This is a genomic window from Mycobacterium sp. 1165196.3 (genome assembly GCF_001673415.1).
GTDB lineage: Bacteria > Actinomycetota > Actinomycetes > Mycobacteriales > Mycobacteriaceae > Mycobacterium > Mycobacterium europaeum_A.
Map to the genome: position 1 here is coordinate 1 of NZ_LZLU01000244.1, position 49,612 is coordinate 49,612.

Sequence of the window (49,612 nt, forward strand, 5' to 3'; positions counted from 1 at the left end):
TGGCGCCGCGGGTGAGTTGATGGTCATCCGTGCAGCGCTAGATGTCGGACCGAACCCGATCTTTGACAGCCAAGACAACCGGGGGAGCGGAGCGCCAGTTGGGCACTCCTTGCTCCTCGCCCGCGGTCGGAAGCTTGTCGTCGCGGATCTGTGCCCAATGGGAATGGTTCAGTTGGTGCAACGCGAAACAGGATTGCAGGGCGTTGTAGAAGCCCATGTTGTCAACTGACTGGTTCACCGATTCCTTGATCAGCAGGGCCGCCATCGTCGGTACCTTTGCGATGCGCCTTGCCATCTCCAGGGTGCGCTCGGCGAGTTCGTCGAGCTTGAATATCTTGCTGACCATCCCGAGCCGGTAGGCCTCCTCGATCTCGATCGCGTCGCCGGTGAGCATCAGTTCCTTCGTGCGCCGCGGTCCGAACTCCCATGGATGGCCGAAATATTCCATCCCGCACATGCCCAACCGCGTGCCCACCACGTCGGCAAAGCGCACGTCTTCGCTTCCCACGATGAGGTCACACGCCCAAATCAGCATCAGTCCGGCCGAGAACACGTCGCCGTGCACCTGGGCGATGGTGATCTTGCGCAGGTTGCGCCATCGCAGGTTGTTCTGGAAGAAGTAGTGCCACTCTTGCAGCATGGTCCTTTCCGCGCCGTCGCGGGTTCCGCCGTTGATCGTCACCGTCGGATGCTGGCCCGGCCCCGGACTGAACTCCGTCCGCGCCTGCTTCGAACCGATATCATGCCCCGACGAGAACATCGGGCCTTCGCCGGCGAGGATGACGACGCGAACGCTGTCATCGGCCTCCGCGCGGGCAAACGCGTCGTCGAGTTCGACCAGCATGCCGCGATTCTGGGCGTTGCGCTGGTCGGGACGGTTCAGCGAGATCCGAACGATCATGCCGTCGTCGAAAGTCTCCCACTTCAAGAACTCGTAATCGCTCACCGTTCGCCTCTTCTCTCGTCTGCTAGCGGTAATGGTGTTATCAATATACGAGAAGTGATGTTCTCACAGGTCGGCTCGGTGACGGGCGGGAAGGGGTGCAGATGGGGCAACGGAAGCCACGAGTGATTCTGTGGGGTCCCGGCCAGGTCGGCATTTGTGCGCTGCGTGCCCTTATCATGCACCCGGGCCTCGAGCTTTCCGGGGTAGTGGTGCACGCACCCGCCAAGGATGGCAAGGATGCCGGCGAGCTGTGCGGGATGCCTGCGACCGGCGTCATGGCCACGCGGGATATCGCAGCCGCGCTGTCGATCGAGGCCGACGTGGTGGCCTACTTCGCTTCGGGTGATTACCGCTATCACGACGCCGCGCAGGACATCGCGCGCTGCCTGCGCGCGGGCAAGCATGTGGTGTGCACCTCGCTGGTGCCGATGTGCTATCCGCCGGCGGCCGACAAGGAAACAGTTGAACTGCTCACGGCGGCGTGCGAAGAGGGCAACACCAGCTTTTTCAACAGCGGTGTCGACCCTGGCTGGGCGAACGACGTAATCGCGCTGACGATGACCGGCTTCAGCAGTCGTGTCGATACCATCACGATGCTCGAGCTACTTGACTACGCCCCGATCAATCAGCCCGACATCATGTTCGACTTCATGGGGTTCGGGCATACCCCCGACCATCCGGCGCCACTATTCGACCCCGAGCGTCTCGCCGCTTTATGGGCGCCCATCGTTCACCTGGTCGCCGACGGCGTCGGCCTCCCGCTCGACCGCGTCGAAACGACGATCGAAAAGTGGTTGGCGACAGAGCGATACGAGGTTGCATCCGGGTGGATCGAACCGGGAACCATGGGAGGGATGCGATTCAAACTCGCCGGGATGGTCAACGGAGAAGAACGAGTCGTGCTGGAACACGTCACCAGAATGGGCGAGGGGTCTGCACCGGATTGGCCGCGGCATCCGTCACCACACGGTGGCTACCGGGTGATCGTCGACGGTCTACCCACCTACACCGTCGACATCGAAATGCATGGGCGCGGTAGCAACATGAGGGGCCTGACCTACGCGACCGTCATGCGTGAGCTGAACGCTATCCCCGCTGTGATGGCCGCCCCGACTGGCTTGCTCTCGACCCTCGACTTACCGCTGGTCACCGGTCCCATGCGTGACGGAACCTGGCAAGGCGTCCTGCCCGCGGCGGTGCGGGCGTGAACGACCAACCTCTCCCGCACGCAACGGCGGACCTGTGGGAGGTCATGCGCACCGCGTCGGCCGTGCGGCGTTATCGCGACGAGCCGGTGTCCGACGAAGCCATCGATACCTGTCTGCGCGCGGCGAGCTGGGCTCCGTCCGGAGGAAACCAGCAGCCCTGGAAATTCGTCCTTCTGAATTCGAGCCGCGTGCGAGATGTGGTCACGGACGCGGCCCACCGGACATGGGACGTCATGAGCGAGTTCTATCGGATTTCGATGCCTGAGAACGGGGCTGACGATCCCAAATCACGCGTCTTGCGAACGATGGCTGAGCACATGAGCGTTGGTGGCGCGGCCCCTGTGCTGGTGCTGTTCTGTGTCCAGCCGCAGCGAGGAACCACCGAACTACAGCAGGGGGGCTCGATCTTTCCCGCGGTGCAGAATTTCCTATTGGCCGCCCGCGCGCAAGGACTTGGCGCGGCGATCACCCTGTGGCACGGGTCCTGCGAGGACCAGCTGCGGTCCATGGTCGGAATTCCCGACGACTGGAAGATCGCCACCCTGATTACGGCGGGCTGGCCCAAGGGCGGCCACCATCCGGTGCGGCGCAAACCGCTGGCGGAGGTTGCGGCGACCGATCATTGGGACCACCCCTGGAGGACGTCAACGGCATGACCGCGCGCACCCCCGAATCCCGCTTCTGAAAACGTTCACCCATCGCCCTCACGATGATTGGCGCACGACGCTGGCGCCCGGACGGGCCAAAGACATTGCGAGCATTGCGGTCTGGCACACAACGTCATTTACGATCGACGAGCACGAAGCAACGCTGAACGGGACGAGCCGCAGCCGTAATTAATGTGGCGATCGCCGACAGCAGCATGGTGCCCGAGATCCGCGTGATCAGGTTGTCAGCGCAGCAAGTCGGGTATCCGCCTCGTCAGCCCACCGGTACCACTGGATTCAGTGCGGTGAATTTTCGGTGTGGTGCACGCTAAATCAGCTGTCCACCAAAGCTTTTTCATCTACCCAGTGGGTGGTCCCGAAATGACCCGCTCTCAGTCAGCCCGGGGGTCACCTGCGTGGTGCGGGGCTGCTCATACTTTTTGCATCTCCTTGGACTCGTGACGCAGCGGTTGCGGCCATGGTTGGGGAAGGGGGCGGGGCCGCACGCGGCGCGGCCACCAGAACCACCTGCCCAGCAAGGCTGCCAGGGAGGGCGTCATCAGCGAGCGGACAATCAGAGTGTCGAAGAGCAGGCCGAGACCGATGGTGGTGCCGACTTGTCCGATCACGATGAGTCTGCTAATGGCCATGGACATCATCGTGAAGGCGAACACCAGGCCGGCGGAGGTGACCACGGAGCCGGTGCCGACCATGGCGCGGATGATGCCGGTGTTGAGCCCAGCGTGGATCTCCTCCTTCATCCGCGAGACCAGTAGCAAGTTGTAGTCGGATCCCACGGCCAACAGGATGATGACCGTCATCGGCAGCACCATCCAGTGCAGGGGAATGCCGATGATGTGTTGCCACAGCAGCACTGAGAGCCCAAACGACGCGGACAGGCTCAACACCACGGTTCCCACGATGACCGCCGCGGCAGCCACGGCCCGGGTCAAGATCACCATGATGATGAAGATCAAGATCAGTGCGGCGACCGCGACGATGAGCAGGTCGTAGTTGGCGCCCTTCTGCATGTCGGTGTACATGGCTGCGCTTCCACCGAGGTAGATCCTTGATCCCTCCAACGGTGTCCCTTTGATAGCGTCTGCTGCCGCGATTTTGAGCGGCGCCGTGCGCGACGTGCCTTCCTCTGTCAACGGGTCGCCTTGGTGAATGATGGTGAACCGCACGGCATGGCCGTCCGGGGACAAGAACAGCTTCACGCCGCGTTTGAAGTCGGCGTTGTCGAATGCTTCGGGCGGCAGGTAGAAGGAGTCGTCGTTTTTGGCCTCGTCGAACGCCTGGCCCATGGCTGTGGCGTTGTCCTGCAAGGCCATGGTTTGGTCTTGCTGGGCTTTCTGGGCCTGATACTGGTTGAGCATCATCTGTTTCTGATTTTTCATCGACGCGATCATGGGCGGCATCAGGGCCACCATCTGCGGCATCAACGCGTCCATGCGGTCAAGGTCGGGAACCAGATCGGAGAGGTCGTCGGACATGGTGCTGATGCCGTCTAGGGCGTCGAACACCGACCGCAGCGACCAGCAGACCGGGATATCGAAGCAATGCTTTTCCCAGTAGAAGTAGCTGCGGATCGGGCGCCAGACATCTTCGAAATCGGCCATGTGATCGCGCAAGTCCTGTACGTCCCCGCTGGTCTTCTTCATCTTGGTGGCCATGTTGTGGGTGACGCCGGCCAGTTGCTGGGTGATGGCCTGCATTTTCTCCATCGAGTCGATGCTGACCTGCATGTCGTCGGCCTGTTTGAGGGTGTTTTGCAGGACGGTCTGTTGGTAGTCGTTGTTCATCACCTGGCCGGTGCTGTTCATGCTGATGTTGTAGGGGATCGAGGTGTGTTGGATCGGCCGTCCCTCGGGCCGCGTAATGGTTTGCACCTGGGCGATACCGTGCACCCGGACAAGGGCTTTGGCGATCTTGTCGATCACCAGGAAACTGGCAGGGTTACGCAAATCGTGATCGGCTTCGACCATCAACAGATCGGGATTCATCTTCGCTTGGGAGAAGTGGCGATCCGCGGCCGCATAGCCGACGTTCGCCGGGACGCTAGCGGGTAAATAGATGCGGTCGTTGTAGGTGGTGTGGTAGCCGGGCAGGGTCAGCAAGCCGACCAGCGCGATCAGGATCGCGCAGATCAGGATGGCGCCGGGCCAGCGCACCGTCGCCGCACCGATACGCCGCCATCCCCGTGGCTGGGTCATGTGTTTGGGATCGAGAACCCGGCTAAAGCGACTGGCCACCGCGATCAGCGCCGGCCCGAGTGTCAACGCCGCAGCGACCACGATCGTCATGCCGATCGCCAAAGGTATTCCCATGGTCTGGAAGTACGGCAGACGGGTGAAGCGCAAGCAGAAGGCCGCCCCGGCAATAGTCATTCCCGAAGCCAGCACGACGTGGGCCGTGCCGTGAAACATGCTGTAATAAGCGGCTTCTCGGTCCTCGCCCAGCCGACGCGCTTCTTGGTAGCGGCCGATCAGGAAGATGGCGTAGTCGGTGGCCGCGGCGATCGCCAGCGTCACTACCAGATTGGTCGCAAACGTCGTCAGGCCGAAAACCTTGAAATAACCGAGGAAGGCCACCAATCCCCGAGCACCGGCCAATTCCAGCAGCACCATCACCAACACGATGCCCACCGTGACCACCGATCGGTAGACGAGCAACAGCATCGTGATGATTACGGCAAAGGTGAGCAGCGTGATCACCTGCATGCTCTTGTCGCCGGTCTCGTTTTGATCGGCGCTCATTGCCGCAGGACCGGTCACATAGGCCTTGACGCCCGCCGGTGCGGGCACGCTGGCGATGACATGGCGCACCGCCTCCACCGACTCGTTGGCCAGTGCTTCTCCCTGATCTCCGGCGATGTAGACCTGCACGTAGGCGGCCTTGCCGTCGACACTTTGTGCCGCAGCGGCGGTGAACGAATCACCCCAGAAATCCTGCACGTGCTGGATATGCTTCGGGTCAGCCCGCAGGTCGCGCACCACGCGGTCATAGAACTGGTGGGCGTCGGCACCCAGCGGTTTGTCGCCTTCGAGCACGATCATCACCGAGCTGCTCGTGTCGTACTCGTGAAACACCTTGCCCACCCGTTTGGTGGCGATCATCGACGGCGCATCATTGGGACTCATCGACACCGCGCGGGTCTTGCCGACAACCTCCAGTTGCGGCACAACGGTATTGAGAACCACGACCACGGCGACCCAGGCAAGGATGATCGGCACCGCCAGCACCCGAATCGTGCGCGGTATCCCAGGGCGCGACGCGTGGCGGGCGGCCGGGATGGGCTCGGTCTGGGTTTGGTCCATCAGGGCGCTCACGCCGACTTCACCAAGCAGAAGGTCATGGCATTCACCCCGGCCACCGATCGTTCGTCCCTGACCGCGCGATCAACGGTGATCCGACAAGCAATGGAGCTACCGTCGCCCTGGGCAAGCAGATTGGGCGTTGCCGCCGGTGCGGTGGTCTGCAGCGTCAACGACCACGGCAACACCACGTCCGGGGCGCGCTGCGGCTTCCCCTCGAGGTCGAGGTAATTGATGACCGCCCTGGCCGCAGAGCCGAACACCTCGTAGGTGACGACCTTGGGGTTGAAGTCCGCTGCGCTGTCAGAACTGTTGGGCGCCACCAGGATGGGGTTGGAGCCAAAGACCGCACGCAACTTCGTCACCGCGACGCCACCGACCGCGACTGCCACCACGATGAGCAGCGGCAGCCACACCCGCCGCACGAGTCCGACCGTCGCATTCATCGCCGGCACCCGGCGCGTGATTCGCCGTGCGCCCATCGCCTCGCACCGCGGTGTTCGGGCGGGGTCACGCTCGGGCCCGACGGGATGGTGTGAACGCGAGTCGCATCGGAAAAGGCAATCAACTGCGGGCCTTTCGGCGAAAATGCGGCCAGCGCGAAGTGGATGACCGACGACGACGTGGGGGAGTAAGAGGTAACCTAACCGCCTAAGTGGATGAAGTCAATCCGCTTCTGTGGGACGGTGGTCACATCGGCTCGCGGGGTCGACACCTCGACCGGCGTGCGCTTCGGCACCGGGTTCCAATCTGCACGGTTGAGTCGGCGTTCTCGGGATCCGTTGGCGCTCATGGGTACGACGCTGCCGGCAACGGAGGTAAGGCTCATGTGCCGTGGATGACTAGGGCTCGCCCGTCATGCGCGCTCGGAGACGATCGGTCGGGTGCCTGGTCAGCTAGACGCTGCGGGATACCAGGTGCGCATCGCGGCGTCGAGCTGTTCGTCGTCGAGCGCTTCGACGGTCAACGGTTTCTGTCCCCTGCGGTGGCGGAGACCGTCGAGGAGGATCGCCACATATCGCCGCCACAGTTCCGGCTCGATATGGCCGGCGTACTCGCTGACCGTACCCGCGATCAGGCCCAAGAACGGCATGTCGTTAGGTGAGATGTCCGGGCGCAAATAGCCGTCGTCCTTGGCCCGCTCAACGAGTTTCGTCACCGTAGGGGTTAGCCGCAGCCGCGAAGCCTCGACGCGGTCACCCCCGTAAGCCTTGCTGAATACGGCTTCCCGCAACCCCCGGTCGGTTGCGGTGAGCTCGCATAACTGCTGCACGAACCACACAAACCCTCGCCACGAGTTCTTTTCTTGCAGCGCGGACTCGGCGAGCGCCGTGATCTGATCGATGCCATCTTCAAAGATCGCCTCGACCAGCTCGTCTTTGGTGGCAAATCGCCGATAAACGGTGCCCACTCCGACACCGGCGTGGTGCGCGACGTCATTGAGGGTCGCCTCGAGCCCTCTCGACGCGAAGAGGTCTCGGGCAGCCTCAACCACCCGCTGGCGATTGCGCTCAGCGTCCTTCCGCAGCGGGCGGCACGGCCCGCACCCCGACGGCACGTCGCTCAGTGTAATCTTCGGCATACTCCAGCGAAACGGATGTGAAATATCCGCTCCGGGGGGCGCTCCTGCCTACGCAATGATCAAGAGCGCAGAAGTGATGAGCATGACGGCGGCGGTGACGCCGTGGACTCCCCAGGCGACCGACCTCGAGCCGCCGTGGCGCAGCACGATCGACGCGTCAGCCAGCGGAATGATGGTGGCGGCCAGCATCACCCAGCCCACCAGGTGGGTTGCGCCCGCGGCCAACAGGATGATGACGAACAATCCGGTGGCGATGTCACGTATGCCCTTGACGCTCAAGTAGGCGCCAGCGGACGGCTGGTCCAGATCTGGCAGCACACCGTAGCCGGCGGCGGCGACACGGGGCGAGACCAGGAATCGCGCGCCAATGAAGACGATGCCCGCGGCTAGCAGTCCGGCCAGGATGCAGCCGATGGTCGTGGTGATGGACATGTAGCGGACTCCCGGGTTTGCGTCAGTGGATTGGTGAAAACGGTGTCGGATCAAGCAGTATCGTCTGGACACCGACGATGTCGCCGACGTCGAAGCCGCCCATGTCGGCAGCGAATTCGGAACCGGTCATGATCTGCCGCGTGAGTTGTTCAGGGTCGGCCCCCGCTGGGTAGCCGATAAGTGTGATGAGGCGAGATGCGCCGCTGCGCTCGGTCCACACGCCATGGGTAGTGACACCGAACGACGCGAATGTCCTCAAGTGGCGGGCCCAGTGAACCGTTGCGTATTGGGCGAGAGCCTCGGGTGATCGCAGGGTGTAGACCCTGAGCTGAAACATCGAATTCAGCGCTCCTTCAATCTATTTCGCCTTTGCCGCGGCTATGCGGGTGCTTTAGAACATCAGCGCCACGCACAGGGCGCTCACCGCCAGACCCTGTAGCACGGCGCGGGGGCCGATGATGCTGTCCCACTTGGCTTGCAGCGCACGCCCGTTCGGCAGGTCCTGGCCGGTATCGGCGGCCGCGGTCAATTGTCGATTGATGGGGGCGCTCACCCGCGTGTAGAGGACGATCCAGACCAACAGCGCGATCAGGGCGGCGGCCGCGGCGATCGCCTGTGGCCAATGCGCGGCCACCGCTGCGAGCGCCGCGGTTGCCGCGGTGGCCAGAACGCCGAGTACCCCCGGCACCGGCATTCGCCGGTCTCCGTATCGATGCACGCTTCCTGTCACCGCAACCAGGGCACGATCGTCGACCGCGGCCAGGGCCGGTCGCAGCACCATCGCGCAGAACACATCGGTGCCGTAGACCACCGCGGTGCCGAGCAGTGCGGCCAGGGCGGCGGCGCGGGCGATCAAGTCCAAGGTCATGTCAAAACTCCGCTCCGTGGTAGGTGTTAGCAACGCTAACCCCGAGGTATTAGGCGTGTCAATAGCAGCGCTAGCAGTTCTAGCCGTGCTATCGTTCGGCATGGGCATCGAGGACCGCCGGGAGCGGGAGCGTGCCGCGCGCCGGCGGCTGATTGTCACGACGGCTCGCAAGCTGGCCGAGGCCGACGGCTGGGATGCCGTCACGACCCGTCGGCTGTCCACCGAGATCGAGTACAGCCAGCCGGTGTTGTACAAGCACTTCACCGGCATGGAGCAAATCGCTGAGGCCGTCGCCATGGACGGCTTCGGCGAACTCGCCGACGTCATTCGAGCCGCTCGCTCCGACGGCGGCTCGGACGCCGAAGCTCTGGGCCGAATCGCGCACGCCTACCTCGGCTTTGCCCGCGCCAACCCGGCGGTGTACGACGCGATGTTCACGCGCGCGACCACCCTGCGCTTCGCCGCGCCGGACACACCGCCGCAGTTGACGACGGCGTTCGATGAGCTGCGCCAAGCGGTTCGACTCGTGGCTGGTGAGCATGACGCGGATACCCTCACCGAAGTGTTCTGGGCCGCGCTACACGGCCTGGTGATACTCAGTCGCACGGGTCGGTTGCGCCCAGACCACGACGCGGAGCGTCTCCAACTGCTGGTCAAGGAGTTCGCCGGCAGACACGAAACGGTCGACTAAGCAACGCGTCCGCGCCGTGCGCCTCGGCCGACGCTCTTCAAGCAGTCATCACCATGGCAGCGCACCGTCGCGGTTGACGAAGGTGCCGGTCGGACCGTCTGCGCCAAGCTGTGCCATGCGAACGATCGCCTCGGCGCCCTCGGCCACCGTCTGCGTACCGGTGTTGCCGTTGAGGTCCGTCTTCGTGAACCCGGGATCGACGGCGTTGATCCGGATGTGCGGGAACGCCTTGGTGTACTGCACGGTGACCATGTTCAGCGCCGCCTTCGACGCCGGGTAGGCCACGCCGGGATAGAAGTCCGCAGGGGCGGACGAGAGCAGGGTGAGCGACGCTAGGCCGCTGCTGACGTTGACCACCACCGGCGCGGCAGACCTCTGCAGCAGCGGTAAAACCGCGTGCAACATCCGGACCGTTCCAAAGACATTTGTCTCGAACGTCTTTCGCATCACGTCGGCGGTCACGTCCGCGGGACCGATCACCGCGTTGCCGTCGGCGCGTTCCTCGATCCCGGCGTTGTTGACCAAAACGTCGAGCCCGCCGGCGGACTCGATGGTCCGAACCGCGGCCTGCACCGACTCGTCGTCGGTGATGTCAAGCTGGATAGCGCGCGCGCCCACGGCGCCAGCGGCCAGGCGACCCCGTTCCGCGTCGCGGCTACCCAGGTACACGGTCTGTCCCAGCCCCACCAGGTGGCGAGCGGTTTCCAAGCCGATACCTTTGTTTGCTCCTGTGATGAGTGTCGTCGTCATGACCCCACGATGCGATGCGGCCACCCCCTGAGCCAGGAGTCCGATTTTCCTAGGACCGCCGATACCAGGACGGCTCAATCGAATAAGGGCAAAGTGGACGCATGGCGACGACGGAATTCGGGCTGGCGCTGCGCGCCTGGCGGGACAAAGTGGCTCCGGAAGCCGCCGGACTCTCCGGAGGGAGTCATCGGCGTGCCGCCGGCTTGCGTCGTGAAGAACTCGCGCAGCTGGCCGGAATCTCGGTCGACTACATAACCCGCTTGGAGCAGGGGCGTGCGGTCAATCCGTCGGAACAGGTCATCGAGGCTCTGGCCCGGGCGTTGAGGCTGTCCAGCGCGGATCGCATCCGCCTGTTCAACTTGGCCGGCCGGGTGCCGCCGGGGCAGGGCACGGTACCGGCCTATATTCCGCCGGGCGTGCAACGGATGCTCGACCGGCTACGGGAGACGCCGGTGGCCGTGTTCGACGCGGCGCTGACGCAGCTGATGGCCAGCCCGCTCTACGTCGCGCTCATGGGCGAGCATGTCGGCAAGGAGCGAAACGCGCTGTGGCGCAACTTTCTCGGTGCCCGCGGCCGGATACGACACACGCCGGAGTCGCTGCTTGACTTGCAAACCGCCCAAGTCGCGGCGTTGCGGGCAACGGCGCAACGCTATCCCGCCGACCAGGCCGTGCGACGGTTGATCGACGAGCTAAAGGCTGTGAGTGGCCTTTTCGCCGAGCTGTGGGATTCGTCCGCCGTGGTCAACTATCAGCTGGCGTCGCGTAAGACCATCGTCCACCCGCAGGTCGGCGCGATCACCCTGGATTGCGACATGCTGACTGTTCCCGGCGCCGACCTGACGATCATGCTCTACACCGCCGAACCCGGCACGGAGGACGCCGAGCGGCTGGCGCTGCTGGCGGTCATCGGCGCTCAATCGCTCGTCGGCTAGCTCGTCGGCGCCTAAGGCGCCACCTGGACGCGATCGAGCCCATCTACCCAACGGGTGCCATCGCCGATGCTTCAATCTCGAAGCATCGTGACGACGATCACAGGCGTCGCGGAAATCGCTTCGATGTCGAAGCGGTTGCTACTCACGTAGCTGCTTCGAATTCGAAGCAAATGACAAAGGAGAAGATCATGAAAGCCGTGCGATACCACCGTTATGGCAGTAGCGACGTTCTGCAGTACGAGGAGGCCCCGCGACCGGTGCCAGGACCACAGCAGGTGCTGGTGAAGGTGGCCGCCACCTCGTTCAACCCGGTCGATGCCGGCATCCGCGGGGGATATCTGTCTGAGGTGTACAAAATCAGCTTCCCGCACGTCCCCGGCGTCGATGTGGCCGGGACGATCGTCGAAATCGGTGCGCAAGTGCAGGGGTGGAGAATCGGCGATGCGGTCGTGGCCTTTCTGCCGTTGGATGCCGATGGCGCTGCGGCCGATTACGCGCTCGCGCCGGTCGAGTCCGTGGCCGCCGCGCCGCGAACGGTGGCTCTCGCCGACGCGGCCGCGCTACCGGAGGCCGGATTGACCGCGTGGCAGGCGCTGTTCGAGATCGCCGGGCTGACCGTGGGGCAGACGGTCCTGATCAACGGTGCGTCCGGTGCGGTCGGCGGCTATGCAGTTCAGCTGGCCAAGCAGGCCGGGGCCGTCGTCACCGCGACCGCTAAGCCGCACGACGCCGACCGTCTGCGCGGCTATGGCGCCGACCGGATCGTCGACTACATCGACTACACGCACGCGCCGATCACCGTCGACGGAGCGCCATTCGACGTGGTACTCAATCTGGTCTCCACCACCCCAGAGCAGACCGAAGCCCTCATCCACGTCGTCGCCGACGGCGGTTTCCACGTCGGCACCATGGTTTCGGGGCCGGAAGACCCCGGCCGCGGCGTCCGCACGCAGCGGGTCTTCGTCCGCAGCGACGCTGAGCAGCTCGCACGCCTGGTCGGCCGCGTCGACGCCGGGCAACTGCACATCGAGGTCGCCGACCGCCGCGGCCTGGATCAGGCCGCGGCCGTGCACGCCGAATCCGACGCCGGCCGGCTGCGCGGCAAGACCATCCTCCTGCCCGCCGAGCAGTAGACCGCTGGCGCAACCATTCAGCGCGGGTAGACCGGGGCTATGGTTCCGGTCTACCCGCATGCGCGCGGGGTCGCTGCCGCTCCCGACAGATGTCTGGTGAGAAAAGTTGTGCCGCCGTGTCTTTCACACTCGCTCGATGGTCGCCGCCGGGCGGAGGCTACCAGCGCGTAGCGAAACCCAGCCACTTCGATGTCGAAACATTAGAATCCAAGCATGGCCGAAGCCCTCAACCCCAATCAACTGCGGGCCTACTTCGCCCTGATGGAGGCGGTGAGCCTGCTGCAATATGCGGTGCGCGAACAGTTGCAGGCCGAAGGAGGACTGAGCTACGTGCAGTTCGAGATTTTGGCCAAGCTCGCTGACGCCCAACGGAAGCTCACCATGACCGAGTTGGCGGACGGCGTGGTGTACAGCCGTTCCGGCCTGACCCATCAGGCAGGGCTATTGGAAAAGCAGGGGCTCATCACTCGCGCGGTTTCCCCTGACGACCAGCGCGCCACGGTCGTGGACATCACCAAGAAGGGCCGGGCCCGTGTTGCCAAGGTCCTGCCCGGTCACATCCAGGTCGTGCGAGACCTGCTGTTCGGCTCGCTGTCCGCCCGCGAGGTGCGAATCCTCGGCGACATGATGAGCAGTGCCCGCGACCATATGCGTGCTCGGCCGCCCCGCTCGGCCGCCCCACGCAATCGGGTCGCAAGGGGACACAGCTAGTGCGCGTTGGCAATTGCCTCCCGCATTCCCCGACGGACCTGTTGCCTCGCGACCGGACCATCGGTCGAAACGCTCTGGTCGCAGCTACAACTGAGGCCACCGAACGGATCGGGCTCACCGCCAACGCCCGGATCGGCGCCCGCCGTCGTCGCCACCGAAGCGCCGAACACCACGATCAGGGCGGTGCACATCACCGCTTTCATGCTGAAAGACAGCGGTTTTCGGTTCGGCGTGGAGCGCCGCGCGGTCTGGTGTGCTTTGGGCACGTTCATGGCGATTTCCTTTGCGGTCGAAGAGCTTATCCACCCTTTGACGATGTGATAACCGATTCGGTGCCCTAGCCGGCCACCGGCGAATGCGGAATCAGCGAGACGCGCATGCCGATGCGTTGAACGGCGCCCTCCGATTCGCGTCCGACCATGCCGCCCAATGGCAGCTTGGACACCGCGGTGCCGGGTGATGCCGCGGGTGCGACGGCCCAACCGCCCGGCGCGGCACCGCCGCCCAGCGCCGGCAGCGGGGCCACGGACGAAACCGTCGTCGCCCAACTCGGGGGTACGGACAAGGTGCTCAGCGCGCTGGCTTGGCCCACGCTCGCCGCGGCGCCCTGGCCCAGTCCCGCCAGCGGCTCGAGGCCTCCCACGGCGGCCCCGGCGCTGGCCCCTCCCATGCCGGCTATGCCCTGGGCGCCCTCGGCCCCCAGGATGGAACCGGCGCCCGCTTCGTCCAGTGCCAAGCCCTGATAATCCAAATCGAGGCCGTAGAGGTCGATGCCGATTCCACCGCCGTCGGCGATCAGACCGGCGCCGTCGGCGCCGTATCCTGCCGCCTCGGAGGCCAGGCCCGCAGTGGCCCCGTCCGCCGCGGGTGCGGCGGCGAGTGCCGAGGCCAGGCCCGAGGCCGCGCCGGCACCGGTGCTCGCGCTCTTGGTCGCACCCTTGCCCGAGGCGCCGGTCAAACCCGACAGGGAACTGAGCGGTGCGGAGGCTCCCGACGACCCGAGCGACGCGCCCGTGCCCATTGCCGCCTGCGACAGACCGGTGCTCGAGGATGAGCCGGGGGTCGAGAGGCCCTGCAGAGTCTGGGGCACCGAAGAGGCCCACTGCGTCGCCGATGTGTGTGCGCTGCTACCGAATTGGGCCGTCGCGCGCGTGACGGTGCCGATGTGGCCGGCGAGGCCGCCCGGATTCGTCGTCTGCGGCGGCGTCGCAATCGGCGAAAGCCTCGACGCGGCAGCCGAATTGGTGGCGTAGGTGTACATCGCGGCGGCGTCCTGCGCCCACATCTCGCTGTACTCGGCCTCGGTCGCCATGATGACCGGCGTGTTCTGGCCGAAGATGTTGGTCTGGATTAATGCCAATAGCCGGGCGCGGTTGGCTGCGATCAGCGGAGGTGGCACTGTCATCGCGTAAGCGGTTTCGAACGCCACCGCGGCGGCCGTGGCCTGCGTCGCCGTTTGCCCACATTGCTCGGCGGTGGCGGCCATCCACGCCATGTAGGGCAGCACGGCGCCCGCCATCGACATCGACGCGGGCCCCGACCAGGACTCGCCGGTGAGGCCCGCGATCACGGCGTGGTAGCTTCCGGCGCCGTCCGCCAGCTCGGCGGCCAGCGACTCCCATCCCGCGGCGGCGGCCAGCAAGGTGGCGGGCCCGGGACCGAGGTACATCCGACCGGAGTTGATCTCTGGTGGCAATGCGCCAAAATCCATGTCTTTCCCTAACTTTTTGGTGCCTGTGTTGGCTGACCGTGCCGAGGCCATCGCGTCGCTGGACGTTGGTGGCGTCGCGCCCCACGTCGGGTCAGCAGATGAAGTAGCTGATTGAAAATCGCCGAAGCCGACGCGCAGAGGCGCCATGGTTGACGACGACGCCCGAGGTTCGCGGCGATTGAGGCAGATTGGCTTCGACCGCGAAGATCGCATCGATGCAACTGCCGCGACTGCGGATCAGCCGACGTCAGGCAAGCGAAACCTGTTGACGGCTAACGCCGGACCTGCCGCGACGGCGTTGCCCGCGAGAGTCCGCCATGCATGATCAGCAGCGGGCGACGCAGAATCGAATCAGTAAATTCTGGTCAACTGAGCTGGGCGCCGGCGCACGAGCGGGCGGGTCGAGCCGCTGCTCGGAGCGGACAATCGTGACCATCGGGGGCGTCGCGGATCCGGGGGAGCGGGGCGTGGAAAACGCCAAAGTGGTTGGCCGATAGCGCTTTAGCCCGCCGCCTTTGAACGCCTTGTCGTCGTTCACGGTGGACCACACGCCAACGCGACGGACCGGTATCGAGTCGTTACTCAGCTGTGTGGGGCCGGAAACCGGGCTGGCCGCTGCCGCCACCGCCGGTGGCGCCGCCGCCGCGTCGATTGTCTTCTCGGTGCGCAAAGCCCCGCAACCGAGCACAACTGCGAGAAGGGCCAGCGCAGCAACGACGGCGGACGCAGCTTGTCGTCGTGACCAGCGTGACGGCTTTGTAACTCCGAAACTCACAGTGCCACTTACGTTACCAGCCGCGACGCGGCGGCTGCCACCGAGCCACGCCGTCGGTGGCGTCACATCATCCGGGGCCCGCCGAAACCCGGGACGGTGCCCACCGGGATCAACGCGAACGCGATCGAGAGCAGAATGAACAGTCGCAACGTTCTCGGGGTCATCGCCTGCTCGATTTCCGGTCGGCGGGCCGCGAAGAGAACGAACACGATCGCGACATCGAACCCTACGATCGTCAGCCAGCGAGTCCAGTCGTAACCGGTGAGGAATACCGGGATGACCAGCACCAGGCCCGCGATCACCCAGTTCATTCGCCCTTGCAGGGCAGCGACGAACGCGCGCAGCGGTACGCCCGAAACACCGCTGACTCCCCACAGCGTCACCGCCAGCGCGGCGGCGCCGAATAGCAAAGAGATTGTCAGGCCCAGTATTCCGATGTGACCGACGGCGCGGACGGCGTCCCCGATCCCGTGGTCGTAGTTCGGCAACACGTTGCGGCACACCCAGTCGTGATAATCGGTCCTGGGACTCTGGCCGTCGATGACGAAGCGCATCAGCGTGTGCGGCGACGTGACCGTGGCGAAGGGGTTGGGCATCACGCGATGCGGTACGGACGCACACAGTTGCGAGGCGATGTCGTGACGGCCGAATCCCGCCACGACGGCCGCGGCGATCACTCCCGGTGTCACGGCCAGGAGCACGCCCCGACGCTGGGTGGTTTCCAGCGCGCCGCCGAGAACGATGATCGCCAGCACGGCTCCCAACGCGTACTGCAGCCCATTCGCCTCGTGCACCAGGGTCAGCACCGCGATCGCGGCGCCGTAGGTTGCGCAGCAGCCCATCGCGATGGCCCTGGTACGCGTGATGGCCAAGGCCGAGCTGAACAGCGCCAGGGCCGCCCCACCGAACAAGTCCGGCCGGGCCGAAAACGCCGCGAACGGTACACCGAAGGGCAGCAACGGAATCGCCATCGCCAGCAGGAGCCGGCGCTGCGAGCGATGGCGACTGAACGCCACCACGCCCGCGACCGCCGCCAGTCCGCACAGATAGATCCCCGTGGACAGCCACCGCAGGCCGAGGGAGGCCGCGAAATAATGTCCGGGGACCGAGCGAACCCATTCGCCGGCGAGGCCACGACGGACGAAGCCGTGCCGGTAATCGGCGGCGTAATAGGACATCCAGTACACGTCGAGCGGAACGACCTTGATCGCGAACCACAACACGACCGCCGACCATGCCGCGATCGCGGCGCCCACATACAGGATGTGGTTTCGCGTAAGCGGATTCGCCTCAACTTCCACGGCCACCATCAGCTGCGGCCCTCGTACACGGTGGTGGCGGACAACTGCAGATCCGCCAGCGCACCACACGCGAGCTCGCGGGCGGCGCAGGTGTCGCCGGAACCGCTTTGATAGGCGACGACGGTGAGAAACCGGCTGCCGTTGACCGTCCCTGTGCCGCAGAACAATTGGCCGTGTGCCTGTTCGATGCGCGCCCGGGTGATGCCCTGCTCGGCGAGCCGCATGGAAAGCTCGGACGCGTCCCCGCCGTCGATGCGGCTGACGGCGGCGTCGAGGGCGCCCAGATTGGAACATCCCACCGGCAACTGACCAGACGACATCGCGATGCCTTCAGCGCGCCGGACCAGCCAGTGCGGCGTGAACGGGATGAGCGGCAACCCGGCGAGCATTTCGTTGGGCTGTTCTTCCAAGGACGTCAGCGCTGTCTTGACGTCGGTGCGCACCGCGGTCAGGTCGCCGGCCACCGCCGTGCCGTCGACCGTCACCGTGATGGAGGTCAGCGCGTTGGCCCGGTCGTCGTCGGCGGTCCGGTCGCTGACCGGAAGCACCACCGTCACCGAGTTCCCGTCGGGCAGCACTCTGCCCATCCGGTGCGCCAGCCGAGCGACGAACGCAACGAAGAGCGCGTTGCTGCTTCCATTGAGGCTGCGCGCCCGCGCTTCCCAAGCCGCAGCGTCGGTTTGGATTGTCACCGACGGCGCCGCGTTCGGGTCGTCGGTCGGCGTGAGCGCCTCCGGGTTCCGCGTGCGCGGCGAGGGCTGCTGGTTGGACGACACCCTGAGCAATATCAGCAGCGTCGCGATCAGCGCCCGGATCGCCGCCGGCAGCGCGATGACGGCATCGACAAGATCCTCGCCCACCGCGCGCCACCGCGCGCGTGAATTCGGCCGAGCGTAACCGAGATTGCGTTGTTCTCCCTTGACCGCTTCGGCTACGGCCGTAACCATGCCGAGCCCGTCGACAACGCAGTGCGAGGCCACCAGGGTGACCGCTGCGCCGCCGTCGACCAGCGGCAGCACGCCGAGGTGAAACGTCGGGCCGTGTTCGGGGTCCACCCGCACCTGGGCGCGCCGTTCGAGCCACGCGCCGATCTCGTGCCGCGGTTGCCGCGGCTCCCACGCGATGTCGGGCGAGCGGCCGTCGACCACCCAGCGATGACGCCCGAAGGGCAGCGGCGAGCGCTCGATCCGCCGGCCGAGCAGGCCGGCACCCAAATTGCCCCTGAAGGACCGCAATTCGTCGATGTTCACGTCACGGTCGTAGACCCACGTGCATTGCACCGTGCTGCCTTGACCGGTGGCGCGCAGCCGAAGGAAAGCGGCCTGGTCCAACAGCGCCAGCCTGGTCACTAGCACCCCGCCTCGGCCGCGGCGCGATACCCGCGCACCGCCGCCGGCGCGAACACGGCGACCAGGACGCCACCCCACAGGCCCGCCTGCCACAGCGGCGACAACACGGGTCCGCCCTCCGCGAGCGCGCGCATCGCCTCGATCGTCGGCGATATCGGCGAAAAACGCACCACCGGTTGCAGCCAGCCCGGAAACACCTCGGCCGGCGCCACACCGGTATTGAGGAACAACAGCACGACGCACCCCGCACCCAGCCACGTCACCATCGCCTTGCCGTCCGCGCGCGCCGCGATCGCGATGACCAACGTCGCCATGCCCGCCGAAATCACCACGGGCACCAGCACGAAGGCCAGCATCGCCATCCAGCCATAGCTGAATCGCAGACCCAAAGCGATCCCGAAGACGGTGAGCACGACCGCGGACGTGGTGGTTCGGGCGGCCTCGGCGACCAGTCGCCCCGCCACGGTGCTGGCTCGATGCACCGGTTGCACCCACAGCCTGGTCAGCACACCGGACTCCCGCTCCGACGGCAGAGCCAAACCGGCGCCGAGGGTGCCGAACACGGCGCCGACCACCGCGCACATGGGTACCAGCCCGTACAGGCTGTCGTGTCCGGTGATGGCCAGGACGGATTTGCCGACCAGCAGCTTGTAGATGATGAGCAGAAAGGTCGGAAACAACAGCGCCTGCACCGCGACGATCGGATCGCGCCGCCAGCGGCGCAGTAGCCGTCCCGCCTCCGACGCGCTTTGGCTGACGAAGGCCGTCAGCGGTGTCCGTCGTGAAATCCTCTGCCCCGCAGCGGTATTGACGGCAATCGCGGCCTGTTCCGCGCACGCATCGCCCGTCGGTAAGGCGTTCGGGCGGGGCTTGCGCACGAGCCGGCCGGCGCCCGAACTCCCCGCGCCAACGCGTCGCTGCATGCGCACCGCGAGTCCACCGAACAGCGCCAGCAATCCGAGGCACCACGCCAGCGTCACCGCGAGCTCCCGGCCCGGAACGTGACCGGCGGAAAGAGCGCGCAGCGTCTCGGTGACCTGCGACACCGGTTGGTAGCGAATGAATGGTCCGAGCCAGGCCGGAAACGATTCCGCCGGAGCGATGCCGGTGGACAACAACACCAGGACGAGTTGGGGGAGCAGCAGTAATTGGCTCGACGACTCGACGGAGCCGACGCGGGAGCCCAAAGCGTCAGCGCCGAGAGACACCGCCATCGCGAACGCCACGACGACGACCACGAATAGAACCGCGACGCCCGGGCCGCCCTGCATCCGGAAACCGAACGACCACCCGACCGCAACGGAAGCGACCAACGCGATGATCGCGCGTATCAAGCAATACAGCATCCGTGCGCTCAGCGGCACCGCCGCTGGGACCGGCAGGGTGCGAAGCCGGGACCCGAAGCCGGACAACCGGTCTCGCGCGGCGCGGTCGGCTGTGGTCATCGCCCCGAACAGCATCGCCTGCACGATGACCACCGGAAGTACGTATTGCGGATAGGTCATCGGGCCGGTGCGGATGATGCCGCCCAGCACGAGGGTGAACCCCAAGAAGCAGCCCACCGGAGCCAGCGCCGCGAAGAGTAGGTCGGCATCGCGGCGCGATCCCGACATCGTGCGCAAAGTGAGTGCCACGAGGGCACTCATACCGAGACCTCCCGCGGCGACAGGACGGGATGGGCATCACGCATCGATATGCGGTCCGGCCTCGCACACCCGGGTGAATTCGGCGCGCATCGTCTCGACGTAGCGCAGGACGGATTTCCGGGCGACGTCGGTGCCCGGGTAGGCGACCACCAGCTGCGTTTTGTCGTGCATGCGATTGACCCACATGCACACCGTCTCCGACAGCCGGTTGTCGCCCCACACGCCGGCGCGCAGGCCGTCGAAGTAGCCGCCGAACGGCAACTTGCGGATATCGATGTAGGACAGCATCGGGACCGGGCGGTCGGGAACCTCGATGGGGTTCGACGGATCGGTGGATTCGAGCAGGTGGTAATAGGGGACCGCGCCCAGGGCGGTGTTGCCGTCGAAAGACGCCTGGGCGGCGCTAACCACCTCAGCGAACGACGCACCGGCGGTCGGAATCGCCAACGGGACGAAACTGGCCAGCCAACCGACCGCGGTGGCGTACGCGGGCTCCCGCCTGTTATCGAATGGAGTGAGTCCGAAATACGTTGCGGCGCCGGTTAACCGGTGTTCGGTCAGCGCGGCGCAGGCGAACACGCCACCGCTGAAACGCGCGCCCGCCGCGCGGCACACCGCTTCGAACCGGCGGCCCTGGTCGTCATCGATCAGGTCGAACACGTCGATGGCCCCCGGTGTGTCCGCATTCGACTCACCCAGTTCCAGCGGGAATTTCGGGAGCGCCCCATTGTTCGCCGCGAGAAACGCCCGCCACGACTGGATCTCGGGCGACTCCTCGTTCAGGCCCCGGGTGTACGTGTGCTGGTTCGCGCTGTATTCGCGATGGCTCGGGGCCGGCGGCAGCGGGTTTTCCGCCCTCTGCAACGCGGCGTAGTACATGGTCTGGATGTCGAGGAAGATCACCCCCGCCGACATGCCGTCGGCGCGCAGGTGGTCGACGGCGATATAGATGGTGAACCGGTCTTGGGCCTGAATAATGCCGAAGGTAAAGCAGTCCCATTGCAGCGGATCGGGCGTATCGAGAAGCAGTTTGCGGATCTGGTTCGGCGCCATCTTCCCGAGATCCGTTGGAGCCAAGGTGATGAGCTCCGGGTCGGGAATGACATAGCGAAGAATCTCATCGTCGTCGCCGAAGTCAAACCGGTCGTGGTAGGTGTCGTGTCGCCGGAGGTGACTATTCACGGCTTGGGTCATCGCGTCGATGTCGCAGGTGCCGCTGATTTCCCAGGCCCCGATGCACAACCGCGGGATGTCGCGGCCGCGACTGACCTGCCGGCGGTAATAGCGAAGATGCTGCGCCTGCTGATAACTCACCGGGGCGGGATGGTATTGGGCTTCGGCCGCGCGCCGATGGGTAGCCGCAGTGGGGTACCAGGAGACGACGGTGCCCTCGGCTGTCCAGTCCTCAACTGTGCCCAAGAACATGCGCTACCTTTCGTCCGTCAGCTGGCGACGCCGGTCCGGATGACCTTAGCGGCAACGCAGGTGATTTGCTGAGTAAGTCGGTTGCCGAAGCGGTCCGGTTCCGCGGGCCGAGCAAGTGCCTCGCGCCACGCTGCGTCGAACAATGCGCACGTTCGGTGCGGCTCAGGGTGTTGTCAGCCGGTGATGCGCATATCGTCAAGCGGCGCAGACAAATGACTCGCCGACCCTTCCGCGGCGCAATCATAAAGTTCCCCTTTCGGGCCCGCAATCGCACAGGAAGTTCTGCCAACCGGTCGTGTGCTCGTGTGAGGTAGTCGACACGCGGGGTCATTTAATTCGTGCGTCGTTAACACGGAACTACGACTCGAACAAGCATTTATCTCGACGTGATGACCCAACCTGTCGATTCCCACCCACAGAGCCGGCGCAATCTTGACTAGGCCCCACGTGATGCTTGCGGACCTGCCGAAACGGCGCCTGGGTTACCATATCGTGATGCACGGCCGTATTGGAATACTGTCAGTGAAAGATTCCTTGCGCCGCTGATGCGGGCAAACAATCAAGCGATCCCCCAAAAGCGCGGCGGCACTGAGCCCTACGTCGCTGCCGACGACAACTCGGGGACCAAAAATCGTGAGAACCGTGACGCCCGCAGCAAACTGCGTGACGCGCGGGTTCAATCCTTGAGCACCCATCGAAAGGCGAGCCACGCGGGGCGGAAGCCGCGAGGGCTCAGCAGACAAAGCGCCCTCGATGATCGATGATGATCTGGACACCGCCGTTTCCCGTTTCGCGAGAGTCGCAAAGAAGGGACCTAGAGGATGCCCGATGAGCTCCGCGGTACGGCCAGACTGTTCGATGCGCTGACCACCAAGGGCACCGCCTTCACCGAAGCCGAGCGCCGGCGCCTGGGTCTCTTGGGTCTGTTGCCGACGACGGTGAAGACGCTGGAGCAGCAAGCCGCGCATTGTTGGCACGAATTCTCCACTCGTCGCGACGATCTCGACAAACACATTTATCTGCGGGCATTGCAGGACCGCAACGAGACGTTGTTCTACCGCGTATTGCGCGACCACATTGCCGAGGCGCTGCCCGTCGTCTATACACCCACCGTGGGTGAGGCCTGCCAGCGTTTCAGTGAGATCTACCGGCGGCCCCGGGGATTGTTCGTGTCCTACACCGAGGGTGATTGCCTGGACGAGGTGCTGAACAACCGGCCGCAACGTGAGGTCGATGTGATCGTGGTGACCGACGGGCAGCGCATCCTCGGCCTGGGCGATCAGGGGATCGGGGGCATGGGGATCCCGATCGGGAAATTGTCCCTCTACACCCTGATTGGTGGCATCGATCCCGCGCGCACGCTTCCGATCGTGCTCGACGTGGGTACCGACAACAGCGAGCTCCTCGACGATCCCCAATATCTGGGCTGGCGGCACCGGCGCATCGACGACGAGGATTACTACGCGTTCATCGACAAGTTCGTCGCCGCGGTGCGCAAGCAGTTGCCGAATGTGTTGCTGCAGTGGGAGGACTTCGCCACTACGCATGCGCTGCCGATCCTGGCCCGTTATCGCGACAAGCTGCTCACCTTCAACGACGACATCCAGGGAACGGCCGCCGTCACGCTCGGAGCGCTGCACGGCGCCGCCAAGGTCGCCGGCCGCCCGCTCTCGCAGCAACAGATCGTGATGCTCGGCGCCGGCTCGGCCGGTATCGGAGTGCTCGACATGATTCGACGGCAGATGACGAACGAAGGGCTGTCCGAACAGGCTGCCTCGCAGCGTATCTGGGTCGTCGACGTCGTCGGCCTGCTCACCGATGACCGCACCGACCTGTCCGATGCACAGCGCGGATTCGCCCAGCCTGCCGCCCGCGTCGCGCAATGGGGCCTGTCAAGTCCCGCTCAGCTGGCCGACGTCGTCCACCACGTCGAGGTGGGCGTGCTGCTCGGCCTGTCGACCGCCGCGGGTGCCTTCACCGAGAGCATCGTGCGTGAGCTCGCCGGTAAGACCGACCGGCCGATCATCTTCCCGCTTTCCAATCCCACCAGCCGCGCCGAGGCGCGCCCCGCCGAGCTGGATCAGTGGACCGACGGGCGGGCGCTGATCGCCACCGGCTCGCCGTTCGCGCCGCTACACCGCAACGGCGTGGAACATGGTGTCGCGCAGTGTAATAACGTCTACATCTTTCCCGCGATGGGGCTCGGGGTGACGGCGGCTCAGGCGACCCGGGTCACCGACGAGATGATGCGCGTCGCGGCGCAGACCTTGGGCGAGGCCTCGCCCGCCCTCGCCGACCCCGACCAGCCGCTGCTACCGGCGTGGTCGGACGTGCCGGATGTCGCCGTGCGCATCGCGCACGCCGTCGCCGTGCAGGCGGTCGCGGACGGTGTCGCCCCGACGCGCAGCGACGCAGAGCTCGCCGAACGCATCGCGCAGGTGCGTTGGCAACCCGAGTACCCCGCGACAGTCGACCCGTGACGGGTGGTGGTCATGGGCACCGGATGGCGGTGTGAGTATTTCACTGCCCCTACCTGCACCGGTCTTGGCCAAGCGCAATGACTTTCGACGCAGAAGCAACGCCTCCTCGGCACCGGCTGACCCGGTACGGCCTCAATATCGACATCGCCTTGACTTCATACATGCAGTGTGTATGTTAATACATACAGTATGTATCTGAAAGGTGGGTCTCATGAGCGCCACGCTCGACGCCATAGCGGAAGAACGCAGAATTGTTCTGGAGCTCTGCTCGCAAATGCCGGATCCGTTGTGGGCGAAGGACAGTGGTTGCTCGGGCTGGTCGGTGCAAGACCTCGTGTCGCACATGGCGTGCAGCTTCTGGCTGGCTGTCGATCCGTCGAGGCTGCCCAGTCCCGGCGATTTGCCGGCCGAACGCGCGGCCGACCTCTATGTGGAATCGCGACGCTCTATGACCCCCGAAGAGGTGGTGGCCGACTATGAATCGGTCAGCGGCCGAGGGCTCGAGGTGCTCGCTGCGATAGAGGGTCAGGACATCGACATCCCCATCGGCGACGTCGGAACCTACCCGGCCTCGGTGGTGCCGACAACCTTCGTCTTCGAATCACTCATCCACACTCGCTGCGACCTCTTTGCCCCCGACGGGCCGCTGCCGGGGGACCCACCGCCCGTCGACGAGCTGCGGCTTGCCCCCACCCTCGATTGGATCGAAGCGGCACTGCCGCAGCAGAATGTGGCGCTGCTCAACGACTTACACACCGGCGTGGAGGTTCGCCTCGACGGGCTGTGCGCCCGCACCCTGCACATCGGCCCGCGCGCCGAGGTCGGGGCGCGTGTCACGTCCGACTCGCAGGCCTTCGTGCGCTGGGTGACCCAGCGCGGCACCTGGGGGGAGTCGGGTGTGCAGGCGGAGGGTGACCCGTCGTCGCTTGATGTCGTTCGCCGGCTCAGGGTGTTCTGAGCCGGGTCCGAACACGACGCCACACCGGTCGGTCGCGCGATCCCGGACCTTCATACGGTATGTATGAGAATGCCTACAGAGGCGTGAAAGGTAAGGGTCGATGGCGCAGGGCGATCGCCGCACGCAGGCCGAACGCGCGGCTGAGACACGCGATGCGTTGATCGGTGCCGCCCGGCCGTTGTTTGCGTCAGTGGGATTCGCCGACGCGTCCCTGGAAACGATCGTCCGCAACGCTGGGGTGACACGCGGCGCCCTCTATCACCATTTCGCCGACAAGACAGAGTTATTCGCGGCGGTGTTCGAGCGCGTCGAGGGGGAGATGGCCGCCCGGATGGTCGACGCGGTCGCCGCCGCCGGACACTCCGATCCCGTCGAGATCATGCGACTCTGTTCGGGACTTTGGTTGGATGCGTGCGCCGAACCCGAGATCCAGCGCATCGTCCTGCTCGAGGCGCTGGTGGTGTTGGGATGGGAACGCTGGAGCGACATCGGCCATCGCTACAACATCGGGTTCGTGACTGGACTGCTCACCGACGCCATCGAATCCGGCAGTATTCCCCGCCAGCCCGTCGAGGTGACCGCCCTGACGATCATGGGAGCACTGCGCGAGGCGACGCTCTACATCGCCCGCGCCGACGATCATCGTCGGGCCCGCGCGGAAGCCGGCGCGGTGATGGACCGACTCATCGACGCGTTGCGCGCCAACGGTTCTGGCTAGTCCGCCGCACCGCTCGCCGATAGGTGTCGTTACGCCGCGATGCTGCCGCCCCCGTCGGCTCGGATGATCTGACCGGTGATGTAGCCGGCGTCGTCGTCCAACAGTGCGCAGATCGCATGGGCGATCTCGCGGGGTGTCCCGAGGCGGCGCAGCGGAATCGTCTGCAGCATACGCGCTTCGCGCTCGGAGCCGGCCGGGCTGAGCGCGCGGTACATCTCGGTTTCGATGGGCCCGGGCGCCACGGCGTTGACCGTGATGCCGGACTGCGCGAGCTCGCCGGCCCAGATCCGGGTGCACGCTTCCAGTGCCGCCTTCGTCGCCGCGTAGGGCGTGCGCTCCGAGGTGCCCAGTGTGGTCAAGCTGGTGACGTTGACGATGCGCCCCCACTCGTTGACCAGCATGCCGGGCAGCACCGCCTGGACCACCTGCACGGCGGCGCGCACGTTCAGGTCGTACGTGACGGCCAGATCGTCCAGATTGATCGAACCGATGCGGCCGAACCGGGCGACGGCCACGTTGTTGACCACCGCGTCGATGCGCCCGTTCGCCAGCACGCGCCCGAGCGCGGCGTCGGTCTCGACCCGATCGGTGAGGTCCGCCTCGTAGAACTCGCCCGGGAAGTCGTCGGGCGCGGTGCGAGCCAGGCCGACGGGTATGTCGCCGGACCTCTTCACCCGGTCGGCGACTGCCCGGCCGATCCCCTTCGATGCCCCGGTGATCAGTACGCGCCTTGCGGTCATGGTGTCCTCCTTTAACGGCTTCGTATGATTACTGAAACGTTCTGGAACGCAAATGTTGCATAACGTTGTTGTTATGGGCGATGGCGTTGCCCTTATGGAGGATCGATGACGACGTTGGCGCAGCTCAGAACGTTCATTGCGGTGGTCGATCAGGGCGGTTTCACGGCGGCCAGCCGCCGGCTGGGGTTATCCCAGCCGGCCGTCAGCCGCACCGTCGCCACGCTGGAAAAAGAGCTGGGCCTGCCGCTGTTCGTTCGCCGCCGAGACGGGCTCTCCCTGACTCAAGCGGGTGCCATCGCGCTGACACACGCGCGAGAGGCGGCGCGCCACCTCACGTTGATGCGCACCGAGGTCGCCGGCCTGGCGGGCGACATCACCGGGACGCTGAGCCTCGCGAGCCTGCCGTCGGCCACCGCAACGCTCGTCGCGCCCCAACTCCGGGCGTTCGCCCAGCGGCATCCGGCCGTCACCATCCGGCTGCTCGAGGGTAGTGAGCAAGAGATTCGGGATTGGCTCGACCAGGGGGCCGCCGAAGCCGGTGTGGTCAGCCTGCCCAGCAAGGGCCTTGACGTCGCCGTCCTCGGCGAACAGGACATGGTTGCGGTGGTGCCGGCCGAGCACCGGCTGGCAGCCAAGGACGTCGTCACCTACGCCGACTTGGCCAAGGAACCCTTCGTTCGTGGTACGGGCGGATGTGCGGATGTGTTCATGCCGATCGCGCGCCGCGCCGGGGTCGAATTCGACCTGGCCTTCGAAGCACGCGAGATCGCGGCGACGCTCGAGATCGTGCGCGCCGGCCTGGGAGTGAGCATCCTGCCCAGCGCCGGCCTGCCAGAACTGCCCGGCGTCGCGGTGCTTCCGCTGCTGCCCCAGACCGTGCGGCGCCTCGGCGTCGCGGTCTCCGCGAGTGCGTCCGCCCCCGCGCGCGCATTCCTCGACCAGATCGCCGCGCTGAATCTGCGCTGATTCGATTGGGCCAGCGCGGTTTTGATCCCCGACGGGACTCGTGGCTGTCGGTGACCACGTGCGCGGCGCGACGCGTTTTCAGCCGCACCGACCCGACGTGGTATCTTCGCCGACGTGACTATCGGCGTGCGCGCGTATTGGCGCTTTATCGTGGCTCCGGGTGGAGCCGGCGATGCGGCGGCCGATTGACGCACGCGCACGACTGATACCCGGAGCCCAGCAGTGACCACACGGTCGCTGCTTTTCGTTTTTCAGGGCATCGGGAACCAGCGGGCGTGCCCTGGGAGCCAGCACAGAAAGGCACACACCCTCCATGTCCATCATCAATTACGAGACGGCGACCATCGACACGTCCGACCACCGGATCGTCTCGTTCCGGGAACTGTCGGCACCGGCGGTGATTCGCACCGAACTGCCGTTGACCGCCCGGCGCGCCCAGGCCGTCCAGCGCGATCGTGACGAGATCTCGGCGATCCTGGCCGGTGGTGACGATCGGCTGTTGCTGGTGGTCGGCCCGTGCTCGGTGCACGACCCCGTCGCCGCGCTCGATTACGCACGCCGGCTCGCGCCGATGGCCGCCGACTACGCGGATCGGCTGAAGATCGTGATGCGCGTCTACTTCGAAAAGCCGCGGACCACCGTCGGGTGGAAGGGACTGATCAACGACCCCAACATGGATGGCAGCTTCGACGTCGAGCGGGGCATCCGCGTCGCGCGCGGGTTGTTACTCGACATCATCGACGTCGGCCTGCCGGTGGGGTGCGAATTTTTAGAGCCCACCAGTCCTCAGTACATCGCCGACGCCGTCGCGTGGGGCGCGATCGGCGCCCGCACCACCGAGTCGCAGGTGCACCGCCAGTTGGCGTCGGGCCTGTCGATGCCCGTCGGGTTCAAGAACGGCACCGATGGCAACGTTCAGGTCGCCATCGACGGGGTCAAAGCCGCTGCGGCGCAGCACAATTTCTTCGGTACCGACGACTTCGGTCGTGCGGCCGTCGTCGAGACCATGGGCAATCCCGACTGCCACGTCATCCTTCGGGGTGGCACCACCGGACCAAACTACGACGCCGCCGCGGTGGCCAGCGCCATCGAACGGCTTGGCAAGGCCGGGCTTTCCGGGCAGGTCATGATCGACTGCTCACACGCCAACTCGGCCAAAGACCATGTGCGCCAAGCTGAGGTCACCGCCGAGGTGACCGCACGCATCGCCGGGGGCGAGCGCGGTATCGCCGGACTGATGCTGGAAAGCTTCCTGGTCGCCGGCGCCCAATCGCTCGGCGGGGAGCTGGTCTACGGCCAGTCCGTGACCGATCGGTGCATGGACTTCACCACGACCGCGGGGCTGTTGGCTGACCTCTACGCGGCGATGGGCTGACCGCGGGCCACGGGGGCTGGGCCCGCGTCACCGAGGGGCGGGCGCCTGTCGCGACGAAACCTGGCCGGCGATCGCCTTCTTGTCGATCTTGCCGATCGGGGTGGTGGGCAGGGACGTCATCGCCACCAAGACGTCGGGGCGGGCGTGCGCGGCCACACCGCGCTCGTCGAGGTAGCCGTTCAATTCCGCCAGCGACAGTTCAGGGCCGTCGAAAACCACGGCCGCACAGATCTTCTCGCCCAGGTAAGGGTCGGGCAGCGCGACGGCGGCGGCCGAGAAGATCGTCGGATGGCTGTGCAGCTGCTCCTCCAGGTCCGCCGCCGAAATGGTCTCTCCGCCACGGCAAATCACGTCCTTGACCCGACCGTTCACCACCAGATAGCCGTCGTTGCGCAGCCGCACCACGTCACCGCTGCGGAAGAACCCTTGCGCGTCGAAGCTGCGTTCGTTGTCGCGCTCGGCCCGAAAGTAGCCGTTGAACGTGTACGGTCCGCGGACCAGTAGTTCGCCCTCCTCGCCCGGCGGCACCGGGTTGCCCTCCGCATCGACGACGCGCAGTTCGTCGGCCGGACACAATGGCCGGCCCTGGGTGTGTTCGGTGAGTTCCGGGGGATCGTCGAGCCGGGTGTAGTTCAGCAGCCCCTCGGCCATCCCGAACACCTGCTGCAGGGCCGGGGTCAATGCGCTGCGCACCAAGCGGGCATCCTCGGCTTCCAGCTTGGCGCCGCCAACCTGTAAGAGCCGCAGCGTCTTTGGTGTCACTGGTTCCCAGTCGCAAGCTTGCGCCCACAACTTGGCCAACGCCGGCACCAGGGCGGTCACCGTGACACGGTGGCGTTCGATGGCGGCAAAGGCCGCCTCCGGGCTGGGGTCGGTGCCGAAAACGGTGGTGGCGCCGACCGTCATCGCACCGAGCAGACCCGGACAGGCAAGCGGGAAGTTGTGCCCGGCGGACAGCACCGCCAAATACACGTCGTCGCGGGTGAGCCCGCAGAGTTCGGCGCTGGCCTTCGCGTTGAAGACATAGTCGTCATGGGTGCGGGGGATGAGCTTGGGCGTGCCGGTGGTGCCGCCCGAAACCAACAGCAGGGCAGGCGATCCCGGATCGGGTGCCGATGGCCGCGCGCCGGTGGTCGTCCCATCGCGCAGTTGGGTCCACGAGGTGAACGGTCCCGGGTCGCCGTCGACGATGACGTGCCTGAGCGCGCCGTGCCGCTCGACGAGGCCCTGCGCCATGGTCCGGTAGTCGAATCCGCCTGCGGTGTCGGCGATCAGCAACCCGGTGGCCTCGCTGACCGCGGCAAAATGTCCCAGTTCGGTGGCCCGGTGACCGGGCAGGCACATCACCGGTATCGCCCCGGCCCGCAGCAGCCCGAACAGCGCCACCGCGAACTGACAGCCGTTCGGCAATTGCAGCAATACCCGATCGCCCGGCGCGATACCCGCGCCGCACAGTCCATCGGCCGCGCGGTTAGCCTGGTCGTCCAGGTCCGCATAACTGAGGCCGGTGTCGCTCACGGCGTCGATGACGGCGACTCGGTCGGGCCATTGCTGGGCCGCATCGGTCAGGATCGTGTCCAGGGGCCGCCCCGCCCAGTAGCCGGCCGCCCGATAGGCGGCGCTCCGATCGGCGGGGAAGGGCACGAACCCGTCGAGGACTCCGGCCGGCGGCTGCGGTGTGTTCGGGCTCATGGCTCCTTCAGCGGGGGCTTCGGACGGGGCTAGTAGCGGGGACGCAGGGAGTAAGGATAGGGTAACCAAAAATTTAGGGCAGCCTGTGCTAATTCAGGGAGGGTCTGTGGTGCACGCCTCGGCACGCTCGGAGGGCATCCGGGCGGAGGTGGCCGAACTGCTCGGCGTCAACGTCGATGCAGTTCAGCCGGGTGACAACCTCATCAGCCAGGGCCTGGACTCGATCCGGATCATGACGTTGGCCGGCCGGTGGCGCCGCCGGGGCGTCGCCATCGACTTCGCCACCCTGGCCGAGCAGCCGACGATCGACGCCTGGGCCCGGCTGGTCGCCGCCGACGGGCACGGCGCCGACCAGCAGACCGTTCCCGCCGAGGCGGCCCGGAGCGCTGAGCCGTCGGCCGAGGACGAGCCGTTTGCCCTGGCCCCGATGCAGCACGCGATGTGGGTGGGCCGCCAGGACCACCAGCAGCTCGGTGGCGTCGCCGGGCACCTCTACGTCGAATTCGACGGTGGCCCGATCGATCCGGAGCGGCTGCGCGCGGCGGCCACCGCGCTGGCACGTCGCCATCCGATGCTGCGGGTGCGGTTCCTGCCCGACGGCACGCAACACATCCCCCCGGCCGACCAGAGCGGCGCCTTCCCGGTCGAGGTCGAGGACCTGCGCCAGCTGAGCACCGACGAGGTCGAGCGGCGGCTCGCCGACATCCGCGACGCGAAATCGCACCAGCAGCTCGACGGCGCGGTGTTCGAACTGGCGGTGACGCTGTTGCCGTGCGGGCGGTCCCGGCTGCATGTCGATTTGGACATGCAGGCCGCCGACGCGATGAGCTATCGGACCCTGATGGGCGACCTGGCGGCCCTCTACGGCGGCCGCGACCTCCCCGAGCTGAGCTACACCTATCGGCAGTACCGCCAAGCCATCGAGGCCGAAGAGGCGCAGCCGCAACCGGCCCGCGACGCCGACCGGGACTGGTGGGCGCAGCGTCTGCCGGAGCTGCCCGACCCGCCGGCGTTGCCGTCCATCGGTGGCCGCGGCTCCAAGCAGAGCACGCGCCGTTGGTACTGGCTGGACCCGCAAACCCGCGATGCGCTGTTCGCCCGCGCCCAGGCGCGCGGCATCACTCCGGCCATGGCCCTGGCCGCGGGATTCGCCAATACCCTGGCGCGCTGGTCGACCACGTCGCGCTTTTTGCTGAACGTCCCACTGTTCGGGCGGCAGCCCCTGCACCCCGACGTCGACTCGTTGGTCGGTGACTTCACCTCCTCGCTGCTGCTCGATGTCGATCTCGCCGGCGCCCACACCGCGGCGGCGCGGGCCCAGGCCGTGCAGGGCGCGATGCGCACGGCCGCCGCCCATTCCGCCTATCCGGGACTGTCGGTGCTGCGCGACCTCAGCCGTCATCGCGGCACTCAGGTGCTCGCCCCGGTGGTATTCACCAGCGCGCTGGGACTCGGCGAACTGTTCAGCCGCGAGGTGACGGACCGATTCGGCACACCGGGATGGATCATCTCCCAGGGGCCGCAGGTGCTGCTGGACGCGCAGGTCACCGAATTCGACGGCGGCGTCCTGGTGAATTGGGATGTGCGCGAAGGCATGTTCCCCCCGGGCGTCATCGACGCCATGTTCGCCTACCACATCGACGAGCTGCTGCGGCTGGCCTGCGCCGACGACGCGTGGGAGGCGCCGGGCCCGCCGGCACTGCCCCAGGCGCAGCGCGCGGTGCGCGAGGCGGCCAACGCCCGCACTGCGAAACCCAGCGGAGAAGCCTTGCACGACGGGTTCTTCCGGCAGGCCGAGCGGCAGCCCGACGCCCCGGCGGTGTTCGCCAGCACCGGTGACCTCAGCTATGCACAACTGCGCGACCAGGCGCTGGCGGTGGCCGCGGCGCTGCGCGCCGCCGGGGTGGCCACCGGCGAGACCATCGCGATCATGGGGCCCAAAACCGCCGAGCAGATTCCGGCCTTGCTGGGCATCCTGTCCGTCGGTGCCGTCTACCTGCCGATCGGCGCCGACCAGCCGCGCGATCGCGCCGAGCGCATCCTCGAAACCGGTGCGGTGAGGCTGGCCCTCGCCTGCGGCGGACGACCGCTGTCCGTGCCGGTGCCAGAACTGGTGCTGGCCGATATCCTTCGCGAGGCACCTGCGAGCGCCGAGATTACTTCAGCGAGAATCGATCCCGCCGCGCTCGCCTACGTGTTGTTCACGTCGGGCTCCACCGGCGAGCCCAAGGGCGTCGAGGTCACCCACGACGCGGCGATGAACACCGTGGAATTCATCGGCCGCCACTTCGAGATCGGCCCCGCGGATCGATGCCTGGCGCTGTCGACCCTGGAGGGCGACATCTCGGTGATGGACGTCTTCGTCACCCTGCGCACGGGCGGTTCCCTCGTGGTGGTCGACGAAGCGCAGCGACGCGATCCCGACGCCTGGGCCCGGCTCATCGAGACTCACCAGATCACCGTGCTGCACTTCATGCCCGGCTGGCTGGAGATGCTCGTCGAAGTCGGCCGCGGGCGGCTGTCCTCGGTGCGGGTGATCCCGACCGGCGGCGACTGGGTGCGGCCCGAGGTGGTGCGCCGCCTCCAGGCCGAAGCGCCCGACCTGCGCTTCGCCGGCCTCGGCGGTGCGACCGAAACCCCGGTGCACAACAGCATTTTCGAGGTGACCGAAGCGATTCCGGAGGATTGGACGGCCTTGCCGTTCGGCGTCCCGCTTCCCAACAACGCCTGCCGTGTCGTCGATGACACCGGGGCCGACTGCCCGGACTGGGTGCCCGGCGAATACTGGGTGTCCGGACGCGGCATCGCGCGCGGCTACCGCGGCCGTCCCGATCTCACCGCCGAACGCTTCGTCGAGCACGACGGCCGAATCTGGTACCGCACCGGCGATTTGGTGCGGTACTGGCCGGACGGCACCCTCGAATTCGTGGGCCGCGCCGACCACCGGGTCAAGATCAGCGGCTATCGCGTCGAGTTGGGCGAGGTCGAGACCGCGCTGCGGCGCGTGCCCGGGGTGCGCACGGCGGTGGCCGCCCTGATCGCGGTGTCCGGCGAATCCGACGTGCTGGCCGCCCAAGTGTGCACCGACGACGCCGCCCTGACCGCCGAGCGAATCCGGCAGCGTCTCGCTGACCTCGTGCCCGCACACATGGTTCCGCGCCACATCGCGGTGGTGGAGCGGATCGGGTTCACCGACGCCGGAAAGCTCAACCGCCGGGCCGTGGCACGCGAGTTGGAAGCCGCTGTGGCGCAATCGCAGCGGCCGGGCCACCGGGCGCCGTCGACGCCATTGGAAACCGCGCTGGCACTGATCGTCGGCGAGCTGCTCGGCCGGGAACACATCGGGGTCGACGACGACTTCTTCGCCCTCGGCGGCGATTCGGTGCTCGCCACCCAGGCGGTGGCGAGAATCCGGGCCTGGCTGGATGCGCCGGACATCATGGTCGCCGACCTCTTCGCCAATCGAACCGTGTCGACGCTGGCCGCGGTGCTCAGTGCCGGCGAGGACGACCCCGGCCGGCTCGACCAGGTCGCCGAGCTCTATCTGGAGGTTATCGGCATGGACGCCGAATCGGTTCTGGCGGCCTCTCAGCAACCCGCGAAATCGTAGATTGCGCAATGACATTGACTAATCTGATCACCGTGTCTGCCACGTTCCCGTCCTGGATCAAACTGACCCCGGGCCGCAACAACGGGTCGTCCACCGGAGCCACCGTGGTGTTTCCGCACGCCGGCGCGGCCGCCGCAAGCTATCGGGTGCTGGCGGCGGCGCTGGCCGCCGGCGGCGACACCTACATCGTGCAGTACCCGCAACGCGCCGACCGCCTCAGCGAGCCCGGCCACCACAGCGTGCACGACCTGGCCGCCAGCCTCTTCCAAGCGGCGCCGTGGTCCAGCGTCGCGCCGCTGAAGTTGTTCGGGCACAGCATGGGTGCCGTCGTCGCCTTCGAGTTCGCCCGGGTCGCCGAGACGCACGGCACGGCCGTGCAAAAGCTGTGGGTGTCGGCCGGCCCGCCACCGTGCGTCGTCGCCGACATGCCCGAACTGCCGACCAGTGATGACGGGCTGCTGGCCGATATCGCGGATCTGGGCGGTACCGACCCCGAACTGCTTGCCGACGAAGAGTTCTCCGAACTGCTGACCACCGCGGTGCGCGCCGACTATCAGGCCTTCAACGGTTACGACCCCAGCCCCGACGTCCGCATCGGCGCCGACATTCACGTGCTGGGCGGCCATGACGACCACCGCATCGCCACCGGCGTGCTGCGGCAGTGGGAAAGGCACACCGCCGGATCCTTCGCCCTGTCGTTGTACGACGGCGGGCACTTCTACGTCTACGACCACGTCGAAGCGATCGCCGCGCAGGTGAATGCCGGGTGATGCCAATGTCTGACGAGGGGTTCGGCTCGGGCCGCGGCGCCGAGTATGCCGACCCGGTCGTGATCGTGGGAATGGGTGTGGAGGCACCCGGGGGCATCGAAACCGCCGAGGCCTACTGGGATCTGCTGGCCCACGGCCGTGAGGCGCTGGGCCCGTTTCCCACCGACCGCGGTTGGGCGGTGCCAGAACTGCTCGCCGGCTCGCGCCGCAGCGGCTTCAAAGAGATCCATGACCGCGGCGGATTCCTCACCGGGGCAACCACATTCGATCCGGAGTTCTTCGGGATCTCGCCCCGCGAGGCCGTCGTGATGGATCCGCAGCAACGGGTGGCGCTTCGGGTGGCCTGGCGGGCGTGCGAGAACAGCGGCATCAATCCCGACGAGCTGGCCGGTCACGATGTGGGCTGCTTCGTCGGCGCCTCGGCCACCGGGTACGGACCCGACATGGCCCAATTCTCCGAACACAGCGGTCATCTGCTCGCCGGGACCGCGCTCAGCGTGATCTCGGGTCGCATCGCCTACACGCTGGGATTGGCCGGGCCGGCGCTGACCTTGGATTCCTCGTGCGCGTCGGCGCTGGTGGCCTTCCACGTCGCGGTGCGCTCACTACAGAACGACGACTGCGATCTGGCCCTCGCGGGCGGGGTCAACGTGCTGGGCTCACCGGGCTTTTTCGTCGAGTTCTCCAAGCAACACGCGCTCTCCGACGACGGATACTGCCGCCCCTACAGCGCGCAGGCCAGCGGGACCGTGTGGGCCGAGGGCGCGGCGATGTTTGTGCTGCAACGCAAATCGGCCGCCCTGCGTGCCGGCCGGCGGATCGTCGCCGAGGTGCGGGCCACCGCCATGAATCAGGACGGGCGCAGCGCCGGTCTGAGCGCGCCCAGCGGCGAGGCCCAGGTCCGGCTGTTCCAGCGGGCCATCAGCCAGGCCGGGATCAAGCCCGCCGAGTTGGGGATGATCGAGGGGCACGGCACGGGGACCCGCCTGGGCGACCGAACCGAGCTGCGCTCGCTGGCCCAGACCTACGGCGACACCGAGCCCGGCGCCGGAGCATTGCTGGGTTCGGTCAAATCCAACGTCGGTCACTCGTTGGCCGCCGCCGGCGCGCTGGGTCTGGCCAAGGTGCTGGTCTCCGCCGAGCACGGCGCCGTCCCACCCACCCTGCACGCCGGCGACGCCAGCCCCGAAATCGAATGGGACAAGCAAGGACTGCGGTTGGCCCAGACCTTGACACCGTGGCCGGCCGTCGACGGGCAGCGCACCGCCGCGGCGTCCGCGTTCGGCATCGCCGGCACCAACGCGCACCTGATCGTCTCCGTCCCCGAGGTCGCATGATGCTCACCCATGGCCTGCCGGACGGGCGTATCCCGGTGCTGCTGAGCGCCCATGATCCAGAGCTGATCCGCCGCGACGCCGCCGCGATCGCCGATTACCTTGGCCGCGTCCCGGACTCGGCGGATCTGACCGCCGCGGTCGCTTCCACCCTGCTGCGGCTGCGGAGGTTGCGACGGCACCGCGCGGTGGTGCGCGCGGCACACAGCACCGAGCTCGTCGCGGGTCTGTCCGCGATCGCCAACGGCGAGGAGCACGAGCTGGTCTCGTACTCCGCAAGGACGACACCGCCGCGGGTCGCGTTCGTGTTTCCCGGCCAGGGCAATCAATGGCAGGCGATGGGAGCCGGCGCCTACCAACGGTTACCGGCCTACCGCGAGGCCGCCGACCGATGCGCGCAAGCATTCGCTTCCGCCGGATTCGCTTCTCCGCTGCCGTATCTGGTGGGCGACGAACCGCGCAACTGGTCGCGCCCCGAGATCCAGGGCGCGCAGTTCACCCACGCGGTGAGCCTGGCCGAGGCATGGCGGTCCCGCGGGGTCCTGCCCGACATCACCATCGGTCACAGCCTCGGTGAGGTGGCGGCGGCCTATGTGGCGGAGGCGATAGGGCTGCCCGACGCGGTCGCTTTGGTGGTTGCTCGCGCGACCGTGGTCGACCAGCTCACCGGCCACTACGCAATGGCGGTGCTGGGCACCGGGCTGGACATCGCGGAGTCGTTGCTCGCGGAAACGCCGGGCTGGCTGGAAGTTTCGGCGGTCAACGGCCCGTCGTCGACCGTGGTCGCCGGTGACCATGACGCGGTGGCCGCCGCGGTCGCACTGGCCCAACGGCGCGGCATCTTCAGCCAGCAACTGTCCGTCGACTATCCCGGACACACCAGTGCGCTCCGACCGTTGCGTTCGAGCCTGGCCGAGCTGACACCGAAGTCGACCTTCCGGGATGCCCCGGTGCGGTTCATCGGATCCACGCTGGGGACCGAGCTGGGGGAGGCGACCGACTTCTCCGACTATTGGTATGAAAACCTTTGCGGCACCGTACGATTCGACCTGGCCGTGCAATATGCCCGCGGTTGTGGGGCCGACGCGTTCGTTGAGCTCTCGGCGCACCCCTCCTTGCTGTACCCGCTGGGCGACATCGTCGACGACGAGTCGGCCGTCATCGTCGGCTCGGGTCATCGCGACCGGTCCATCACCGATTCGCTGTCGGCGAGCATCACCGCACTCGCGGCCGCCGACCCCGGCTGCCGGTGGGCCGACGCGATCCCGACGGCCGATCTGCCCGCGCTGCGCGGCTTCCCCAACGCGCCGATGCGTGCGGTGCACCTGTGGGCGGCGCCGCAACGGGTGACCGAAGCGGCGCCGGCGCCGGCGCTCACCGTGGCCGTCGAGGACTGGCAGCCGGTCACGGCGCCCGTCACACCCGGCGCAAGCAGCCTCGACATCGCCTTCGTCGGTGCGGGCACCCTGACGCAGCGGCTGCTCGAAACCGTTGCCGCGCATGGTGCTTGCCGAGCGGTGCCAGCGGACGAGGCGGAAATCCTTGTGATCGCCGCCCCGGGACTCGACCCGCTCGACCCCGCCTCCGCAATCGAGCGGATCGCAGGCCGCCCCGACGCGGGCCTACCGGACTACCCCGCACTCATCGGCCCCCAGTGCCGGACCGTCTGGTTGCTCACCGCCGGTGCCGAACACGTCGACCGCGATGACGCCAATGTGTCTCCCGCACAGGCGGCGCTGGCGGCGATGCATCGCAGCATCGGCTTCGAATTCCCGGACCAGGCATTCGGGCACCTGGACCTCGAACACCGCGATCCCGACCCCGCAACGGCACGGCTCGCCATCGACGTGCTGCTGGATGAGGTGGCCGAGGTCGCCGTGCGCGGCGCCGGATCGCCGCGACGCCACGTCCGCACGTTCCGTGCGTGCCGCCAATCGGCGACCCCGCGCCCGCTCGATACCGCCGCCTTGGACGACGTGGTGATCACCGGCGGCAGCGGAGCGATCGGCCTGCAGTACGCGCGGTATTGCCTGGAACGCGGCGCCCGGACCGTCACCTTGCTGAGCCGCCACGGTGTTGATCCGACGGTGCTGCGCGAGCTCGTGGGCCAGTATGACGCCAAAGTCCGCGCCCCCCAATGCGATATCACCGATAGGGAAGCCCTGGCCGCCGTCGCCGCCGAATATGCGGGTTCGGGCGCGTCACTGCTGATCCACACCGCGGGCATCGCTCAGGCCCGCTCACGATCGGATCTCAGCGGCGCTGACGTTGCGGCGGTGTGCGCGGCCAAAGTCCGCGGACTGGCCTTGCTGGCCGACGTGTGGCCGCTGCGCCCGGACTGCCGGATCCTGGCCTGCTCGTCGGTATTCGGGGTCTGGGGCGGGCACCACCACGCGGCCTACGCGGCATCCAACCGGATGCTCGACGTGTTGGCCGCCCAGTTGCGCGCCGCCGGCCGCGACTGCACGGCGATCCGCTGGGGCCTGTGGCAGGGCGCCGGGGTCGTGGTGGGCACCGAGATCACGCGCACCGAGCGTTCCGGTCTGGTGGCGATGGACCCGCAGCGGGCGATCGAGGCCAGCCTGTACGGCTACGACGGCGATCCGCTGATCTTCGACGCCGACTTCGAGCGGCTTCAGGTGTTCTTCGAAAGCCAGGGCATGCCAATGCCGTTCAGTGATGCACGCACCGGCGAGGGCGAGGAAACCGACACCTCGGCTGAGAAGCCGCTCGCCGACATCGTGCGGGCCGAGCTGGCGGCGACGCTTCACCTGGGTGATTCGCTGTCGATCGACCCGGGCGCCTCGCTGATCGACCTGGGTGTGGACTCCTTGCTCGCACTCGATTTACGCAAACGGCTGCGCCGGACGGTGGGGAACTCGGTTCCGGTGTCCCGCATGCTCGGCGGCATCACGGTGACCGAGCTGATCGACGCGCTGCGTGCCGACCCGACCGGCGCGCCCGCGGCGAAGCCGTCATTCGAGCGCGCCGGCGCCGCCAACGGTGCGCACCACTCAACGCTCGCGATGCTAGAAAGGTTGGACTCCTAGCGTGACTAACACCACCGGCGTCAGCACCCGGCTCGACGACGAACGCCTGGAACTGCTGCGCCGCAAGCTGACCGAACGCGGCCTGGCCAGGACGGCGGGCGCGGCGCCCGCGTCGGCCGACGACGGGCCGCGCATGTCGGTCGGCCAGCACCGGATGTGGTTCGTGCAGTCAGTCGATCCTGACAGCGCGCTGCTCAACATCTGCGTCTCCTACCGCCTGTCCGGCACCGTCGACATCGCACAGCTGCATCGTGCGGTCGACGCCGTCGCCGCGCGACACCCGGTGCTGCACACGACGTATGCCAGCGACGCCGAGGGCGATCCGCATCCGGTGACTCGCGAGGACCTGCGGCCCGAGTGGGCCGAACACGACCTGGCCGGGCTGACCGACCAGGCGCGCCGGCTGCGGCTGGACGTGTTGGCGCAGCGCGACTTTCGCCGCCCATTCGACCTGAGCAAGGATTCGCCGCTGCGGGTCACGGTGGCGCGGCTGGCCGACGACGAGCTGATGCTGCTGATCACCGCGCATCACATCGCCTGGGACGACGGCTCGTGGGCACCGTTCTTCGCGGATCTGACTCGCGCCTACACCGACCCCGATGCCTTCGCCGATGGGCAGGTCCGCCCGGGCATCTCGGTGGATGCGGCCGCCGTTCGTCAGGCGGATCTGGACTACTGGCGCCCGCTGATGGCCGACCTGCCGGAGCCACTCGAGCTTCCCGGGCCCAACGGTTCGGTCGTGCCCACGACCTGGCGCGCGCAGCGCGCGGTCGCGCAATTGTCGCCCGACACCGTCGACCGGGCCGCGGCGTTGGCCCGCGACACGGGTGCCACCCCGTACATGGTGTTGATGGCGGCCTTCGCCGCCCTGGTGCACCGCTACACCCAGTCGACCGACTTCCTGGTGGCCGCCCCGGTGCTCAACCGCGGCGTGGGCACCGAGGATGTCATCGGCTACCACGGCAACACGGTGGTGATCCGGCTGCGCCCGCAGCCGCACCAGACGTTCCGTGAGCTGCTGAGCCAAACCCGTGACGGCGCGGTGGGCGCCTTCGCTCATTCGCGCGCCGACCTGGATTGGCTGGTCCGCGAGTCGAATCCCGATCGCCGGCATGGCGCCGACCGGATGACCCGGGTGAGCTTCGGGCAGCGGGAGCCCGATGGCCGCGGCTTCTGCCCGCCGGGCGTGCGTTGCGAACGCGGTGAATTGCGCGGCCATTTCAACCAATTGCCGTTGAGCCTGATGGTCGAGCTGGACCGGACACCCGACGGCGCCGGCGGTGGCGTGATCGAGGCGGAATACCTCGTCGAGGTGATGGACCAGCAGTTGGTCGAGCAATTGCTACGCCACTACGCCGCCCTGCTGGATGGCGTGCTGTCCGACCCCGACGTGAAGCTGTCGGCGTGCGCGCTGATGGGTGCCGAAGACGCCGAGTGGCTGCGCGCGGTGTCGACCGGCGAGGAGTTCGTCACACCGGCCAGCACGTTGCCCGACCTGGTCAGCCGCCGGGCGGGTCTGACGCCGGATGCCGTTGCGGTCGTCTACGAGGGGCGTGCCTACTCCTACCGAGAGATCGACGAAGAGTCGAACCGGTTGGCGCACTGGCTCATCGAGCAGGGGATCGGTACCGAAGACCGCGTCGCGGTGCTGCTGGACAAGTCGCCCGAATTGGTCATCACCGCGCTCGGGGTGCTCAAGGCGGGCGGGGTTTATCTGCCGGTGGATCCCACCTATCCGGAGGACCGGCTGAGCTTCATTCTCGACGACGCGGACGCCAAACTGGTGCTGCGCGAACCGGTTTCCGACGCCGCGCGCTATCCGGGCACCGCGCCCGCGAAGTTGATCCGGCCGCTGAGCCCGCAAAACACCGCCTACCTGATCTACACCTCGGGCTCCACCGGGCTGCCCAAGGGTGTGCCGGTGCCGCACGCGCCAATCGCCGAGTACTTCGTCTGGTTCGGCGACGAATACCGCATCGACGACACCGACCGGCTGCTGCAGGTCGCCTCGCCCAGCTTCGACGTGTCGATGGGCGAGATCTTCGGCACGTTGATCATGGGGGCCCGCTTGGTGATTCCGCGGCCCGACGGGCTGCGCGACATCGGCTATCTCACCGATCTTTTGGCCCGCGAAGGCATCACCTCCATGCACTTCGTGCCGTCGTTGCTGGGGCTCTTCCTGTCCCTGCCGGGCGTCAGCCAGTGGCGGACGCTGCGGCGCGTGCCGATCGGCGGCGAGGCCCTGCCCGGTGAGATCGCCGACAAGTTCCACGCCACCTTCGACGCGTCGCTGTACAACTTCTACGGGCCGACCGAGACCGTGGTGAACTGCACCAGCTACCCGGTGGAAGGCACCCAGGGCACCCGGGTGGTGCCGATCGGCCGACCCAAGATCAACACTCAGGTATATCTGCTCGACAATGCCCTGCAGCCAGTTCCCGTCGGCGTGATCGGTGAGATCTACATCGCCGGAACGCATGTCGCGCACGGATACCATCGCAGGCCCCAGTTGACGGCCGAGCGCTTCGTCGCCGACCCGTTCACGCCGGGCGGGCGGATGTACCGCTCCGGAGACCTGGCCCGCCGCAACGCCCACGGTGACATCGAGTTCGTCGGCCGCGCCGACGAGCAGGTGAAGATCCGCGGCTTCCGCATCGAGTTGGGCGAAATCGCGGCCGCGATCTCGGTGGACCCCAGCGTCGGACAAGCGGTCGTGTTGGCCATGGACCTGCCCCAGCTGGGCAAGAGCCTGGTGGGATACGTGACGCCGGCCCAGGGCGCCGGCACGGAATCGGTTGACGTCGAGCGCATCCGCGCCCGGGTGGCCGCCGCGCTGCCGGACTACATGACCCCGGCCGCCTATGTGGTGCTCGACCAGATTCCGATCACCGCGCATCAGAAGATCGACCGCGCCGCGCTGCCGCAACCACAAATCGCGGCCGCCACCGAATACCGCGACCCGACGACTCCCACCGAACAGCGCGTCGCGCAACTGTTTTCGGGACTGCTCGGACACGACCGGGTGGGCGTCGACGACTCGTTCTTCGATCTGGGCGGCCACTCGCTGGTCGCCACCAAACTGGTGACCGCGATCCGCGCCGAGTGTGGTGTGGAGATCGGCATCCGCGACGTCTTCGAACTCGCCACGGTCGGGGCGTTGGCCGAGCGGATCGACCAGCTGAGTGCCGGCGAGCTGACGCCGTCGCGGCCCAGGCTGATCACCACCGCACACGACGAGCCCATGCCGCTGTCGGCGTCCCAGCTGCGCAGCTGGTTCGCCTACCGCGTGGACGGGCCCAGTCGGGTCAACAACATTCCCTTCGCGGCGAAACTGACCGGGCCGTGGGACATCGGTGCGCTGATCGCCGCCGTCGGCGATGTCGTTGCCCGGCACGAGATCCTGCGCACCAGCTACGTCGAGTTGGACGGTGTGCCCTACCAGGTGGTGGGTCCGGCCAATGTCGAAATCCCGGTGCGCCGCGAGGAGGGGCCCGACGACGCCTGGCTGCAGCAGCAGCTCGACATCGAACGGTGCCATTGCTTCGAGCTGGACGCCGAACTGCCGATCCGGGTCGCGGTGCTGCGCACCGAGAACACCGCGGAACACGTGCTGTCGCTGGTCGTGCACCACATCGCGTCCGACCATTGGTCGGCGGGCGTGCTGTTCTCCGACGTGATGACGGCCTACCGGGCCCGGCGCGGGGGAGAAGCGCCATCCTGGGCCCCGCTTCGGGTGCAGTACGCCGACTACGCGGCGTGGCAGCGCACGTTCCTGGGCGACGCCGGCGGGCAGGAATCCGCGATCTCCGCCGACCAGCGGGAGTACTGGACCCGGCAACTGGCCGGTCTGCCGGAGGACACCGGGCTGCGTCCGGACTTCCCCCGCCAGCCCGTGCCCAGCGGTGCGGGCGAGTCCGTCGACTTCCACATCGACGCGGCGACGCGGGCCAAGCTCGGCGAGCTGTGCCGCGAGCTGGGCATCACCGAATTCATGTTGCTGCAAACGGCCGTCGCCGTGGTGTTACACAAAGCCGGTGGCGGAACCGACATTCCGTTGGGCACCCCGGTCGCGGGTCGCACCGAAGCCGAGTTGGACCAGCTGATCGGATTCTTCGTCAACATCCTGGTGCTGCGCAACGACATGGACGGCAACCCGACGTTGCGCGAACTGCTCAAGCGGGCCCGGGAGACCGCCCTGGCCGCCTACGCCCACCAGGACCTGCCGTTCGACCGTGTCGTCGACAGCGTCAGCCCGGTGCGCTCGTTGTCCCGCAACCCGCTGTTCCAGGTCGTGGTGCACGTGCGGGATCACCTGTCCGCTACCCGGGTCATCGAGACCGCGGCGGCCGGCAGCGGCGAGCAGGACACCGTGTGCACCTCGCTCGACCCCATCTTCGACATGGCGCATGCGGATCTGAGCGTCAACTTCTTCGGCACCGACGGCTCCGGCGACATCGGATACAACTGCAATCTCATCTACCGCACCGAGCTCTACGCCAGGACCACCATCGAGCGGTTGGCCGGATGGCTGACCCGGGCGCTCACCGAGTTTGCCGACGACCTCGATCAGACTTTGCGAGACGTCCAGCTGATCGACGCCGGCGAGCAAGACCGCATCCTGCGCGACTGGAGCCGCGGCGAGCAACCGCCGCACGACCGGCCGCGCACCATCCCGGAATTGCTCGAACCCAGCCGCGCCTGGGGAAGCGACCGGATCGCGGTGCGCTGCGGCGGCGACAGCATCGATTACCCTGCACTGCACCGTAGTTCGGACAATCTGGCCGCCCTGCTCATCAGAAGCGGCGTGGGCCCGGGCACGCTGGTTGGATTGTCGACCCGGCGGAGCATCGATCTGGTGGTGGCGCTGGTGGCCATCATGAAGGCCGGCGCCGGGTACTTCCCCATCGATCCCGGTTATCCGCTGGCGCGAAAGCAATTCATGCTCGACGACGTCGCGCCGCCGGTCGTGATCGCGACCGTCGAAGCGACGGACACCATGCCGCAGGTGCCCGGCGTCGAGCTGATCTCGCTGGACGATCCCCAGGTACGCACCCTGGTCAACAGCGACGACGTCGATCCGCAGGCGAGGAATGCGCGGGCGCCACACCCCGATGACCCGATGTACCTGGTGTTCACTTCCGGGTCCACCGGCAAGCCGAAAGGGGCAGTGGGAACGCATCGTTCGATGGCCGCCCGGCTCGACTGGCAGCTGCGCCACTACCCGCCGCGCACCGACGACGTGCGCCTGGCGCAGGCCTCGATCACCTTCCTCGAAGGCGGCATGGAGATGCTGGCCGGCCTGGCGGCCGGCGCCACCATGATCCTGGCCGACGACGCCGAACACCGCGACCCGGAGGCCCTCGGGGACCTGATGAACCGGTACTCGGTCGCTCAGGTCACCGCGGTGCCCAGCCTGGTCTCGGCCCTGGTGGACAGCCGGCCCGACGCCGTGCGGTCGCTGTCTCGGCTGGTCTGCGGCGGCGAACCGGTGAGCGCGTCGCTGCTGGCGCGGCTGGTGTCGGTGTGCGCCGACGAGTGTGACGGCGGCACCCAGCTGTTGAACAACATCGGTTCCACCGAGACGTCCGGTGCGGTGTCCCGCGGGCCGTTGGCCCCACCGAATCCGCTTGTCGGAAGGCCCGTCCCGGGTGCGCAGGCCTATCTGCTCGACGATGGGCTGCGTCCCGTGCCCGTCGGAGTGGTGGGCGAGCTGTACTACTCCGGTGACCAGCTGGCTCGGGGATATTGGAAACGCCCCGGCCTGACCGCCACCCGTTTTGTCGCCAATCCCTATGGACTCGAGCCGGGTTCGCGGTTGTACCGCAGCGGCGACCTGGCCCGGTGGACCGAGGACGGGCAGCTGGAGTTCGTCGGGCGTTCCGACCACCAGGTGCAGGTGCGTGGTTTCCGCGTCGAGCTGGCCGAGGTCGAGTCGGCCCTGGCGGCCGTCGATGGTGTCGCCGCCGCGGCGGCTCGCACCTGGGAGGTGCACGGCGGCACGTCGCTGGCCGGATATGTTGTGCCGCAACGGCCTATCTCGGATGACGCCGAGAAGGCGGCTTTCGCAGGGGAGGTGCGCGCCGCCATCGCCACGACGCTGCCGGGGTACATGCTGCCGTCGTCGCTGACCGTGCTCGACGCCCTGCCCAAAACCGAATCGGGCAAGCTGAACCGGCCCGGGTTGCCGCGGCCGGCGGTCAGCACCGGCGGTCAGACCGAACCCGCCCGCACCGACACCGAACGGGCGCTGGCCAAGGTGTTCGCCGAACTGCTGTCCACCCCCGAGGTCGGGCGCTTCGACGACTTCTTCGCCCTCGGCGGTGACAGCATCCTGTCCGTGCAGCTCGCCTCGCGGGCGCGGGCCGCCGGCCTGGCCGTGAGCCCGCGGATGATCTTCGAGAATCCGACGGTGCAGCAGCTGGCGGCCGCGCTGGATGCCCTGGGCGACGCGGAATCCGGCATCGAGCAGCAAGAGCCGGCGGCCGATACCCGTTTCGAGCCGATGAGCACCTCCGGGCTGTCGTCCTCGGACCTGGCCGCGGTGACGCAGCTTTGGTCGTCGTCACGCCAAGGCACGACGTGACGGCCGCCAAAACCGATGTCGCGCCCGACATCGAAGACGTCATGGCGCTGAGCCCGCTGCAGGAGGGCTTGTATTCGCTGACCACGCTCGCCGAATTCGCCGATGGCGAAGAGGCGGACGACCCGTACGTCATCGGGATCGCCGCGGACATCTCCGGCGCACTCGACGTCGCACTGCTGCGCGACTGCGCGGAGCAGATGTTGGTGCGCCACCCGAACCTGCGGGCCAGCTTCTTCAGCCGGGGGATCCCGCGACCGGTGCAGATCGTGCCGTCCCGCGTCGAGCTGCCCTGGCGGCTCATCGTCGCCGCGCCGGGGGACGTAGCGGCGCTGGAAATCGGCGAACGGCGGCGACCGTTCGATCTGGAGCACGGGCCGGCCATCCGCTTCCTGCTGATCGAATTGCCCGGCGAGCAATGGCGTTTGGTACTCACCGCCCATCACATCGTGATCGACGGTTGGTCGCTGCCGGTGTTCGTCAACGAGATGATGATGCTGTACCAGGCCGGCGGCGATCCGGCGGCGCTGCCCGCCGCCCCGCGGCCCTACCGCGACTACATCGGCTGGCTGGCGAGCCGCGATTCGGAAGCCAGCCAACGGGTCTGGCGCGAACACCTGGCGGGCCTGCCGGGCCCCACCCTGCTCGCCGCCGCCCTGGGATCCATGGACACGAGCGAGGGCCAGCAACCGGGGCTGCCGCGCACCACCCGACTGCGACTGCCGGCCGAAACCACCGCGCGGCTGGTCGACGACACCCGCTCCCGGGGCGTCACCGTCAACACCCTGATGCAAATGGCCTGGGCGCTGGTGTTGTCGCGGCTCACTGATACGCACGACGTGGTGTTCGGGGTCACGGTGTCCGGCCGTCCCCCCGAACTGACCGGCGTCGAGACCATGGTCGGCTTGTTCATCAATACCGTGCCGCTGCGGGTCCGGCTCGACCCGTCCGCCTCCGCCGGCGACCAGTGCCGCGCCGTGCAGCGCACCGCCGCGCTGCTGCGCGAACACAGCTATCTCGGGCATGCCCAACTTCGCGCCCTCGGCGGCGTCGGGGAGATGTTCGACACCCTGCTGGTCTACGAGAACTTTCCGATGGACGGCCTGACCGCCGGCGGCGAATTGACCGCCGGCGGAGCGACATTCCGGCCGTCCGCGCTGCAGACCCTGTCGCATTTCCCGATCGCCATCGCCGCCCACATGGAAGGCGGCGAGCTGGTGGTGCTGATCGAAGCGATCGACGGAGCGCTGGGGGCGGTTCCCGCCGCCACCTTCGGGCGCCGCGTGCTGACCACCGCCGAGCGACTGCTGCAGGGCTGGGAGCGTCCCCTGCGCGAGGTCAGCGTCCTGCTCGACGATGAGGACGGCCCGCTGGGCGCGACCGCAACGCCGAAACCGGTGGCGCCGTTGAGCATCCACGCCCGCTTCGCCGACGTCGTGGCCAGGACGCCGGACAACCCGGCTATCAGCTGGGCGGGCGGGACGCTGAGCTACCGCGAGCTGAACCGGCACGCCACCCGGCTTGCGGCGCGACTCGCCCGACAGGGCGTCAAGTCCGAAACACCCGTGGCTCTCAAACTTTCGCGAGGGCCGCACTACATCATCGCGCTATTGGCCGTGCTCAAAGCCGGAGGCATGTGCGTGCCGATGGAGCCCGGCATGCCCCCCGAACGGATCGACTCGATCTTGCGCCAATCGGGCGCGTCGATCGTCTTGGACGAAGAGCTGACCGAAAAGCTGCTCGAGGCCGGCGAACCGCACGACGACGACTTCGACGCCGTCGACGTTCCACCCGCGCAGGCCGCCTACGTCGTGTTCACCTCCGGCACGACGGGAGAACCCAAGGGCGTCATCGGAACTCACGGCGCGGTGGGCGCCTACGCCGACGATCATCTGGACCGCGTATTGCGGCCCGCGGCAGCCACACTGGGCCGGCCCCTGCGCATCGCCCACGCATGGTCGTTCGCCTTCGACGCCGCCTGGCAGCCGCTGGTCGGCCTGCTCGACGGGCACGTCGTGCATGTCGTCGACGAGCAGACCCAGACCGATGCCGAGGCGCTGGTCGCGCTGATCGCCGCGCAGGGCATCGACATGATCGACACCACCCCGTCGATGTTTGCCCAGCTGCAGGCGTTCGGTTTGCTCACCGAGGCGCCGCTGACCGTGCTGGCGCTGGGCGGCGAGGCGGTGGGCAGCGCGGCCTGGGCGCGGATCCGCAACACCTGCGACACCACCTCGATGACGGCGCACAACTGCTACGGGCCCACCGAAACCACGGTCGAGGCGGTGGTCGCCACCATCGCCGAGTACGACGAGCCCTCGATCGGACGCCCGACCCGGCACACCCGCGGCTACGTACTGGATTCCGCGCTGCGCCCGGTGCCCTGCGGGGCGACGGGCGAACTGTATCTGGGCGGTGCCCAGCTGGCCCGCGGCTATCTGGGCCGCGCCCCGGAGACCGCGGCACGCTTTGTCGCCGACCCGTTCGCGGCGGCAGAACGGATGTATCGCACCGGCGATTTGGTGCGCCGATTGCCCGACGGCTCACTGCAATACGTGGGACGAGCCGACGCCCAGGTGAAGATTCGCGGCCACCGCGTCGAACCCGGCGAGATCGCGGCCGCCCTCGAATCACATCCGGCCGTGCGGCACGCCGGGGTGCTGGTACGGCAACGCCGAGGCGTTGCGCGGCTCACCGCATACGTCGCGATCGACCCGGCCACCGAAGGGTCCACGGCCGCCGAGTTGCGGAGCATGCTCAGCAACCGGCTGCCGCGCTACATGGTTCCACAGCGCATCATCGTGGTCGACGAGATTCCGTTGACCCCCAACGGAAAACTCGACGAAACGGCATTGGCCGCATTCGACGCCGACGAATCCGAAGCCGGCGCGGCGTCGCCCGAGACGCCCACGGAATCCGCGCTGGCCGAGCTGCTCGCCGAGCTGCTCGGCCAATCGCGCATCGACGTCACCGCCGACTTTTTGCAGCTGGGCCTGGACAGCATCATGGCGTTGTCGGTGGTGCAAGCGGCCCGGGCACGCGGAATTGCGTTGCGCGCCAGGCTCATCCTCGAGTGCGGCAACGTCCGCGAACTGGCCGAAGCGATCGACTCGGAGACCACGGCCGCCGCCCGGCAGGCGGACACCGGTACCGGACCGATGCCGTTGCTGCCCAACGGCCGATGGCTCTACGAGCACGGCGACCCGCGCAGGCTCGCCCAGACCGAAGCCATCCGATTGCCCGAGACGCTGCGCCGCGAACAGCTGGAAGCGGCCCTGGCCGGCATCATCGAGGGCCACGAGGTGCTGCGCACCCGGGTGGACCGCTCCACCATGACCCTGGTACCCAACCCCGGCGCCGATATTCGCAACGCACTCAACGAGGTTGAGGTGAGCGGCGATCTGGCCGCGGCGGTACCGGCCCGCGTCACCGAGGCCGTCGAGCGCGTGGACCCAGAACGCGGAACGCTGCTGTCCGCGGTGTGGCTTCGACCGCCCGCCGGGGAAAGCGTTCTGCTGCTGGCCGCGCACGTCGTCGCGCTGGACCCCGCGTCGTGGCGAGTGATCCTCGGTGAACTCGGCGCCGCGCTGGCGGCCGCGGCCACCGGCCACTCGCCGGCGCCCGTTCGCGAACACACCAGCTATCGCCGCTGGGCCGACGCGCTCACCGCGCGGGCGCGGCGGCTGGACACGGCGCAATTCTGGGCGTCCCAGCTCGACGGCGACGATCCCGACCTCGGTGCCCGGCGGCTGGATCCCCGCAGCGATCGGGCCCGCGATCTGATCGTCCGCAATGCCGTCACCGACGCCGACGTCACCCGCCGGCTGCTGGATTCGGGTCTGCCGTTGCCCACGCTGCTGGTCACCGCCACCGCGGCGACGGTGACCCGCTGGCGCGAGCTGCGCGGCCAGC

At 67.4% G+C, this 49,612-nt stretch carries 33 protein-coding genes; 17 read left to right on the plus strand and 16 right to left on the minus strand.

The window, feature by feature from the left end; translation table 11 throughout:
* Positions 1-37: 37 nt before the first annotated feature.
* The gene (locus A5659_RS23730) at positions 38-946 is read right to left on the minus strand and encodes an enoyl-CoA hydratase (protein WP_067184676.1); all 909 of its coding nucleotides are present in this window, start codon (positions 944-946) and stop codon (positions 38-40) included.
* Positions 947-1,068: 122 nt separating this feature from the next.
* Between A5659_RS23730 and A5659_RS23735 the strand changes: the two genes are divergently transcribed.
* Both A5659_RS23735 and A5659_RS23740 read left to right on the plus strand, forming a co-directional pair.
* On the plus strand, positions 1,069-2,154 hold the full coding sequence (locus A5659_RS23735; protein ID WP_067184678.1) for a dihydrodipicolinate reductase: 1,086 nt from the start codon (positions 1,069-1,071) through the stop codon (positions 2,152-2,154).
* A 44-nt stretch (positions 2,155-2,198) separates the two neighbouring features.
* A complete protein-coding gene (locus tag A5659_RS23740) occupies positions 2,199-2,810 on the plus strand; it encodes a nitroreductase family protein (RefSeq protein ID WP_067184681.1) in 612 nt (203 codons plus the stop codon).
* 422 nt (positions 2,811-3,232) lie between these two features.
* On the opposite strand, the gene A5659_RS23745 is transcribed toward A5659_RS23740, so the two are convergent.
* The 6 genes from A5659_RS23745 to A5659_RS23770 form a co-directional block, all read right to left on the minus strand.
* Entirely contained in the window at positions 3,233-6,121 is a 2,889-nt protein-coding gene (locus A5659_RS23745; RefSeq protein ID WP_156749343.1) for an RND family transporter, read from the minus strand.
* An 8-nt stretch (positions 6,122-6,129) separates the two neighbouring features.
* Complete coding sequence (locus tag A5659_RS23750; protein WP_304441480.1) at positions 6,130-6,600, minus strand: MmpS family transport accessory protein; 471 nt, start codon at positions 6,598-6,600, stop codon at positions 6,130-6,132.
* A gap of 410 nt (positions 6,601-7,010) precedes the next feature.
* On the minus strand, positions 7,011-7,676 hold the full coding sequence (locus A5659_RS23755) for a TetR/AcrR family transcriptional regulator (protein WP_231997999.1): 666 nt from the start codon (positions 7,674-7,676) through the stop codon (positions 7,011-7,013).
* A 72-nt stretch (positions 7,677-7,748) separates the two neighbouring features.
* A complete protein-coding gene (locus A5659_RS23760) occupies positions 7,749-8,132 on the minus strand; it encodes a DUF4267 domain-containing protein (protein WP_067184687.1) in 384 nt (127 codons plus the stop codon).
* A gap of 22 nt (positions 8,133-8,154) precedes the next feature.
* A complete protein-coding gene (locus A5659_RS23765) occupies positions 8,155-8,469 on the minus strand; it encodes an NIPSNAP family protein (protein ID WP_067184689.1) in 315 nt (104 codons plus the stop codon).
* Positions 8,470-8,523: 54 nt separating this feature from the next.
* The gene (locus A5659_RS23770) at positions 8,524-9,000 is read right to left on the minus strand and encodes a DUF1772 domain-containing protein (RefSeq protein ID WP_067139808.1); all 477 of its coding nucleotides are present in this window, start codon (positions 8,998-9,000) and stop codon (positions 8,524-8,526) included.
* A gap of 100 nt (positions 9,001-9,100) precedes the next feature.
* Between A5659_RS23770 and A5659_RS23775 the strand changes: the two genes are divergently transcribed.
* On the plus strand, positions 9,101-9,691 hold the full coding sequence (locus tag A5659_RS23775; RefSeq protein WP_067024282.1) for a TetR/AcrR family transcriptional regulator: 591 nt from the start codon (positions 9,101-9,103) through the stop codon (positions 9,689-9,691).
* 48 nt (positions 9,692-9,739) lie between these two features.
* Here A5659_RS23775 and A5659_RS23780 read toward each other — a convergent pair whose 3' ends face one another.
* On the minus strand, positions 9,740-10,441 hold the full coding sequence (locus A5659_RS23780) for an SDR family NAD(P)-dependent oxidoreductase (protein ID WP_067184692.1): 702 nt from the start codon (positions 10,439-10,441) through the stop codon (positions 9,740-9,742).
* 101 nt (positions 10,442-10,542) lie between these two features.
* Here A5659_RS23780 and A5659_RS23785 point away from each other — a divergent pair, with 101 nt between their 5' ends.
* From A5659_RS23785 to A5659_RS23795, 3 genes are all read left to right on the plus strand, one after another.
* Entirely contained in the window at positions 10,543-11,376 is an 834-nt protein-coding gene (locus A5659_RS23785; protein ID WP_067184694.1) for a helix-turn-helix transcriptional regulator, read from the plus strand.
* Positions 11,377-11,564: 188 nt separating this feature from the next.
* On the plus strand, positions 11,565-12,509 hold the full coding sequence (locus A5659_RS23790; RefSeq protein WP_067024321.1) for an NADP-dependent oxidoreductase: 945 nt from the start codon (positions 11,565-11,567) through the stop codon (positions 12,507-12,509).
* A 213-nt stretch (positions 12,510-12,722) separates the two neighbouring features.
* On the plus strand, positions 12,723-13,220 hold the full coding sequence (locus A5659_RS23795) for a MarR family winged helix-turn-helix transcriptional regulator (protein WP_066867830.1): 498 nt from the start codon (positions 12,723-12,725) through the stop codon (positions 13,218-13,220).
* Here A5659_RS23795 and A5659_RS23800 read toward each other — a convergent pair.
* The 6 genes from A5659_RS23800 to A5659_RS23825 form a co-directional block, all read right to left on the minus strand.
* Entirely contained in the window at positions 13,217-13,492 is a 276-nt protein-coding gene (locus tag A5659_RS23800; RefSeq protein ID WP_231998000.1) for a hypothetical protein, read from the minus strand. The two genes, A5659_RS23795 and A5659_RS23800, sit on opposite strands and share 4 nt — an antisense overlap.
* A gap of 65 nt (positions 13,493-13,557) precedes the next feature.
* On the minus strand, positions 13,558-14,931 hold the full coding sequence (locus A5659_RS23805; RefSeq protein ID WP_067184697.1) for a PPE family protein: 1,374 nt from the start codon (positions 14,929-14,931) through the stop codon (positions 13,558-13,560).
* Between the two features lie 837 nt (positions 14,932-15,768).
* Entirely contained in the window at positions 15,769-17,016 is a 1,248-nt protein-coding gene (locus tag A5659_RS23810; protein WP_067184700.1) for a hypothetical protein, read from the minus strand.
* Complete coding sequence (locus A5659_RS23815) at positions 17,016-18,356, minus strand: hypothetical protein (protein ID WP_067184703.1); 1,341 nt, start codon at positions 18,354-18,356, stop codon at positions 17,016-17,018. The genes A5659_RS23810 and A5659_RS23815 overlap by 1 nt, the downstream gene beginning before the upstream one ends.
* Positions 18,356-20,002: an ABC transporter permease gene (locus A5659_RS23820; protein WP_067184706.1), complete on the minus strand. Its 1,647-nt coding sequence runs from the start codon at positions 20,000-20,002 to the stop codon at positions 18,356-18,358. Before A5659_RS23820 ends, A5659_RS23815 begins: the two co-directional genes overlap by 1 nt.
* 36 nt (positions 20,003-20,038) lie before the next feature.
* Complete coding sequence (locus A5659_RS23825; RefSeq protein ID WP_067184709.1) at positions 20,039-21,427, minus strand: condensation domain-containing protein; 1,389 nt, start codon at positions 21,425-21,427, stop codon at positions 20,039-20,041.
* 821 nt (positions 21,428-22,248) lie between these two features.
* Here A5659_RS23825 and A5659_RS23830 point away from each other — a divergent pair.
* The 3 genes from A5659_RS23830 to A5659_RS23840 all read left to right on the plus strand — a co-directional run bounded on the left by A5659_RS23830 (position 22,249) and on the right by A5659_RS23840 (position 25,583).
* Positions 22,249-23,907: an NAD-dependent malic enzyme gene (locus A5659_RS23830; protein WP_067184711.1), complete on the plus strand. Its 1,659-nt coding sequence runs from the start codon at positions 22,249-22,251 to the stop codon at positions 23,905-23,907.
* A gap of 211 nt (positions 23,908-24,118) precedes the next feature.
* Complete coding sequence (locus A5659_RS23835) at positions 24,119-24,865, plus strand: maleylpyruvate isomerase family mycothiol-dependent enzyme (RefSeq protein WP_082976176.1); 747 nt, start codon at positions 24,119-24,121, stop codon at positions 24,863-24,865.
* A 100-nt stretch (positions 24,866-24,965) separates the two neighbouring features.
* Positions 24,966-25,583 carry a TetR/AcrR family transcriptional regulator gene (locus A5659_RS23840; RefSeq protein ID WP_067184717.1) on the plus strand — a complete coding sequence of 206 codons (618 nt, stop codon included), beginning with the start codon at positions 24,966-24,968 and terminating at the stop codon, positions 25,581-25,583.
* 29 nt (positions 25,584-25,612) lie between these two features.
* On the opposite strand, the gene A5659_RS23845 is transcribed toward A5659_RS23840, so the two are convergent.
* On the minus strand, positions 25,613-26,323 hold the full coding sequence (locus A5659_RS23845; RefSeq protein WP_066878427.1) for an SDR family oxidoreductase: 711 nt from the start codon (positions 26,321-26,323) through the stop codon (positions 25,613-25,615).
* Positions 26,324-26,428: 105 nt separating this feature from the next.
* On the opposite strand from A5659_RS23845, the gene A5659_RS23850 reads away from it, so the two are divergent.
* The gene (locus A5659_RS23850; RefSeq protein ID WP_067184720.1) at positions 26,429-27,289 is read left to right on the plus strand and encodes a LysR family transcriptional regulator; all 861 of its coding nucleotides are present in this window, start codon (positions 26,429-26,431) and stop codon (positions 27,287-27,289) included.
* A gap of 313 nt (positions 27,290-27,602) precedes the next feature.
* Positions 27,603-28,664, plus strand: coding sequence for a 3-deoxy-7-phosphoheptulonate synthase (locus A5659_RS23855; protein ID WP_066867800.1), 1,062 nt, complete (start codon positions 27,603-27,605; stop codon positions 28,662-28,664).
* Between the two features lie 27 nt (positions 28,665-28,691).
* On the opposite strand, the gene A5659_RS23860 is transcribed toward A5659_RS23855, so the two are convergent.
* Positions 28,692-30,356 (minus strand): (2,3-dihydroxybenzoyl)adenylate synthase, encoded by a 1,665-nt coding sequence (locus A5659_RS23860; protein ID WP_067184723.1) that lies wholly within the window; start codon positions 30,354-30,356, stop codon positions 28,692-28,694.
* Between the two features lie 106 nt (positions 30,357-30,462).
* Between A5659_RS23860 and A5659_RS23865 the strand changes: the two genes are divergently transcribed.
* The 6 genes from A5659_RS23865 to A5659_RS23890 form a co-directional block, all read left to right on the plus strand.
* Positions 30,463-33,966 carry a non-ribosomal peptide synthetase gene (locus A5659_RS23865; protein WP_067184725.1) on the plus strand — a complete coding sequence of 1,168 codons (3,504 nt, stop codon included), beginning with the start codon at positions 30,463-30,465 and terminating at the stop codon, positions 33,964-33,966.
* Between the two features lie 8 nt (positions 33,967-33,974).
* Positions 33,975-34,736 (plus strand): thioesterase II family protein, encoded by a 762-nt coding sequence (locus A5659_RS23870; protein WP_067184727.1) that lies wholly within the window; start codon positions 33,975-33,977, stop codon positions 34,734-34,736.
* Positions 34,733-36,073, plus strand: a complete 1,341-nt coding sequence (locus A5659_RS23875; protein ID WP_369829400.1) for a polyketide synthase — start codon at positions 34,733-34,735, stop codon at positions 36,071-36,073. Before A5659_RS23870 ends, A5659_RS23875 begins: the two co-directional genes overlap by 4 nt.
* Positions 36,073-39,120: a mycobactin polyketide synthase MbtD gene (gene mbtD, locus A5659_RS23880; protein WP_067184742.1), complete on the plus strand. Its 3,048-nt coding sequence runs from the start codon at positions 36,073-36,075 to the stop codon at positions 39,118-39,120. Before A5659_RS23875 ends, mbtD begins: the two co-directional genes overlap by 1 nt.
* A 1-nt stretch (position 39,121) precedes the next feature.
* The gene (locus A5659_RS23885) at positions 39,122-45,703 is read left to right on the plus strand and encodes a non-ribosomal peptide synthetase (protein ID WP_067184734.1); all 6,582 of its coding nucleotides are present in this window, start codon (positions 39,122-39,124) and stop codon (positions 45,701-45,703) included.
* On the plus strand, positions 45,700-49,612 hold a 3,913-nt coding region (locus A5659_RS23890; RefSeq protein ID WP_067184739.1), incomplete at its 3' end, for a non-ribosomal peptide synthetase. The genes A5659_RS23885 and A5659_RS23890, both read left to right, overlap by 4 nt.

Excerpts from the sequence above, each read along its gene's own strand:
- A5659_RS23740 (WP_067184681.1), top strand. The coding sequence starts at position 2,199 with ATGCGCACCGCGTCGGCCGTGCGGCGTTATCGCGACGAGCCGGTGTCC.
- A5659_RS23745 (WP_156749343.1), bottom strand. The coding sequence starts at position 6,121 with ATGGACCAAACCCAGACCGAGCCCATCCCGGCCGCCCGCCACGCGTCG.
- A5659_RS23750 (WP_304441480.1), bottom strand. The coding sequence starts at position 6,600 with ATGGGCGCACGGCGAATCACGCGCCGGGTGCCGGCGATGAATGCGACG.
- A5659_RS23760 (WP_067184687.1), bottom strand. The coding sequence starts at position 8,132 with ATGTCCATCACCACGACCATCGGCTGCATCCTGGCCGGACTGCTAGCC.
- A5659_RS23765 (WP_067184689.1), bottom strand. The coding sequence starts at position 8,469 with ATGTTTCAGCTCAGGGTCTACACCCTGCGATCACCCGAGGCTCTCGCC.
- A5659_RS23770 (WP_067139808.1), bottom strand. The coding sequence starts at position 9,000 with ATGACCTTGGACTTGATCGCCCGCGCCGCCGCCCTGGCCGCACTGCTC.
- A5659_RS23775 (WP_067024282.1), top strand. The coding sequence starts at position 9,101 with ATGGGCATCGAGGACCGCCGGGAGCGGGAGCGTGCCGCGCGCCGGCGG.
- A5659_RS23780 (WP_067184692.1), bottom strand. The coding sequence starts at position 10,441 with ATGACGACGACACTCATCACAGGAGCAAACAAAGGTATCGGCTTGGAA.
- A5659_RS23785 (WP_067184694.1), top strand. The coding sequence starts at position 10,543 with ATGGCGACGACGGAATTCGGGCTGGCGCTGCGCGCCTGGCGGGACAAA.
- A5659_RS23790 (WP_067024321.1), top strand. The coding sequence starts at position 11,565 with ATGAAAGCCGTGCGATACCACCGTTATGGCAGTAGCGACGTTCTGCAG.
- A5659_RS23795 (WP_066867830.1), top strand. The coding sequence starts at position 12,723 with ATGGCCGAAGCCCTCAACCCCAATCAACTGCGGGCCTACTTCGCCCTG.
- A5659_RS23800 (WP_231998000.1), bottom strand. The coding sequence starts at position 13,492 with ATGAACGTGCCCAAAGCACACCAGACCGCGCGGCGCTCCACGCCGAAC.
- A5659_RS23805 (WP_067184697.1), bottom strand. The coding sequence starts at position 14,931 with ATGGATTTTGGCGCATTGCCACCAGAGATCAACTCCGGTCGGATGTAC.
- A5659_RS23810 (WP_067184700.1), bottom strand. The coding sequence starts at position 17,016 with ATGGTGGCCGTGGAAGTTGAGGCGAATCCGCTTACGCGAAACCACATC.
- A5659_RS23820 (WP_067184706.1), bottom strand. The coding sequence starts at position 20,002 with ATGAGTGCCCTCGTGGCACTCACTTTGCGCACGATGTCGGGATCGCGC.
- A5659_RS23825 (WP_067184709.1), bottom strand. The coding sequence starts at position 21,427 with ATGTTCTTGGGCACAGTTGAGGACTGGACAGCCGAGGGCACCGTCGTC.
- A5659_RS23830 (WP_067184711.1), top strand. The coding sequence starts at position 22,249 with ATGCCCGATGAGCTCCGCGGTACGGCCAGACTGTTCGATGCGCTGACC.
- A5659_RS23835 (WP_082976176.1), top strand. The coding sequence starts at position 24,119 with ATGAGCGCCACGCTCGACGCCATAGCGGAAGAACGCAGAATTGTTCTG.
- A5659_RS23840 (WP_067184717.1), top strand. The coding sequence starts at position 24,966 with ATGGCGCAGGGCGATCGCCGCACGCAGGCCGAACGCGCGGCTGAGACA.
- A5659_RS23845 (WP_066878427.1), bottom strand. The coding sequence starts at position 26,323 with ATGACCGCAAGGCGCGTACTGATCACCGGGGCATCGAAGGGGATCGGC.
- A5659_RS23850 (WP_067184720.1), top strand. The coding sequence starts at position 26,429 with ATGACGACGTTGGCGCAGCTCAGAACGTTCATTGCGGTGGTCGATCAG.
- A5659_RS23855 (WP_066867800.1), top strand. The coding sequence starts at position 27,603 with ATGTCCATCATCAATTACGAGACGGCGACCATCGACACGTCCGACCAC.
- A5659_RS23860 (WP_067184723.1), bottom strand. The coding sequence starts at position 30,356 with ATGAGCCCGAACACACCGCAGCCGCCGGCCGGAGTCCTCGACGGGTTC.
- A5659_RS23870 (WP_067184727.1), top strand. The coding sequence starts at position 33,975 with ATGACATTGACTAATCTGATCACCGTGTCTGCCACGTTCCCGTCCTGG.
- mbtD (WP_067184742.1), top strand. The coding sequence starts at position 36,073 with ATGCTCACCCATGGCCTGCCGGACGGGCGTATCCCGGTGCTGCTGAGC.